44 protein-coding genes are annotated in these 50372 nt (G+C 54.6%); 11 read left to right on the top strand and 33 right to left on the bottom strand.

Features of this window, described 5'->3' with window-relative positions; translation table 11 throughout:
* Positions 1–296: 296 nt before the first annotated feature.
* The gene (locus FJ146_11570) at positions 297–986 is read left to right on the top strand and encodes a hypothetical protein (protein ID MBM4252601.1); all 690 of its coding nucleotides are present in this window, start codon (positions 297–299) and stop codon (positions 984–986) included.
* Positions 987–1030: 44 nt separating this feature from the next.
* Here the strand turns inward: FJ146_11570 and FJ146_11565 are convergent, their stop codons facing one another.
* The 4 genes from FJ146_11565 to FJ146_11550 form a co-directional block, all read right to left on the bottom strand.
* A complete protein-coding gene (locus tag FJ146_11565) occupies positions 1031–3604 on the bottom strand; it encodes an FtsX-like permease family protein (protein ID MBM4252600.1) in 2574 nt (857 codons plus the stop codon).
* The gene (locus FJ146_11560; GenBank protein ID MBM4252599.1) at positions 3597–4283 is read right to left on the bottom strand and encodes an ABC transporter ATP-binding protein; all 687 of its coding nucleotides are present in this window, start codon (positions 4281–4283) and stop codon (positions 3597–3599) included. Before FJ146_11560 ends, FJ146_11565 begins: the two co-directional genes overlap by 8 nt.
* Before the next feature lie 5 nt (positions 4284–4288).
* Positions 4289–4930 carry an arylesterase gene (locus tag FJ146_11555; GenBank protein ID MBM4252598.1) on the bottom strand — a complete coding sequence of 214 codons (642 nt, stop codon included), beginning with the start codon at positions 4928–4930 and terminating at the stop codon, positions 4289–4291.
* A gap of 116 nt (positions 4931–5046) precedes the next feature.
* The gene (locus FJ146_11550) at positions 5047–6666 is read right to left on the bottom strand and encodes an ATP-binding cassette domain-containing protein (GenBank protein ID MBM4252597.1); all 1620 of its coding nucleotides are present in this window, start codon (positions 6664–6666) and stop codon (positions 5047–5049) included.
* A gap of 269 nt (positions 6667–6935) precedes the next feature.
* Between FJ146_11550 and FJ146_11545 the strand changes: the two genes are divergently transcribed.
* Complete coding sequence (locus FJ146_11545; protein ID MBM4252596.1) at positions 6936–7478, top strand: hypothetical protein; 543 nt, start codon at positions 6936–6938, stop codon at positions 7476–7478.
* An 82-nt stretch (positions 7479–7560) separates the two neighbouring features.
* Here FJ146_11545 and FJ146_11540 read toward each other — a convergent pair whose 3' ends face one another.
* From FJ146_11540 to FJ146_11495, 10 genes are all read right to left on the bottom strand, one after another.
* Positions 7561–8697 carry a hypothetical protein gene (locus FJ146_11540; GenBank protein ID MBM4252595.1) on the bottom strand — a complete coding sequence of 379 codons (1137 nt, stop codon included), beginning with the start codon at positions 8695–8697 and terminating at the stop codon, positions 7561–7563.
* 41 nt (positions 8698–8738) lie between these two features.
* Positions 8739–9956, bottom strand: a complete 1218-nt coding sequence (locus tag FJ146_11535) for a hypothetical protein (protein MBM4252594.1) — start codon at positions 9954–9956, stop codon at positions 8739–8741.
* Positions 9957–10079: 123 nt separating this feature from the next.
* Positions 10080–12035, bottom strand: a complete 1956-nt coding sequence (locus FJ146_11530; protein ID MBM4252593.1) for a hypothetical protein — start codon at positions 12033–12035, stop codon at positions 10080–10082.
* Between the two features lie 125 nt (positions 12036–12160).
* A complete protein-coding gene (locus tag FJ146_11525) occupies positions 12161–13171 on the bottom strand; it encodes a hypothetical protein (protein ID MBM4252592.1) in 1011 nt (336 codons plus the stop codon).
* 37 nt (positions 13172–13208) lie between these two features.
* Complete coding sequence (locus tag FJ146_11520; protein MBM4252591.1) at positions 13209–13904, bottom strand: type II secretion system protein; 696 nt, start codon at positions 13902–13904, stop codon at positions 13209–13211.
* The gene (locus FJ146_11515) at positions 13873–14646 is read right to left on the bottom strand and encodes a hypothetical protein (protein MBM4252590.1); all 774 of its coding nucleotides are present in this window, start codon (positions 14644–14646) and stop codon (positions 13873–13875) included. Before FJ146_11515 ends, FJ146_11520 begins: the two co-directional genes overlap by 32 nt.
* Positions 14647–14686: 40 nt before the next feature.
* The gene (locus FJ146_11510; GenBank protein MBM4252589.1) at positions 14687–15220 is read right to left on the bottom strand and encodes a hypothetical protein; all 534 of its coding nucleotides are present in this window, start codon (positions 15218–15220) and stop codon (positions 14687–14689) included.
* A gap of 36 nt (positions 15221–15256) precedes the next feature.
* Positions 15257–15970: an SDR family oxidoreductase gene (locus FJ146_11505; protein ID MBM4252588.1), complete on the bottom strand. Its 714-nt coding sequence runs from the start codon at positions 15968–15970 to the stop codon at positions 15257–15259.
* On the bottom strand, positions 15967–18231 hold the full coding sequence (locus FJ146_11500) for a thioredoxin domain-containing protein (protein ID MBM4252587.1): 2265 nt from the start codon (positions 18229–18231) through the stop codon (positions 15967–15969). The genes FJ146_11505 and FJ146_11500 overlap by 4 nt, the downstream gene beginning before the upstream one ends.
* A 345-nt stretch (positions 18232–18576) precedes the next feature.
* Positions 18577–20370: a hypothetical protein gene (locus FJ146_11495; GenBank protein MBM4252586.1), complete on the bottom strand. Its 1794-nt coding sequence runs from the start codon at positions 20368–20370 to the stop codon at positions 18577–18579.
* Between the two features lie 161 nt (positions 20371–20531).
* On the opposite strand from FJ146_11495, the gene FJ146_11490 reads away from it, so the two are divergent.
* Both FJ146_11490 and FJ146_11485 read left to right on the top strand, forming a co-directional pair.
* Entirely contained in the window at positions 20532–21362 is an 831-nt protein-coding gene (locus FJ146_11490) for a tetratricopeptide repeat protein (protein MBM4252585.1), read from the top strand.
* A gap of 23 nt (positions 21363–21385) precedes the next feature.
* A complete protein-coding gene (locus FJ146_11485) occupies positions 21386–22528 on the top strand; it encodes a hypothetical protein (GenBank protein ID MBM4252584.1) in 1143 nt (380 codons plus the stop codon).
* Between the two features lie 3 nt (positions 22529–22531).
* On the opposite strand, the gene FJ146_11480 is transcribed toward FJ146_11485, so the two are convergent.
* The 4 genes from FJ146_11480 to FJ146_11465 all read right to left on the bottom strand — a co-directional run bounded on the left by FJ146_11480 (position 22532) and on the right by FJ146_11465 (position 27966).
* Complete coding sequence (locus tag FJ146_11480; GenBank protein ID MBM4252583.1) at positions 22532–23704, bottom strand: hypothetical protein; 1173 nt, start codon at positions 23702–23704, stop codon at positions 22532–22534.
* Positions 23705–23831: 127 nt separating this feature from the next.
* Positions 23832–25421, bottom strand: coding sequence for a phospholipid carrier-dependent glycosyltransferase (locus FJ146_11475; GenBank protein ID MBM4252582.1), 1590 nt, complete (start codon positions 25419–25421; stop codon positions 23832–23834).
* Entirely contained in the window at positions 25385–26524 is a 1140-nt protein-coding gene (locus FJ146_11470) for a mannose-1-phosphate guanylyltransferase (GenBank protein ID MBM4252581.1), read from the bottom strand. Before FJ146_11470 ends, FJ146_11475 begins: the two co-directional genes overlap by 37 nt.
* Before the next feature lie 29 nt (positions 26525–26553).
* Positions 26554–27966 (bottom strand): hypothetical protein, encoded by a 1413-nt coding sequence (locus FJ146_11465; GenBank protein ID MBM4252580.1) that lies wholly within the window; start codon positions 27964–27966, stop codon positions 26554–26556.
* A gap of 134 nt (positions 27967–28100) precedes the next feature.
* On the opposite strand from FJ146_11465, the gene FJ146_11460 reads away from it, so the two are divergent.
* Together FJ146_11460 and FJ146_11455 are read left to right on the top strand one after the other, a co-directional pair.
* Positions 28101–28706, top strand: a complete 606-nt coding sequence (locus tag FJ146_11460; protein MBM4252579.1) for a hypothetical protein — start codon at positions 28101–28103, stop codon at positions 28704–28706.
* 114 nt (positions 28707–28820) lie between these two features.
* On the top strand, positions 28821–29501 hold the full coding sequence (locus tag FJ146_11455; protein MBM4252578.1) for a hypothetical protein: 681 nt from the start codon (positions 28821–28823) through the stop codon (positions 29499–29501).
* A 4-nt stretch (positions 29502–29505) separates the two neighbouring features.
* On the opposite strand, the gene FJ146_11450 is transcribed toward FJ146_11455, so the two are convergent.
* Together FJ146_11450 and FJ146_11445 are read right to left on the bottom strand one after the other, a co-directional pair.
* Positions 29506–30309, bottom strand: a complete 804-nt coding sequence (locus tag FJ146_11450; protein ID MBM4252577.1) for a TatD family deoxyribonuclease — start codon at positions 30307–30309, stop codon at positions 29506–29508.
* Positions 30310–30345: 36 nt separating this feature from the next.
* Positions 30346–31482: a hypothetical protein gene (locus tag FJ146_11445; protein MBM4252576.1), complete on the bottom strand. Its 1137-nt coding sequence runs from the start codon at positions 31480–31482 to the stop codon at positions 30346–30348.
* A 23-nt stretch (positions 31483–31505) separates the two neighbouring features.
* On the opposite strand from FJ146_11445, the gene FJ146_11440 reads away from it, so the two are divergent.
* Positions 31506–33053: a hypothetical protein gene (locus FJ146_11440; GenBank protein MBM4252575.1), complete on the top strand. Its 1548-nt coding sequence runs from the start codon at positions 31506–31508 to the stop codon at positions 33051–33053.
* Between the two features lie 10 nt (positions 33054–33063).
* Here FJ146_11440 and FJ146_11435 read toward each other — a convergent pair whose 3' ends face one another.
* From FJ146_11435 to FJ146_11410, 6 genes are all read right to left on the bottom strand, one after another.
* Complete coding sequence (locus tag FJ146_11435; GenBank protein MBM4252574.1) at positions 33064–34224, bottom strand: amidohydrolase; 1161 nt, start codon at positions 34222–34224, stop codon at positions 33064–33066.
* 76 nt (positions 34225–34300) lie between these two features.
* Entirely contained in the window at positions 34301–35440 is a 1140-nt protein-coding gene (locus FJ146_11430) for a hypothetical protein (GenBank protein ID MBM4252573.1), read from the bottom strand.
* A 138-nt stretch (positions 35441–35578) separates the two neighbouring features.
* Positions 35579–36268, bottom strand: coding sequence for an ATP-binding cassette domain-containing protein (locus FJ146_11425; protein ID MBM4252572.1), 690 nt, complete (start codon positions 36266–36268; stop codon positions 35579–35581).
* Positions 36258–36962: a molybdate ABC transporter permease subunit gene (gene modB, locus FJ146_11420; protein MBM4252571.1), complete on the bottom strand. Its 705-nt coding sequence runs from the start codon at positions 36960–36962 to the stop codon at positions 36258–36260. Before modB ends, FJ146_11425 begins: the two co-directional genes overlap by 11 nt.
* Positions 36959–37786, bottom strand: coding sequence for a molybdate ABC transporter substrate-binding protein (gene modA / locus FJ146_11415; protein ID MBM4252570.1), 828 nt, complete (start codon positions 37784–37786; stop codon positions 36959–36961). The genes modB and modA overlap by 4 nt, the downstream gene beginning before the upstream one ends.
* Before the next feature lie 9 nt (positions 37787–37795).
* Entirely contained in the window at positions 37796–39151 is a 1356-nt protein-coding gene (locus FJ146_11410) for a hypothetical protein (GenBank protein ID MBM4252569.1), read from the bottom strand.
* 104 nt (positions 39152–39255) lie between these two features.
* Between FJ146_11410 and FJ146_11405 the strand changes: the two genes are divergently transcribed.
* Positions 39256–40140, top strand: a complete 885-nt coding sequence (locus tag FJ146_11405; protein MBM4252568.1) for an MBL fold metallo-hydrolase — start codon at positions 39256–39258, stop codon at positions 40138–40140.
* Between the two features lie 31 nt (positions 40141–40171).
* On the opposite strand, the gene FJ146_11400 is transcribed toward FJ146_11405, so the two are convergent.
* From FJ146_11400 to FJ146_11380, 5 genes are all read right to left on the bottom strand, one after another.
* The gene (locus FJ146_11400; protein ID MBM4252567.1) at positions 40172–40834 is read right to left on the bottom strand and encodes a methyltransferase domain-containing protein; all 663 of its coding nucleotides are present in this window, start codon (positions 40832–40834) and stop codon (positions 40172–40174) included.
* Between the two features lie 58 nt (positions 40835–40892).
* The gene (locus FJ146_11395) at positions 40893–42947 is read right to left on the bottom strand and encodes a hypothetical protein (protein ID MBM4252566.1); all 2055 of its coding nucleotides are present in this window, start codon (positions 42945–42947) and stop codon (positions 40893–40895) included.
* Between the two features lie 165 nt (positions 42948–43112).
* Positions 43113–43541 (bottom strand): TIGR00701 family protein, encoded by a 429-nt coding sequence (locus FJ146_11390; GenBank protein MBM4252565.1) that lies wholly within the window; start codon positions 43539–43541, stop codon positions 43113–43115.
* A gap of 6 nt (positions 43542–43547) precedes the next feature.
* Positions 43548–45995 (bottom strand): leucine--tRNA ligase, encoded by a 2448-nt coding sequence (locus FJ146_11385; protein ID MBM4252564.1) that lies wholly within the window; start codon positions 45993–45995, stop codon positions 43548–43550.
* An 82-nt stretch (positions 45996–46077) separates the two neighbouring features.
* Positions 46078–46656 (bottom strand): SH3 domain-containing protein, encoded by a 579-nt coding sequence (locus tag FJ146_11380; GenBank protein ID MBM4252563.1) that lies wholly within the window; start codon positions 46654–46656, stop codon positions 46078–46080.
* Positions 46657–46805: 149 nt separating this feature from the next.
* On the opposite strand from FJ146_11380, the gene FJ146_11375 reads away from it, so the two are divergent.
* The gene (locus FJ146_11375) at positions 46806–47804 is read left to right on the top strand and encodes a hypothetical protein (GenBank protein MBM4252562.1); all 999 of its coding nucleotides are present in this window, start codon (positions 46806–46808) and stop codon (positions 47802–47804) included.
* A 12-nt stretch (positions 47805–47816) separates the two neighbouring features.
* Here the strand turns inward: FJ146_11375 and rdgB are convergent, their stop codons facing one another.
* Positions 47817–48428, bottom strand: a complete 612-nt coding sequence (rdgB, locus tag FJ146_11370; protein ID MBM4252561.1) for an RdgB/HAM1 family non-canonical purine NTP pyrophosphatase — start codon at positions 48426–48428, stop codon at positions 47817–47819.
* Between the two features lie 38 nt (positions 48429–48466).
* On the opposite strand from rdgB, the gene FJ146_11365 reads away from it, so the two are divergent.
* Complete coding sequence (locus FJ146_11365) at positions 48467–48694, top strand: BolA family transcriptional regulator (protein MBM4252560.1); 228 nt, start codon at positions 48467–48469, stop codon at positions 48692–48694.
* Positions 48695–48724: 30 nt separating this feature from the next.
* On the opposite strand, the gene FJ146_11360 is transcribed toward FJ146_11365, so the two are convergent.
* Positions 48725–49009 (bottom strand): hypothetical protein, encoded by a 285-nt coding sequence (locus FJ146_11360; protein MBM4252559.1) that lies wholly within the window; start codon positions 49007–49009, stop codon positions 48725–48727.
* Positions 49010–49150: 141 nt separating this feature from the next.
* Between FJ146_11360 and FJ146_11355 the strand changes: the two genes are divergently transcribed.
* On the top strand, positions 49151–49978 hold the full coding sequence (locus FJ146_11355; GenBank protein MBM4252558.1) for a hypothetical protein: 828 nt from the start codon (positions 49151–49153) through the stop codon (positions 49976–49978).
* The last annotated feature ends 394 nt before the right edge of the window (positions 49979–50372 follow it).

Raw genomic sequence — 50372 nt, 5'->3', positions numbered from 1 at the left:
TCTATCGTGAAGCAATATATCGAGGCGCAGAAAACACCACCCTGAACTCGCTAACACTGCGTGTCAGCTCGGGCGGGTGCCTTTTATCCCCGCCATGAATGGCAGGGTTTTACGGCACCAATGATAAATAACTTGCCGTATTTATTTAAAAAATAATTTAGTTTGTGCACCAGCTAAAGATTCTACCACTCGTTGCCGATGACTCGTCACTGCCAGGTCCGGCACCCGGCATTTCGACCCTGAGCTGCGCCCATGAGCTCTGGGATTCTTCAGTCTGCCGGGTAAGGAGTAAGGTGATGAGGACCAGACATCATTTAGCAATCGCAGCGCTACTCACGCAGGGAGCATGCGGCCAACTACAGTCGGCCGAAGATGCCCAAGCGCAACTCGAAGCCGCAATGTCCGACACAGAGCAAGCAGCAAACGAGCTTTACCTAGACGACTTGACAGAGGCCTCTGCAGAGGACGATGTCGCGGGGGACACCAGCGACAGCTCCGTCACCGAGGACGTCGAGAAAAGGCGCCTCAGTCAAATGTCCGAGACCTTATTCAACGAACTCGATGCCGATTCGTCCGGAACTCTCAGCAAGGCTGAGTTTGTGGCCGGACCTGTGAAGCGCGCCGAAGATAAAGGCATGACCGAAGAGAAGAGAACGAAGGTTGCGACGAAAATGGCCGCTGACTTTGATCAGTATGCCGGAGAAGACGGTGTGTTGTCACCAGACGAGCTCAAGACGCTACTCACTAACGTGGCTCCGCGCGTGGGTAAGCACCGCGCCAAACACCATCCGGGCAAGCAAAAAGACCGCGTCAATGAAAGCATGCAAAATTTAAAAAACAATTTTGACACCAACAAAGACGGCAAAATTGGCGCCGATGAAGCCATGAGCATGCGCACGCAACGCAAGAATAAGATCAGTGAAGTTAGAACGAACAAACTCCCACCGCTACCGCCACCTCCAGGTGGCCAAAACGGTGGTAGATAATTTTGGGGCTGACTACGGGGCGAATGAGGCTGAGCACAAAGCGCTCAGACTTCGCCTAGCAGGCTTACCGCAGGTTCTTTAAGTGGGCGACGGGATGCCAGAAGTCCCGTCGCACAAGTCAGTAGCGGTAAGACTAAAGTTGCAGCTACGATAGTTATGAAATCAGCTGCCCAAATTTGATCAAACAGCAATTTAGCTGTACCCCACGAGAGCCCGAGACTAGTAAGGCTGCCCAGTAACCCGGCTCCTAGCCCTAACAGGCCAAACTCTAGCATGAGACTCCAACGGAGATCTGCAAAACTTAGACCAATGGCCTTCAGCAGAGCCATATCGCGCTGCTTCTGACGAGCTCGATCCTGCGCCATTGCAAATATGACGCCCAGTCCCGCCATAATGGCCAATGCAGCCATGACATTGAGGGCATAGGACATCTGCGTGACTAACGCCAAAATTCTAGTCACAGTCGCCCCAATATCAATGACCGAAATATTAGGGAGCAATTTCACGATAGCTGACTGCATCGTCGTTTTATCAGGCGCTGACGTCACCGAAGCGATCAAAGTTTGCGGTGCATCGTCAAGAACGCCAGGTTGGAATTGGACGAAAAAATTAGGCTGAAAACTAGTCCACCGCACCTTGCGAAAGTTACGCACCTTACCATCAACCCGAACCCCTTGAACATCAAAGCTGAGCACATCACCCAAATGGATACCCACCCGCTTGGCAAACTGCTCCTCGACCGATACAAATGGCAGATCCGTCGGGGTATCCGCAGGAAAAGGCAGTCCCGCCGTAATTTCCTCAGATGGTGATAAGCTTGACCGGTAAGACAAATTGTAAAGGCGACTGCGTGCCCGTTCGGTCTCTTCACGCTCGCGGCTCGTGAAAACTTGCGTGCGCGTCGTTGAAACCTTTTGTTCCACCGGCTGCTGGCCGTTGATGAGCTCCAATCGAGCGCGGATAAGTGGCGATACTAGCCCTAACGCGCCTCCCTCACGCTGCACAATGTCCCGTAACGGCTGCAACTGCTCTGGCTGGATATCAAATAAAAATAGTGCCGGTAAAGTATCCCGACTTGGCCGCACAAGCTCACCCGCAATACCCGTGCGTAGCTGCGGAATCAGTATCAGTAACAAGGTCCCCAGCGCCAACGAGACAAACGACACCAACGTCGCCAGGCGGTGACGCGTCATACTGAGTACACCCAGGTCCCATGCCAGCCACCGCGACTGTGACAGCCGCGCTAGCAATACTAGTCCTAATTGCCCCAGACCAGATAAGATCAGCGCACTAGCTAAAAACCCTATCACAAAAAGAGAGCCTACTTTCGGGGAGTTGGCCTGTATGGTGGCCACCGCCCAAAATAACACCAGAGAAGGTAGCCACCACAGGGCACTGAGCCCGAAACGCCGCCCCCTACCCTCATTGCCCTCATAGGCAGCGTCCTGAAATAGCTGCGCCGGTTTAACGCGCCGCAACTGCACCAAGGTAGGTAGCGCGATCACAACGCTGCCGCCAATGGCCCAAACCGCAGCCAAAAGCCAACTCCGCGGATTAGCAATGAGCTGAAACCCACTGCTCGCCAGCTCCTGGGGCACCAAGCCCGCTAGCACACGCGGGAGTAAAGGAAGAAATATTTGCGCCGCAACCAGACTGATCACTGCTGCCAGTGTTGCCACGATAACGAGCTGCACAAGATACACCATTTGGGTGGCGCCGACGCCTAGCCCCATACTGAGCAGCACCGCCATGTCACGCCGCTTTTTGCTCAGGTAACTACGAAACAAATAAGCGCACGTCACACCGGCAAAAAACGTCGCCACCAATGCCGCCAGACCCAGATAATCATTAAGGTACTGGAGAAACCGCCCACTATCGCGGCTTGATTCGTAGTGCGTGTCGACCTTCACGTCGGCAGACATCACCCGCCTGAGATCGTTAGCAACGACGTTAAGATCAAGTTCCGGCGGTAGCTTAAGAATCCATACGTACCAAAGGCGACTACCCGTCGCCAGTAGCCCCGTCGATTCCATCATGGCGATATCGATATATGCCCGCGGCGCAATGCGGAATCCAAGCCCAGACAGTGTCGGATCCTGAGCCACACTATGTGTCACATGAAAAGTCTGACTACCAATCTTTAGCGTGTCACCGCGCTTGATATTAAGCTGCTGCAGGAGCTCTGGATACACCCAGGCCACTGGTCCGCTTAACGTAGCACCGTCACGCGAAGGATCTAAAGTTAATGAGCCGTAGAACGGAAACTTGCCATCAACAGCCCTAATATCCACAAGGCGGCTGTCGCCACTGGCAGTTGCGACCATAGACACCAACTGAATCTCACGTCGCACTTCGATGTGGCCGTGAGAGTTATCAGTCAGAAACTTGGACAAGGCACTGTCGTCACTGGGAGCGAGCTGGCGGAGGCTGTAAAGCTGAATATCCCCACCTAGGAGCGTCTGGGATCGCTGCTCAAGATAGCTTTGCATGGAATGCTTAAAGCTATCGAGCGCTAAAAACCCAATCAGCCCCAGACTTAAACTCAGCACAAAACTAACGAGAAAACCGCGACTACGCAGCAACTCTCTCCCGGCCAGCCATGCTACGGTGTTAGACATGCTCCAGTCGCCCCGCCTGTAGCATCAAACGCTGATCGCAGCGCCGTGCCAACTCCTCATTATGCGTCACCAAAATCAGAGTGATACCATGCGCCTTAGTTAATTCAAAAAGCAGCCCCATCACCTGATCGCCGGTGCGCACATCAAGGTTACCACTCGGCTCATCGGCCAGAATTCCTGCAGGTTTTGTGATCATGGCACGCGCAATGGCCACTCGTTGACACTCGCCACCGCTCAAGCGCGACGGCACGTGATCAATCCGGTGCTCAAGCCCCACATCGGCGAGGGCGCGCTGCGCGCTGACCGAGGCCTCATGTGCTGTCGCCCCCAGGATGCGTAGTGGTAGCGCTACGTTCTCTTCAGCAGTTAGGTGGGAAATCAAATGAAACTGCTGAAATACGATACCAAGATGCCGTGCACGAAACTGCCCGAGTTGCGATTCACTGAGCTCACCTAGGTCTTGATTCATCACGCGAATGCGCCCAGTGCTCGGGCGATCCAGCCCCGCCATAAGCGACATCAAAGTAGATTTACCACTACCTGACGGCCCAATGATGGCAATGCGGCTGCCTCGCTTTATACTGACATCGCAATCCTTTAGGATTTGCAAGGACTCGCCGTCCCGCGCACCAGGATAGGACTTGGCGACGTGGTCTAATGTGATAAAGGTCTCTGACATTACAGTTACGCCTTTGATTTCGCGGTGACCATCGGTTTGAGATAACGCCACACATTCTTGGCAATAATTTTATATCCGTCCTTATTAGGATGGATACCATCAGCGAGATTTAGCTCGGGCTCGGCTGCAACGCCCTCAAGAAAAAAGGGAATGAGCTCGAGTCCCTGACTCTTGGCCAGGCGTGGAAATACCGCGCGAAAATCTTCGGTAAATTGGGGACCATAGTTAGGTGGCATCCGCATCCCCGCAAGCAGCACACGTAGCTGATGCTCCTTAGCTAAGCGAATCACATTGAGGAGATTGGTCTCGGTAGCCTTGGGATCAAGCCCCCGTAAACCATCATTAGGGCCGAGCTCAAGCACCAGGATTGCCGGCTTTTTGAGCGATTTTAAGTGCCATTTGAGTCGCGACACGGCACTGGCTGAGGTCGATCCGCTGATCCCGGCATTAATCACGGTAACCTCAACTATCCCGTCGGCCTTGATCAGACCATCAAGCACCGCTGGCCAGGCCTCCTCCTTACTAAGACCGTAACCCTCAGTTAGGGAATCTCCGAGACACAGCACAGTCAGCGGGCTAGCCATAGCTAGCTCGGAACACAAAAATGCACAGGTCACACCGATCAAAGCCCAAAATAGCTGCTTCATGCTTCCTCCCAGCTTGACCTCGCCCGGTCTTCAAGTGGGAATGATAACGCGGCTCCCGTGAGGGATCGATGTGTATTTAGAAAAAAGCGCGACGGGTTTGGTAGCCCGCCCCGCGGTTAGTACAAACGCTCACGCTGGGCCGCCACTTCGGGCGACTCCAGATAGTCGTCGTAGGTCATGACCTTATCTAGAATACCTTTGGGCGTAATTTCCACGATCCGCGTCGCCACGGTGTTGACGAACTCACGGTCCTGAGAGGTAAACAGCACGGTGCCCTTGTAGTTGATCAGACCTTCGTTCAGAGCCGTGATCGACTCCAAGTCCAGGTGGTTAGTTGGTTCATCGAGGATGAGCACGTTATTACGCTGCATCATCATACGCGCCAACATACAGCGCACCTTTTCACCCCCCGACAACACAGGAGCCAGCTTGGTGGCTTCTTCACCACTAAAAAGCATCCGCCCGAGAAATCCACGCACAAATTCCTCGTCGCGCTCGGCGTCACTGCGGGCCCATTGCCGCAGCCAGTTGATCAGGGTCAAAGGTTCCTTGAAGTAGGTAGCATTGTCCTTGGGGAAGTATCCGCGTGAAGTAGTAATGCCCCAGCGCAGCTCACCGGCAGTCACTGGCTGCTCACCGACAAGCATCTGAAACAGGTGAGTTGCGTAAGCGCCGTCGCGCCCTACAAAAGCCACCTTCTCACCTTTGGTTATGGTGAGATCTAGGTGATTAAACATCGAGCGGCCGTCCAAGGCACCTGCGAGACCAGTCGTCTGGAGGAGGTCTTTGCCGGCCTCGCGCTCCTCGGTAAACACAATGTGAGGATATTTACGAGACGAAGGCTTGATTTCCTCGACGTTGAGCTTACCCAACATCTTTTTCCGCGAGGTTGCCTGACGCGATTTCGAAGCATTTGCGGAGAAGCGCTCGATGAAGCTCTTCAGCTCCTTGATCTTATCCTCGGCTTTTTTGTTCTTATCGTATTTTTGTTTCAGAGCGAGTTGACTTGCTTGGTACCAGAACGAGTAGTTGCCGGTGTAAAGCGTGATTTTGCTGAAGTCGATATCAGCGATATGCGTGCACACTTTATCCAGGAAGTGACGGTCATGCGATACGACAACGACCGTGTTCTTAAACTCACACAGGAACTCCTCGAGCCACATGATAGACGCTAGATCAAGGTTGTTCGTAGGTTCGTCAAGCAGCAAAATATCTGGACTACCCGATAAAGCCTGCGCCAACAGAACGCGCACTTTGAGACCAGCCTCGAGATCACGCATCTTCAGCTGATGCAACTCAGCTTTGACTCCAAGCGCCTCCAGCATCTCACCTGCCTGCGATTCGGCATCCCAGCCGTTCATCTCGGCAAAGCGCGTCTCAAGCTCGGATGCTCTGAGTCCGTCCTCCTCGCTAAAGTCGGCCTTGGCGTAAAGCTGCTCCTTCTCCTCCATGATGGCGTAGAGCGGCTTATTACCCATGAGAACAGTCTTCAATACGTCAATATCGTCAAACTCAAACTGGTTTTGTTTGAGTACAGCAATGCGCTCACCTGGCGTCACCAGAACGTCGCCGAAATCAGGCTTGATCTCGCCCGACAGAATTTTCACAAAGGTGGACTTACCGGTTCCGTTAGCACCGATCAAACCGTAGCAGTTACCGGGAAGGAATTTGATGGAAACGTCTTGAAACAGAACCCGCTGACCGTAGGCTAAAGTCACACTATTAGTACTGAGCATGAAAAAGAGCACCTTTCTAAAGTGGGTGCCCCAGCATACTCATTTTTTCATTAAAATCAAGTAATCCGCTCCTTTAAAACCGATAACATCATCAAAAATTGCTTTGGCTTCTGGTCCTAACTGAGCGACTATATAGCCTCAGGCAGAGCCCACCCCCTCAGGGTTACCGCTCTGCCTTTCTATCAGGTGCTGTCATCTTCGAGTGCTCCGACCGTCGCTCATGGTGGGCCGCGGACATGGGGGACTCACTTACTAGCGAGGCTACAACTATGCGTTTGACTTCCATCGTCAAGGGAATGGTCTTCGGTTCGGCACTGGCTCTCACCCTAGCTGCTACGGCTAAGGCTGAAAGCGTCGCTGCCCCAGGTAAAGTCTTTTACGTAAGTAACAATGGTGAACTGGTTAAGCGCGAGCTAACCCTAACGGTGCCGGCCCGCGGTCAGGGTGAGGTCACTTTGGCCAACGACAACTGGTCGGCATCCAGCAGTCGGTTCTTCACGGCCAAGTACCATGGCCGGACGGTATTCTACGTCGTATTCAATGACGTCGGTCCTAACCACAAGCAAATGCTGCTACGTGGTAGCTACCTGCGCGGCACCAACCTCGCTGCATACTGGGGTGATGTTTACTTCGGTCATTGCCCAGAGGGCCAAACCGTCGAGTCCTGCGCTAACACTCAGGATCACCAACAAGGACGCCAGCACTGGGACCACGTTGGTGGCTTCGCTTTCAAAGCGCCGGTAACTGGCGGGCAAGCTCCGGTTGAAGGCTCGCAGCAGAGCCAAGACGCAGCAGCCATCTTTGGCGAGTAAGTTGCGTTAAACTTTTAAGCAAAAGCGGGACGTCCCACAGGGTCGTCCCGCTGTTTTTTTGCACCAAATGACGCTCTAACTATTAGTCTATTGAGGTTTTGTAAATCTGCTCGAGGCGTTTAAAGTACCCTTGGAATACCGGCGCCGTCTCGCGGTAGAGGAAGTCAGGACGCGCCTCGGATACCCAGCGACCACCGATCACGTCGCCGTTTTTATTGAGTTCGAGCCAGTACTTGTAGAGGGCTCCCTGCTCAACGGCACCAATGGGATCAGTGCTCGGCTCCGTCTCCACCGTGTAGTAAACAGCCGTCTCGACAAGCAGTTCCTTGACCGTGCCTTCGGCCGCGCCGGGAGTCGCCGCAGCGACCTCTTCGACCACCCGGCTTTGGTAACTGTTAATGGGCTGATTCCACACTTCGCTGTCGCGGGTCCGGTCCATAACTAGGCCTAACCGCTTTTTACCGATCTCATTGGCAAGCGTCAGGTGCAACATTCCGGGATTGACGTCGCGACATTCTGGAGTTTCCTTGGCCGCATCGACCTCGGCCCTGGTGATCTCACCGGCAGCGAGTCGCTCCTCGAGCTTTTTGAACTCCTCGTTACAGCGCTCACCGGCAAACACCGTCTTCGTCGACCGATTGCCATTATATTGTTGATAGTAAATGAGTAGCGCTTTGATGTCAGAGGGGTAGAACACGACCGTGTTGTCGTTGGTCAAAGCTACTTCGACTGGTTTTTGAGGCTCAGCAAAGTTTTGCGACGCTGGCGCCCAACCGTGGCACAGCCCATACCATCCTGGGATCTCAAATCCCTCCTTGTAATCAGGCGATCCTGGCACGGTCTTCATAATCTCAGTGCGGGCTCGCTCCGAAGCTACCGTCGGAAAATCAAAGCGACCAAGGAGCACATCGTACTTCTCTGCCGGTGAAAGTACTTCGAGGCGTGCGTTCTTTGTAGTCTCAGGAATCAAATCGTAGCCATAATCAGAGGTGAGCCAACGTACACTGATACCACCCGTGTAGGTAGGCCAATAGGAGTCACTCCACCCTTTCATCTTGACTTCGCCAGACAGTGGCAATTTCCTGAACTTGGTAACAAGTTCGTTACCGGAAATGACTGTGGGATCGTTGTCACTGTTCCAAGCCTCGGCCAACTGAGATCCGGATTTCGGTCCACATGCTGGCATGATTGCTAACATAGCTATCAGTATTTTTTTCATCTAGGTAGTCCTTGCAACCTTCAGTCAAAATGTCAGTGACATTACTCAGCGGTGAACTTTGTGCTTTCCCGCCCGAGGAACGATTTTTTCGAAAAGCACCCCTTAGTTACGCTCAAACCATCGACAGGTTTATCCAGCGCTACAGCGCATGCCACAGCGACGAGATCTCCGCCGTTTGCTCCCCGCGCAGCTTCGGCACAGGTCGGCGCCCCTACTAAAGCACTACCCATATGGAGCCTCAGAACTTTCTCGTTAGCAGGTAAATCAATCGTTTCGATTCCGTCCATCTCGCCACGGAATGGGTTCACCATGACGTAACGGGAGTCGCCGAGAATTGCGGAAGCTCTCGTATCGCTCGATGCCTTGTCGCACGTGCTGCTGTCGCGGCCGCTTATCAAGACCCGCTCGCTACCGTAACCAAAACCGCGGTAAAGTGACCCTCGTTCCACCTGAGCTTCGATTTTGTTGCCGTCACGACATATTGCCACCTTGCGGTAACCTACCCGCATCGACAGGATAGTGTACCCGTTGATACTCGGTAGCGCTCCACGGTCCGCGGCACGGACTATAATAACGTCAGGATCGAAGTCGAGTATCACAGCACAGTCATCGCCACGTTTGATAAAAATCTCGGCAACGTCCGCACCGGCGGCACCAAACATCAAATCAGGTGCCGCATTCTCCAGAAAAACTCGTAGCGCCGTACGTTTTTCGTCGGCCAGAGTCTTCTCAAGCGCAGATCGCTCGTCTAAAGCCTTTTTCAGATCGTTGGCAGCACTTTCGCGCTCCGTCTTGGCGGTCTCCAAATTCTTCCTGAGTTCGGCCTCTTTAGCTGCCAAAGCCGTATTATCGGCTGATGCGGTTGCTAGAGCGGCACTGCGGGCGTCTAAGGCGGCAGTTAGTTTGGCGACCTCTTCGTCGTGATGCGTATAGCGGCGTCGCAGGTCAACAATCCGTGCATCAGCTGCCGCTACCTTAGCCGACTCAACCGCGACGGCATGGCTAAGGGCTGAGACTTCTGCGTCTTTTTTTGCCACGTCAGCTTTAAGGGTGACCGCTGCCTCATCGCGCTCAGCTATAGACTTCTTGCTGTCGGCTATATCCGCGGCAGCGGATTTAAGGATGAGGTCTTTGGATGCTAACTCGCCACGTAAATTATCGATCTCACGAGCCTGATTGCGCTCGCGTTCGGTGGTGATTTTGCCGCAGCTGACTGCCAATAATGTTACAGACACCAGCGCAAGATGTTGCGATTTCATCGATATTATCCCCAGCCAATCGAGTTAAAGGCTATGACAAGCGGGGGCAATATCTATAAAAATGGTTTAGTTTGTCAACAAACTAAACCATTTCAATTTAATAATATAAAATATTTAATACAATCAATCTCTTGCAACCTTGCTGGGCGCTTTCATACGTTTTTCAAGCTCCTGCTGCAGCTGCAGATCTCCGGTCAAAATACCATCAGCAACAACGACGTGGTGAGACGGGCTGTCGTCAGCATCATCCATCACGAAGTTGTACACCTGCTGCTCCGGGTCCACTGGTAGGCGGCGTAAATCGGTCAGGCGATGGAATTTCTTATCTGCACCGAGAACCTCTTCACCGAGTTTAAGGTCCATAGCTGCTTTGACCCCACTGAGAGTCAGCATCGGGTGCTTGGTGGTCACGTGGACCACCTTAGCGTCATAACCTAACTCAATCATGGGTTCTTTTTCAGGACCTTTAACCATGCCCTTGAGCTTAGCAGGGCGTCCAGTCAATGGATTATGGATGAGGTCTCCGGCCTGCAACTCATCAATGCGCCTAGACGATCCATCGGCTAACAAAATCTGCGTCTCGGGAGTGAAACACCCCATGTTGCGGAAATGCGTGGTACCGCACCAGCACCCACGACACCCCCAGTAGTATCCCTGACACTTGTTGTAATTTGGACCAGTAGAAGTCCACAGGACCGAATATCCGGCGGCAGTTGTGTAACACTGATTGATGTAGCGATAAGTCTGGTCACCATGCTCGTAACAAACCGATCGGTCGATATTGACACGTTCTATGTTATCGCAGTCCTGCCAGGTACCAGGTTGCAGGGCTGGTCCAGTCACACGGCCATAAATCGTTGCCTGGCCATAATTAACCCCAGGTGCAAATTGCCCCGCCCATTGTCCACTCCCCGCTGCCCAGGTGTTGGTCCAGGTGCCAGAGGGGTGCCAGCCTGCGTTATCTACAACCGCTAAGCCATCAGCGGTCGTATTAATCGGTAGGTTCAACTGTGGAGCACCTTTAACCGCACCAGTTGTGGTGAGGCCTATGGTAAGGATCTGCGTCGAGCTCATCCGGTCGTCAGTCCGATTGAAGACACAGCGTGGTGGATTGTACGCGGGAATCTGCACTACACCCTGATGGTTCCCGCCCGGGCCGGTAGCGTTCACCAGGATGGTGATGAATCCCTGGTTTGGATCTCCTGACCGCGTGTCGGGATTTTGAAATGCGAACGAGCAAGATCCAAGGGAAAAACCGCCATTCGCTGAATTGCGGATACTATTAGCTTCAGGAGGCATCGGCAGACTGCAGGATGCGTTTTCATTACCCAGCGGATATGCGACAAAACTAGTCATGAGGCCAAAGCCTTGGAAGCTAATGGTGGCCTTTTGCCCCCAACCTATGACCGCAGTCTGCCCCGCACTTTTGACCTCCGGAGGCGGAGGCAGAGGTACGGTTAGCTCAGCTTGGATCGAATCTTGGTAGATATTTTGTTTACTATCGGAAGTGTATCCAAGAGAGGCTACCTGTATTTTGGCAATTTTATTGCCGTCAGGGGTGATATTCGTCAGGCTGATCTTACTGTCGGCATGCTGATTAGCCGTAGCCTGGAGTGCCCCACCTGACTGAAACACTGCGTCAAGCGCACTGTCGCTCACCCTTCCGCTATTTAAGCCTTGGACAGCTATGACGCCCTGCCCATTAGTGCTCCAGCGTGCACCTGCACCAGGACCGGACTTTTTCACCGATGCTAGGCGTACGTTGCCTGGAGAACTACCGTAGACGTAGGGATCGGGATAAACACTTGGAAGGTAGTCAGGATTGCTGGCTACCTGCTGTGCGAGAGGTATATCACTCGGAAATCGCATCAGTGCCGCAAGTGCTGCGACGTTGGTGTTATTTGCCGCCTGCGAATCGTCTCGCGCCCCCTGAATCTGTGCCTGCCGTATACTGCGCTCGTCATTGGTTGCCATATATGCGGCCACACCGCCTGCCACCGCAACGAGGGCAAGCGAGAACATGACTTGTCCACTGCCTCGTTCGTTACGACCAAGTCCTGGCCAACGCGTGTTTTTCATCGCCCGCCCTCCTCGGAATGACCTTATTTAGGTGGTCGGTATTCGACTGAATTTTCTTTAGATTTTTTTATAAACATCAAAAACCAATAGAGTAATTAGCCACATAAAAACACGTCTTGCGACACCTATTTGGGCTGCTTAGGTTGAAGTCGGTAATATTTCTCACCTGGGAGCTGCACACCCTCCATCCCTTCGGGCGGTGTTGGTGGCTCTTGCCCTGGTGGCGGAATACTCTCCGGACAAACCGCAGGCTTGTCCTCCATCGATAGCACCAGGGTGAGATCGTTATCCGAAGCCTGCACGGGTAGTGATGTTATCTTTTGGTTGAGTTCCTTGACGCGACTCACGATGGCTTTGGCACCACTGCCCTCCCCCAAGTCACCCACCAAGACGGCTTCTGCTTTATCGTAAGCTTCATCAGCCATTTTGGTGGCAAATTGGACCTGGGCAGAATCCGGTGACAACAGGACATGCTGGAAGAAATACGTACGCAGCGGTGGGCGGTAAACTGGTGGTTTTTCGCCAAGGGGATAGGATTGCGAGGCTGCGTACTGTTTATAGGCGACGTTAAAGTCTTCGATATTTTTACCACCGCACGAGTTACTACCCAAATCGCTACAAAGAAAGAGGCCAAGACTTCGCGTTTGTTTAGCCGGTGGAAAGGTAAAGGTGTGGTCGAATCCACTTGCCAACTGATCAAACGAGATCACTTTTGTGACTGGAGTAAAATCACTGTCGTTCGGGTTCACTGACTCAATCGATAAGAGTATTTTAGCGCCTTTATTAGCCGCCAACTCACCGCGGATAAGATCCAAATCCCCCCAATCACAGGTCTTCTTAATCTGAACATGAAACGATAGATGGGCACCTTTGTCATCAATCTTCAGTGGTGCTTTTACAAATCCGGCAGCATGGAGATTACGATCACGCTGAATCGCAGCCTCGGTCGAAGGGCCCGTTACGGGTACTACATCCGGCCCTTTACCGCCTTTCTTGGAACCACCTGCCGCCACCACTTTCTCGGTGGCTTGACCTTCTTTAAGTTTGGCGGTCCTTTGCTTACGCTTGGCAAAAAACACTACTGCTACAAGGATCAGCACGGCAAGCAGTGCGTATTGAATCCGTTTGTCATTCATGCGTAGCTCCTAAGTCACTAAGGTGGGAGTCCACCTGTTATAAATGGTCACGAATAATTTGCATCCCAGGTGTCGCCATGGTTGGCAATGTCAGACTATGTCTGATCATTTTTGGTGATTCTCTCGTCTGTAAATAAAAATATGTTAGGTTTATAGCGATTTCCGTCAAGTTGGGACGCCGAAAGCAAGCCATCGCGCCCACGGCATTCTTGGTGACACCACCCGAACCGCCGGCAGCTTTGAGAGGGTAGCGGCGCACGGGATCCCCAGGCCTCGCCATGTCAAGCACTGGCATCCTGCCCTTGGGACAGGCTGCCACCGTCAAGCACTGGCCCGGTGCCACCGCTAGCAGATCGACTGTGCTGAGAGTCGGCGGACTAGCAATACAACTTGTCGTGTAGGTGATAACGCCGTCTTTGGTTGGAATTTTGCACGTAAGGCCGTTGCAGACCACGCTACCTAGCTGGGTGTAATCAAGCTTATCGACATCGCGCGTAAACATCGCAATCGCCTGGGCCATCTCTTGCTTGGCCCCGCGGCGCGCCTCTTCACTAGCCGCACTAGCAGACACGGCCTGAGTGACGCGGGAGAGTGCCGCAGCTACGATGCCAAGTATCGCCAGTGCCATAACGATCTCGACAATAGACAGACCACATTGGTCATGAGCCAAGACACGCGTGCGTGCGACATTGCGCATGTCTTTAGTTGAAGCTGGGTGCATAAAAAGACCCATTAGTACTCTTAAACAGGATTGGTTTGCCGCGACTCTGCCAATAAAGCGAGTACTGAATTTCTAAACTAGAGCTACCCGATTTTTCGAGGCCTGCATGGAACCCATTTTTATAGGCGCAGCAGAAAGGACTGGGCACTGCGCCAGCGGGACACAGTGCAGAGGGCACACTGCCAAGTGGTAGCCCGTTATCTAGGGAAATGACCCTGGCCCGAACCTCTGCCATCGCCTTCGGAGCACCATTAAAGGAATTTGCTGCAAACGAATTATTGTTTATGCCGCTAAATTCGACACAGAAGTAATAGTCGTCCTTGCTAGGCGGTGAACGAAAACCGTTCCGGCACCGTTGTATTGCTGCTACATGCCGCGCCGGCGCACCTGCTGGCCAAGGACTGATTGCATTACTGGTCTTGAACTTAGCTCCGTCGCCACCTATATCACGCCCAGAAATCACCAGTGGTGCCCCAGCACAGGTCCCTGTGGTCGGGTTGAGCAGCCGGTGGAGCTCGTCTACCAGAGCGGCCTTGAATGCACTGTCGATATCCTTGTAGGTCGAGCTCGTCTCGACAATGCGTCGCACAGTCATCGAGTTATTAACGACCGCAAAGATGACATAAGCAAAGATACCGAGAAACGCCACCATGACGATGGCACCGACAAGCGTGAACCCGGCATCAGGACGCCCCACGCGCAGACACGTGTCGCGCATTTGGTCGCTAGCTTTACCGCTCAGTCTCGTTGTCATGGAACACACCCGTCCTCTTGGATCCATTCAGCACCCAACCCTAGCGTACACGGCCCATCCGGTTGGCGATCGCACTATCAAGGCGCGCGCGGACGATACGGTACTGGGTTTCGAGCTTGGTGAAGTCCGGCGTGTCCTCCGCCGTGAACGACGGCCCGTCCTCGCTCACATCGAAGTAGCGCTGACCGCCGCGACTCGTCCCTTGGTTGGCAAAAACCACCCATTTACTGCCTTTTGCGGCCAGAAGCGGCGTCTTACATTGCTGCGTGCCAATGTCTCGCGCCGCCGCTATCCGCAGCAGTAAATTGCTTCCGGGGCGTCCTTTAATCGTCTTGATGACACGTATCCCAGCACACTGGCCCAGGCTGCACTTGCGACTGGGGACAACCACCTCGCCAAATACGACGGTGTCAAAAACACGCAAGCTCTCCTCAGGTGAGAGCGCATGATCTGGGTAATCCCCTGCAATAGGCAGGGAACTGACTGGACAATCCGCATGATTGCCCCAAGTCATAGTCGCAAGGGAGACGGCACCAGCCGCGGCCACGGACAGAATGATGAGTAGTTTACGCATACCCTCATTTTAGCATGGTGCCGTGGGCGGATGCAGCTACCAGGCAATATCGTCACCGTGAAAATCGATAAACCGACCGCTGTCTATAGGCTTCATCTGCTCTATCACGCGGAAGAGACCCGTCGTCGACTCCTCGACAGTGGTAGGTGCCATCTCGCCTCCCATATCAGTCTTAACCCACCCTGGATGTAAGGTGACCGCAGTAATGTCTGGAAAATCGACCGCAAACGAGCGCACAAACATATTTAGGGCTACCTTGGACATCCGGTAAGCGTAGTAGCTACCACCAGTGTTGTCGGTGAGCGAGCCCATCTTGCTACTTATGACAACCAAAAGAGGTGCGGCCGCAGCTTGCAGGTTGTGCAGCAGTGCTTGCGTGACTTTGACGGGACCCAACGTATTGATACCGAATGATTTGATCAAAGCGGCTTCACTGAGATCAGCAAAACCTCCAGATGGCGTGGCCAAATATCCAGCGTTGTTGATGAGCACATCAATAGCCTGGCCCTTCAGGCTATCAGCAAACGAACTGATACTACGGTCGTCTGTAACGTCGAGGGCCAAGATACGGCAGCGACCTGGGTAGGTGTGCTCAAATTCCCAGAGGTCACGAGCACCGTCTGGATTGCGCGCTGTCGCAATCACCGTGTGTCCGTGCGCCAGAAATTTACTGACTAAACCAAGGCCGATACCTCGATTGGCTCCAGTGATAAGAACCGTTTTGCGGGACTGATGCATACCAAACCTCATGGCAACTGTAGTTTAAACTGCTCAATATCATGGACCGGCAGTCCACAGGTCTGCCCTTGGCAAACGTGTGCCGTCACCTGTCCTGGTTCTACGCGCTTGTCGTAGATGAGGGGAACCAATTTCCGCATGTGCTCTAAGGTTTTTTCGTCACCACCGGCAACAACACGGTGCGGGACAAAACGCTTATTGAGCTCCAATACATAGGCGCCAAAATCCTGGCTGTCTTGGGCCGTGAAGATAAATTGCTGAACATCCGCGAGTGCATAGTCCACAGCTATCAACATGTCGCTCAGCATGGCAGGTGATTTCTCCAGTGTCGGCATGGCTGCTGCAAAAACGCCCATTGCCCTCTTACGTAAATCAGGACGGTCGCCAAGCGTCGCCAGCCTAAGCAAGTTAAGTGCGTGAATGGACGTCGCCGCCGGTACAGCTCCGTCGTAGGCGGGACGCTCCCGCAGCAGCAAAGATTCGGCATCATGAGCGGTTAAATAGTATCCATGATCGTTGGCTGCAAATAGGCGCTCCACGTCTTCCGTCAGTTGCACGGCCCAATCGAGCCACGACGCGACAAATGATACTTCGTAGAGATCCAACAGGGCCTGGATGACGAAAGCATAGTCCTCGAGAAAACCGCGCGTCCGACTCGGACCGTCCTTGAAACACCGTACGAGTCTGTCCTCAACCCAGAGTCGCTCACGGACAAAGGTCATGGCGTTCATGGCCACTTCAAGATCTGCTTTACTGCCAAATGCAGCATAGGCTTTAGCAAAAGCTGACACCATCAACGCCTGCCATGACGTGATCACCTTGTCATCCGTGAGCGGTGGCTCTCGTATGACGCGCACAGCTAGCAGTTTTGTTTTAGCATCCATCAGCTGAGCCTCGAACCGCGCCGCATCGAGGCCGCGCGTAGCTGCAAAAACAGCAGCCGACTGCGCCTCGTGCAGGACGCACCGTCCCTCAAAATTACCGGCGGTAGTAAGACCGTAAAAATCCACTACCAGAGTCCCCAAATCAGCCCCAAGCGCCGCCATGATTTCTGGAATCGTCCAGGTAAAGTATACACCCTCTTCTCGCTCACCATGACGCTCGGGGTGTGGACTATCGGCATCTTGAGCTGCGTAAAATCCGCCGTCGTCACGCATCATCTCGCGCCTGACATAGGCCAAGGTCGAGACAACGATTGCCCTAAAGTCGTCGTCACCAAATCGCTGCCAAAGTTCTGTTGCGGCCACCGCCAGGAGAGCATTGTCGTAGAGCATCTTTTCAAAATGAGGGACCAGCCATTCTTCATCGACAGAATACCGATGAAATCCGCCCCCCAACTGGTCGTGCATGCCACCGGCGACGATTTTTTTAAGTGTATGACGCGCCATATTTGCCGCCGCCCCACCGTGACGCAGACCGTAGCGCAGTAAAAAGCGGAGCGGCAGACTCGACGGAAATTTCGGAGCCCCGCTGAGCCCACCCCAGGCGGGGTCGTATAAACGCTCGTAATATTTAAATGCCCGAATCAAGGCATCACGCATAAAATCTTCACTCACCGCTGAGTCGGTGACCACCACGTCATGGCGCTCCTTAATGTGCGCTATGACGTTGCTGGCGGCCAAGGCTACGCGCTCAGGCTCGGTGTCATAGACGCGCTTGAGATCCTGCAACAATTCAAGGAAACCGAAGCGAGCCCCCCGTGCACCGGTATGCGGGGGAAAATAAGTACCACCAAAAAAAGGACGACGATCCGGAGTGAGAAGCACCGTCATGGGCCAGCCACCATGGCCACTCCAGGCCTGGACACAGGCCATGTAGACACTATCTATGTCGGGGCGCTCTTCGCGATCTACCTTGATGGCGATATAGTTGTCGTTAATATAGCCAGCAATACCCTCGTGCTCGAACGATTCCTCCTCCATCACGTGGCACCAGTGGCAGGTGGCGTAGCCTACACTGAGGAGTACGGGACGCTTAAGTGCCGCAGCTAGAGCGAAAGCCTCGTCCCCCCAGGGATACCAATCGACAGGATTATGAGCATGTTGCTGCAGGTAGGGGCTAGCCTCGAGCAGGAGTCGATTGGTGTACTTGGGCGCGCCCTCAGCGCTCACATGACGCGTCCTCGGGCGGTAGGCTACACCCTTTTTGAGCAATGCCTCCTGCAACTGCGCCTGTAATGACGTGCTTATAGGAACGGCTCCGGGGCCTGAATTGACGACGCCTGTTGCATGAATTTGACGCACTACTGCCTCCGCTACTGTGACCACTGGCAGAGTGTAGCTTGTGTCGAAGTTTTTTACGGCTGCATATTTGGCAACGCGTCAAGTAGCGAATTTGGGCGGTCGCAGGTTACCGAACGCCCGGCATCCCTAATCGTATCAACCCAGAATTTCATATAAAAATGGGGGTTGCCACCAATTGGCACATGAACTGCAGTAGGTAGATTGTTCGGTCGATCAAGCATCCTCCGGATTTGTGTGCAAGCAGATTGGTCGTCACAAAGCAAAGTACCCTACTCCCACTCCCGTTGTTTGCTACCTTTGACTCTGACGCACCCCCTCCCCCTCCAAGAGATGGACGGCCAATCAATCATCACTAGGGCAGTCCTATTGACTGCCCTAGCTTTTTTTTGCCAAGCGGCGCGACAGGTCTAGGGCTGCAGACCCGATCACGGAGTCGTCAGTGAGACGCATAGTCGACAGCAGTAAAACAAAAATTTGTTTCTGATCGCCAACGTTGATGGCCATCGCATAGATCTCCTCATGCTCTCTAGGGGGACGCACAAACACGGGAGCATCACCCATCAGGTCGAGATCCAGCTGCTGCCATGTGTCCCCAGTTGCAACGAGAGCTTCCGTTAAACCAACCGTAATCCCCTCGAGAAAGCCTTCTCTCACGAGTTGCAGATCCTCGGTCGAGCCGTCCCATGCCAGTAGCCCCTGGATGATCCCACCTTCGATGCTGCCAATAGTTCCGGCAGTGATGCCTGCCGCCGCCATGGGCACAGCGACGCGTTCGACAGCCTTTTCGAGCGACTGTGCCATCGTCAGGGAGAGCACGGCGCGATTAAGTCCCGCCGCTAAGGTCAAATCCCGACTATCGTCGTCGAGCGTTAGGTCATCGGCGACGCCTGGCTCGGTTGGACTGGCGACTTCGTCTACCTCAGTCACTTCCTCCACCTCAGTCACTGCTGCCTCCACAGGCTCTGCCTCTTCCACCAACGCCTGGGGCACTTCCACGGGCGGCGCCCCAGCTAGATCCTCAAGAGGTGTATCGGCAAAGAGGGCCTCGACTTCCTCATCACTAGGATGAGAGTCATGAGATGGCGCGTTAGCAGGTGACTGCTCGTCCGGTACTGGTTCGTCAATGAGATCGTCACCGTTTACGTCACCAGTAACATCGTCAAGCGGCGGATCCGATGGCTCGGTGCTTAGTTCAGCGACTGGTGCCGCGACTTCAAGAGTGGGCTCTGGTTCGTCTAGGAAATCATCGTCCCCAGGCTCGCTCAGGGCCGCCAGTGGATCAGCTTGGGAGGCGGTTTGTGGATCAGCCGGGGTCTCACCCATCGCCAGCGCCGCTTCGGTTACCTCTGCGGTAGCCGCGTCAGGCGACGTTTCCATCAATAGGTCGGTATTATCCAGCGGAACGTCAGCCTCCATGGCACCGGCGCCAGGGGCATCGCCAGCGGGCATGGTGTGCATGCCGTCGTCGAGCAGATCCTCGTTATTGGCGATCGCAGGCCGCGCCGTTTCAATGCCGATCGGCGGATCAGCCTTGGCAAACGACTCTTGATGGACGGCCGCGGGCGCAAGAGGACGCGGCGACCGTGCCATCTGGGATACCATCACGTGCCGCACCACTGGCGCCACTGGGGCCCGGCGCTCTGCCCGCATGATGCGACCCTCGCCAATCCTAAGCTTACGGCTGGCGGCCATGGCATGGTTGGTCATGAACGATTCCAGTTGGCCACGCGCTGGCTGGTAGTTTGGGTCTAAGCCCTTGAGCGCAGCACGAATCGAACTTAGCGTCGCGATCATGGGACGCACGGTGAGGCCGCTAAAGAACCGAAGTTGACTCAGAGTTTCTTGGTCCAAGGGATCAACAACAGCAACGTGCAACACTCCGTCCTCGAGCTTGACGGGTACGGCCTCAAGTCTCTGCATAGCAAACTTGTCCAGAGCCAAGAGAGCGTCCTTGGCAGCCACAGCGAGCAGATCGACGGGAGCGACCTGCCACTTAGTTTTTTCGGCTAGGAAGGCCGCGAGTTCGTCCTCGGCCAGCAGCCCGATAGCCAGCACACTACGCGCAAAGGCGGGCCCTTCGTTCCCGCAAGTCCGCTTAATCGTACGGAAATCCAGGTCAGTCAGAAGACCGTCCTCTAACAGCAGCCGACCGAGTCCCGAAGTTAGCATCACCGCCACCTTTGCCGCGAGACGTCTGACACGCCGCGCGACTGGGTGTAGACGTCTGTTAACTCTGGCTAAATTATTCTTTCAATTATATTATCACAGCTTTATCATCAGCGGCGCAACAGCTACATCAAGGTCGTGATTCAGGTCGCGGAAAGGATACCATGACGAGCGTTCACAAAGAGCACATCAAGACTTTAAAAGGTCCGGATTTATTCCAGGTTAAAGTGATGGCTGGCGTTGATTGGGCTGTGCGCAATGTGCGTCTCATCGCCTACGTGCTGGTACCGGTAGTGGCAGCCATCGGCGTGCTGGCTGGCTACCGGGTCATTCAGTCCAAGCGTCAGGACTCCCGCATTGAAGAGCTGGGTAAGATTCAAGTGGTCTACAACGGCGAGTCAAAGCGCGCCGCGGATAAACAAAAGCCAATCCTGAAAAAAATCCAGGACATCGAAGCTAAGCCCGGCAACAAAGCGGCAAGTCCAGAGAGCAGTGGGCTGACTCCCCAGCAGGAAGAGGAGATCGCTGCGCTACGCAAAGAGGCCGAGGCCATTAAGCCTGATCACAGCAGTTCCAGCACGTCACTCATGGCTTTTTATCAAAAGTACGAGCAGTATCCCGAGGGCTGGTTGGCAGCGATGATGGCGGCTCACGTGATGATTGACGACAGTCGCATAGGCAACGCGGCCACCGTTCTCGAAGGTCTGGTCAGTAAGGTTAAAAGCAATCCGACCTACCTGTCACTCGTCACTGTCGAGCTGGCAGGCCTAGCCGAGGAGCAAGGGGACTTTGATAAGGAGTTAAGCCTGATCGGAGGGCTCGAGAAGACTGCCGATTCCGAACTCCGTCCCAAATTGGCTCTCATGAAAGGGCGGGCGCTTTATCTCAAAGGTGACAAAGAGGGTGCTAAGACGACCCTGGCGACCTTAGTCGATGGCTACGCCAGCAGCGCTGAGGCGCAAAAGGCGCGGTCTTTACTGACATTAATTAACTGATTGCTACCGTTAGGAGTAAGGGCATGCTCGCAACTTTGTTTGCAACAGCATTGACAGCAAAGTTGGCGTTGGCGGTAGCTGCCCCTGCCCCAGCCCCTGCCTCAGTTGGTACCGAAGCTGCGCCAGTGGCGTCAGGGCGCCCATTTCAGTTTGGCTACTGGTCTCTCAACCCCAGGCTGGAACGGCAAAAACCGCTGGCCGCTCTGGATCCAGCCGGGTTCACGATTAATTCCGGAATACTAATCGGCGCCTTCAGGGACGACTGGATAGGGGGCATGCCGCTGGCAACGCGGCGCGTCCAGTGGTGGATCGAGGCCAAGTCGACACTAACGGCACCTCCGGGCTCCTTCGGTGGATCAGTGGTGCTCGGGTTTCGCGACGGTAAACTCATGCGTGTTGACGCTGTGAGTGGCAAAAGGCTCTGGACCACCGATCTAGACTCGTTCACAGAGCGACCGTTCCTTCTTAACGGTACGACGCTGTATGCCGTGACCGCCGCGCAAGTGCTTTACGCTATCGATTTCCAGTCGGGTAAGACCCTGTGGGTATACGACGGTGGCTTCCCGGACGGACTGAGTATACGTGCTGCAGCCAAGCCCGTGGCCTTTGACAACCAGGTCATCTTTGGTACCGCCTCGGGTAGTATTATCGCTGTCACAGCCGAGACTGGTAAGCTCGCGTGGCAACTTCTTCCGGCCTACACGACTGCAAGGTTCCATGACTACGTTGGGGAAATGGTGGTGCGCAGCGGTAAGCTCATCGTCGCACGCTACGACGGCCTGGTGGCAGCCATTGATCTTGCGAGTGCTGCTCACAACATCCTCTGGGAAGAAAAATTCCCGGGCATCACCGCTTCAGCCTACCGCGGTGACAAGTACTACGTCGGCGGCTTAAACGGCGATGTGTACGCTCTCGATCCAGACAACGCTGGACGCCGCATTTGGCGCCAGATGACTGGTACGTCGGTCACCAATCTCACCGTAGGCGAGAAGGACGTCTTTGCTGCGGGCACCGGCGGTAGGATCACGGCACTCGACGCTAACTCAGGAAAAATCAGTTGGTTTGATCGCCTAGGCTCGGCCATCGCTGGAGCGCCACTCATTTATGAAGATGCGCTCTATTACACGACTGGCATCAAATCACTATATGCCTATAAGCTCAGATGATCGTCAGCCGAAGAATATTGGCGAGCTCTGCGTATAGGTCTCGGTCCCCTGATAAAGACGGACATAAACAGAAAATCTGGGCGGTAACTGGCGGCGATCCAAGGGCACCTTGGCCGTCAGCTCTGCGGCATAATACAGGGTCCCCTGCGGCGGTGGGAATTCGTAGACACCAACCACGCGCCCGTTGACCAAGAGTTCTAGACGTCGCGGTGGTTCCTGACAGTCAGCATCATAAAATCGCGTCTTAATCGTGAGCGTCTCTTGGGGCGACTCCGCGGCGCTCAACTGGTCCCCCATCGTGGCCCAACTGCCATCGACTTTGAGAGCCTGCATAGCAAAATAAAGGTCGCGATTATTGGTGGCGTAAAAATGCCGGGCTTTTAACGCATCGATCAAATCTTGCCGCGAGAGTTTAGGCATGAGGGCGACGATGCGCGTGCCGTCACGCGTACCCCAGTCGGCATAATGCACATCCTGAGATCCGACCGCACCGAGACGCCAGCCGATTTGATTAGCCTCGTCAATATAGGGAGAGTTGCCGAAATAGCCGCGGAAGTACCGTAAATATTCGCTCCAATGGATCGTCTCCACGCCGACAAAGCGGTCGACTAAGGTAGCGTCGAGAGCAAAGTGGTCAAACTCAGACCCAATGCGATAGTCGTGAAACCCAGGATGGGCAAACATGACTAGAGCCTGGACCTGTTCGGGCTGCTTTAACCAGAGATAAAAGTCCGGAATCCCATAGTCCTCGAAGGCATGATGGACATGGTCTGCATTGAGCACTGTGTAATGCCCGTAGTAGGGATGACTGTATTCAAAGCCGTAGAGGGTGACAAAATCATGACGCGCCCAGGCGTCTGCCTTGAGCTTTTGCTGGCCATATCTCGCCTCTTTATCCAGCAGCCAAAACTCGGCGTGATCGGTGACAGCAAAAAAGTCTAATTTAGCCACCTCGCGCGCCATCTCAAAGGCCTCGTTGACGGTTCCACGCCCGTCCGACTCTGCGGTATGCGAGTGCAAAGTACCAAAATAAGGTCTGAGCCTCTGACCGATTGTGATCGACGTAGCCTCGCGCCCCGGAAGCGGCCTATTGGCATGGCGTGCCGTTGCAGCACCGTCAGCACGACAATTAGGATCGATGGGAACTGAAGCCTGCAGGAGTTCCGTTGGTGCCATCGGTTGCAGCTCAAAATTGACTGCGTCTCTTAACGGCAGTGGTGATGAGCTCGCGTCTGCATCCAAAATGTGGTGCGTGACCAGGCGACTGGATGGCAGAAAAAACAAGCTGACTGCAATGATGACTTTAGTACGCGGCCGGATGATCGCCCCCAAATCCATGCATGGCGGCTGCTACAGGCTCAAGGTCTGCACGTTCACGAAACCGCCCCCAAAGCGCCAAAATCTCAGTGTCGCTATGTGAGGGTACGACGACTGTCCACTCTTGCCAAGTGCTGAGAATCTTAGCGAGCTGTGCGCGGTCCAGATGACGGCTATCGGCAATGACCAACACGGGACAACCACCAAAATCCGGCCAGTGATCGCGGTAGTGATAATAAGAGCGGTGATTCTGATCCAGAGAAAGCACCTGAGGTTTATTCGGGAGATTGAAGGCCAGCTGGGCGGTCCAGAACCAACGTAGCGTAGCCACGGTAACTTGATCCTGACACCCGCCGTTCTTAGGTTCCTTTGCATGGGCTAATAAGGGACCAATTTGTGGATCCTTGATTAACACATCTGCCAGTGGCTGCCACAAGGTCAACTCAGACAGCGGACCAGGCCGGCCTGCAAACGAGGCGATCAGCCGCTCACGTGCGGGCGCGATTGCGAGCACCCACGGGAGCAGACCTGTTATGAGCCCGGCAACGATGAAATTGGTGCGCACCAATTTGGTCGGCCAAGGACTCGTAGCCAGGAGCGGCACTAGCAACCAAAAAGCCGGCGCCAACCAATGGGGCAACAGCTGCTTAGCAAATGCCAGCGATTCAAGGAGAACAATCAACGGTGCCGCGGCCGCCAATAAAACAGTAGCTAAATTGACCTGACGTTGACGCACCATCATAAGGAAGCCGCCAACCACTACCAAGGGACTTAAGAGTAACAATTGACCAAGGTAGAACCTACCTGCCGCAACTGGATCCCACATGAGTCCCGAAAATCCGTGGGCTCCTTGGAAACGAAACGAGGCCCAATCATGCTGTGCGTTCCAGACCCATACGGGCGCGGTCACTAACAGTGCAATCAAGCTGCTAGCTGCGAGAAAAGCGATGTAGTCACGAAGGCGCCGCGTGCGCCACCCATAAAGTAACAGCCCCAGTCCCATGCCGGTCGCTATCGGTGCCGCGTGATACTTACTGAGGCCAGCGCAGCCGATGGCCACACCAGCGAGTGGGGCCCAATGCCACGACTTACCAACACGAGCCTGCGCTGCCTCAAGAACCGCTAAAAGACTTAACGCCAAAGCCGGCAGCAAGGCTGAGTCAGGTAGTAGTACTACGCCCTCTAGCGAAAATGCCGGCACCAACTCACAGAGTAAAACCACCATCCACAGCTGCCGCCGCTCAAGCGCTTTACCGTGCAGCAGCGCTGCACATTTGATCAGCGCGAGCACAGCTGCTAAGTGCAATAGCGGCACAAGACCACGCGCACTGAGACCAGAGCTAGGTCCGAAAATCTGCTCTGCCGCAGCACCCAACCAGGCTACGGCTGGGGGATGATCGAGGTAGCTGAGATGCAGCACCCGCGACCAGTCCCAGTAGTAAGCCTCATCATTGGCCAGCGGCGCATACGCTGCCCAATAGATACGTACTGCGGTAGTGGCCAGGAGAAAGAGCCAAATGGACCGCGGGAGACGAACAGTCACAGCAGTTCCCGCCGTCCTTTTTCCGTCAACCAATCAACAACGCGACGCACTTCTTGCGACCGCTCCTTGGGGCACACCAAGATCGCACCGCCACTGGCCACGACGACATGATTGTGTAGCCCCAGAGTTGCGACGAAAGGGCCATCCGTATCCACCGTGGTATTGGCGCAGTCGAGCATACAGCCATCACCGAACAGGAGATTGCCGTGCTGATCAGGAGTGAAACTACGACTGAGGGCGTCCCAACTACCGATATCCTGCCAGCCGATATTGGCCGGAATCACACCGATATTAGTGCTGGTCTCAAGCACGGCATGGTCAATCGAGATCTTTGGCAGCTTCTTATAAGCTGCCGCCAGCGGCAGTAGATCAGCTTCGGAGAACCGACCACCGACTTCAACCTGCGCCGCAATGAGGCGCGCGAGTGAGGGCGCTAACGTGCGCTGCAGCTCCTCCATAATCACGTCGACACGCCAAACAAACATGCCGGCGTTCCAGTAAAAATTCTTCGATTCCAGATACTCCCGCGCCGTCGCTAGGTCCGGCTTTTCGCGGAAACTCGCCACTTCGTAAGCACCGATCAGATCCTCAAAACCAGGGCCACGCTCGATGTAACCGAAACCCGTCTCGGCATACTCAGGTACCACCCCTATCAGCATCAATTTACCGCGCCTCGCTGCAGTGACAGCCGTCAGGAGAGACGTCCGGAAGGCCTCCTCATCGCGAATCAAATGATCCGAATGGAGCGAGATCATCACCGGCTGCTTGGCAGTCTGATCAATGGCGGCAATCTCCAGCGCTGCCATGGCCAGAGCATTAGCCGTATTTCTCGCATCGGGCTCGGCAATAAATATACCCGCACGGGCACCGACGATGGCTTTAGTGACGTCAAGCTGGCGTACATGCGTGACTATAATGCGACGCTCCGGCGGGATGAACCCATCGAGCCGCGCCAGAGTAATTTCAATCATAGTCCGCGTGTCGGTGCCGAGAGCGCAGAGCTGCTTGGGCCTGAGTTCACGCGATTTAGGCCAAAAGCGGGTGCCGCTGCCACCGGCCAGGATCACAGCATAAACGTCATCTCCAGGGGTACCGTGCTTAAACATGAACCTTCTCCTGCATGAGTCGATTGGCATTGTCGCTCATTAGTGCGCCATCTGCCACCTTAAGGTGTGGCCTTGCCGTGCTTCATTGCAAATTTGTAGGGCAACGGACGACCTGCCATGAGCTCTTCGTAATTAAATAATGCTAACCCTTTTAGATACGACGGGGCCAAAGGATAATTGATCAAGGCCCGCGCCACTTCAGTACCGTAGGAGCGTAAAACCTCACGCTCGCGCACACCAATTGCTGCCCCGCTCGTGGCAGACTCTCCGTAGAGGTTTGACAGCATCCACAGGCTGTAGGGATAGAGAGAAGTACCTGCGGACTCTTCTGAAATGTCATGCCAAGAGGTTAAAAGCTGCTCCAAGTCGTTACTAGCGGTCAGCTCTAACCAGTCCTGTTGCAGGCTGGTGCCACGCCCTTTAAGACTCGACCTCTGAATAAAGGCCGTACCAACCGGTCCCATTGCAGCAGCGTTGGGGAACTCTTCATAATTCGCCAGCCTGGGCTTGCCCTTCTCGGGCACGGCAATGGCAACGATACTAGCCTTGTCAAAAAACTCTACCGGCGATAGCCCGCCCGCGTGGCGTGGACGTAGGTAAAAATAGACCACGGGGCCTTTTTCACTCACCCCAGCCAAGGCCAACCAATAAGCGTCGGCCCCCTGAGCGATGCCGCGCAGGGTTGGTGCACGAACCTTCTCCAGCAGGTTTACCACGGTATCCGTGTTTAGATTCCAGAGGTACAGACCGTCGCGGTAACGGGTACTACCAGTAGCGCTATAGACCAAGCGGTCACTACCGGGGAGCCAAAAGAACTCTTCGACACCGTCGTGAGGTGCCACCATATAAAGGCCGTCTCGCTTAAGGTGACGCACCGCGAGACGTCTAGCGCGACTGACAGGGTCAGCAAAAAGCTTGGCCATCAGCTGGCGACTCGACGACTCCGCACCTGGCAGCAGGGCCGCCGGGTAGTATTCCGGCTTCGGTAAGCTCGGATAGGCATAGGCGAGAGGATCTCCTGCCTTCTCCCCCCAACTGACAATGGCGATATCGATGGCACTGTTGAGATTGTTCTGCACCTGATCGGTACCGAAAGAGCGAATGATAAAATGGCGGTCATCAAGTCGGATGAAGTCGATGCGCTCACCAAAGGGGTCGTACACCTCGAATGGCAAGCTAAAACCAGCCGCAAACGAGCGCAATACGTTGAGATTATCAGGCGTCTTGTCATACTTACCAAAAAAAAGCTGTAGCGCGCCGGCGTCCTCTTTCAGAAACTGCTTGGTTCGGTTCAGGGCTTGAAAAGGCAGCATCGACGGCAAGGTCATCACCACCCAGAAGATGGGGAAAATGACACCAAAAAAGGCGATAAAGAACGGCCTAAGTCCGTTTGTTGCGCCTGCTCGAGCATTGGCTTCGGCCGCTACGCGTGCCAGGTCAACTGTCGCATTAGCCTGTAATTCAGGTATCATATGAGAAGGATCCACGCCGCACCCATCCGTCATCGTCCGCCGCTCGGCCCCATCACTTTGCACCTACTAAAGGCCAACCTATGTTCCAACGCATCGACTCAATCGCCTTTATTCCCTTAATCGTTAGATGTGGTTTGATCATAATCGCCCTTAGTCTCGGGGGGCAAGTCCGAGCCGAAATCGCTGGCATGATGGGCACCGCAGTACCCGGGTCTAATACCCACTGGCAAGCGGCAGAACCCCTCGCTATCAGCGCCGAAGCCCCCGCAGCACCGAAGCCGCGTCGCGTGCGTATTGGCCTTAAACTGATACCCTACAAGAAAATCATAACACGCCAGCTAAACGGTAAAATCGACTCCCGTTACCTCCAAGCTGGAGCTATGCGCCACACGCTCAAGGCACGGCTGAACGAGCCCAATCATTTTTACCTGGGCGATTGGCATATCGAAACGGTTCCTACCAAGTGGACCAAACAGACGGGACATTACGAGGTCCAGCTGCGTATTGCGGAGCGATTCGGACCTTATGGCCAGCTCGAAGAGGACCGCGGCAGCTTGACGCTCAGCGGTAAGCTCGAGGAGCAAGAGCGCTCCATCGATGTGCTCGTAGGCGTTGCGCGCCAGAGGTTCCGCGACAAATTCGGCAATCCACAGCTCGACGTCATCGCCGGTTATTTGCCCGAGGGTGAGCTCACCCCACTCTCGATGTCCGCTGGGTCTGGCTCTACTGCAACGCGGTGAACATGTTGAGGCTCATGGCCTAGGTGCAACTCATTGGAGTTGCAACTCTGGCTTAAGGCTGCTTTAGTAATGCGCTATGGAACCCTCTTCATAAGCCCATTACGGAGGTGCAGCATGAAGTTAGTAAGACTGCTAGTCGCTAACCTAGCATGGTTATCGATCGTTACTGGTTGCTCAGTTGACGTTACCAAAGATGAAACCTACCCGAATCGGCGACTCACCAGCGCTGTCGATACCGTTGGGCTCCATGGATGTCGGTTTGCCCTCGGCCGCGGCTGCCTCAACGGCCATGTCGGAGCCATGCAGGGATTCCTCGTCGATGGTCACGAGTTTTTCAATGCCGATGATTTGGAGTCACGTCTAGGCGAACTCATCCAGGTCGAAAGTCAGGGACAAATCGTCACGCAGGGCACAGGCGGGTACGCGATGACCCTGATCACGCCCCTTGATAATGACAGTTTTGTCAGCGGATTCCGTTATGACTTATCAGGTCAAGTGGCTCGCTCTGGTAGCGTTCGTGCTGATGGTCAATTCAGTATCGATGATCTACCAGCTGGCGAGTATCAGTTAAGATTGCAGCGTGCTGTTCGTTTCCTTCTCGAGAGTAAACTGGCGCAAAATCAGGAACCGAGTGAAACACCTGCAGCTAAACTCTTCTGTGCGACTCTTTACGCCGACAACACCATCTCTATTCGCGACCATCAAAGCGCGTGGATAGATCTAAATAACTTCCGTCTCCATATGACAGCGGCGGAATGCGCCCGCGGCGAGTCACAGGCTCGACTCCACATCTAAATCTTTAAGTCCATTTGGCGCCGAACAGGTCAGAGTAGTTTGACCAGACCTGTTCGGTGGCTTTCGCGACAGTCCAGGATCTCAGAGCAGCCAGGATCTCAATCGTGCCTACGACCGCACTAGGCTCGTTCCGCTCCCCCTTACGTGGTGGCAAATAGGGAGCATCAGTTTCCGTCAGGATACGCTCCGGTGGTAGCGTCTTAAGCATCTTGCGAAAGGCCTCATTGACGGTAGCATTGGCGGGAATGGAAAAATACCAGCCATGAGTCTCAGCACATTCCTGCGCGAGTCTGGTCCTCCCACCAAAACAGTGGAAGTTAACCTTGGTCACCCGCCGCTCCTTGAGGATATCGGCAGCGCGTTGTTCGAGCTTACGTGTGTGAATAATCAGCGGCAAATCATGGCGCATGGCCACATCGATCAAGCGCCCGAAGACGCGCTCTTGCGCGGCATAGGTACGCGCATCGAGCCAATAGCCATCCAGCCCACACTCACCTACCGCCGCTATCTTGCCCGCAGCAGCGGCGGCATCGATAAAATCTATCTCAGCATCGACGTCAAACCGGGCTACCGTTAGTTTAAAATCGGCAGGTAGCAGATGACATACCGCATCGACTGGATAAATCCCCAGTGCCGGCTTAATCACGTCGTACTGCTCAGCCATCTGAAGGATCAGCCGATTTGAGTCAGGGTCAAGACCATTGACGACGATCGCTTTGAGTCCCGCGGCCTCGGCCCGTTGCACTACAAGCTGCCAATCAGTCGCAAACTGCTCATGCGTCAGATGCGTATGCACATCTACATACATGGATCGCTCACCAAATTAAGCTTTAGGAAAACCGCTTCACTGCGCCGGCGCCATCACCAAACGCGGTATCTGCTGTACGCCAGTCTCCAGCACAATAGCACGAAGATCCTGGGTGTTCGATGTCACATAAAAAGTCTGCACCGGCGTCAGTCCCAGCGCGACCGTCTTGTCGCCAAAATTTGTCCGGATTTCGTAAGCAATATCAGCATTGACACTAAGTTCGCCGAGCTGACCTGAGACGGGTTTCACGGTGACGGTACCCCCAACCTTGCTGCCTGTCGCCATCAGTGGGTCTTGCGAAGCTGTGACAGTGGCCACAACGGTGAAGGATTTGCCCTCGCCAATCTCTTCTTGAAACCGTTTAGGTGATGACTTCATCCAGATGCCACCTGGCAACGGAGGATTGAAACTAACTGTCTTATTGGCACCGGGCTTACTTACGGTAAGGGTCTGCGTTGGCGTCACCGTACAGATGATACCGCGCCATGGGCCCTGCTGGCCAATCAGCTCACCACGCAACTCTTCACTCGGACCCACTGCGGTGGCGTCACTGTTGTTGGCCTCGACTTCCTTTTGTGCATCAGCACGGCCCGCATCAGCCGGAGGCTGAAACGGAAAGTTCGGAATGGACACATTGAACGACTCCAGACCAGTCCGGACGGATTGCTTGGTGCCGGCCATAGTTGCGGATACAGTTGCCGTGCTCCGCACTACCGCAGTGTAGACGGCTGGAGGTATACGCGCTGCGATAAATCCCCCTAAGGGACCCGCACCACCCGGCAGAGCACTGGCTGGGACGGCCTTGCTCCCGCGAATTGTTACAGGCAGCGAGCGCATCGTTTTTTGAAAGAGCACCTTAGTCGGCTCAGGCATTTTGCCCTCGGGGAAGCCGCAATCCTTCATGATTTGCATGAAAGCTGCCTCGTCGGCACTGTTGTCCACTGCGCTGCTGACGTCAGTCAGAGATCCCTCGCCACCAATGGCCTCCGCCGGGTTACCCTTGGCATCCGCACCCGAAACGGTACCTCCGCTTATGCCTTTTCCTGAGCCGGAACTGAAGGTTGCGGACTTTGGTTTCGGCGGTTTCGGTGCATCTTCTGCCGAACACCCGACTAGGCCCAGAGCGCAAGACGTGGCAGCAATAGTAAACAAAATGTTTTTAACTAGGCTCATGCGCTACTCCCGTGTTAACTGCAATGTCGGAAGTTCGCCGCCCGAACTTAAGAAAAACCTATAACACACTGAATCTCATGAAGAATAAACCGCACCAAAAACTCATTTTGGCCGTGACTGTGTGGGCATTTACGACCGTAAGCACGCCTTGCCGCGGCACCGTACCACCGAGCGGACTCGTCGCGCTATCGACCGTCGAACCGACGGCCGATCAGGTTTTGTTAATTTTTCCGGGCGGTAAGGTAGCACCTGAGGCCTACAGCTCGCTGGCCAGTGCCGTATCCGAAACATCTGGTGGTAAAATTGCAGTCGTTGCAGCCAAGTTTAGCGCCAATTTACCCAATCCCCTGGAAGCCCCAAAACGCATCTCCGCGCTGATCGACTGGCTCAGCGACCTAGGCATGGTGAATAGTGCCAGGCGCGTTTTTCTTGTCGGTCATTCCGACGGCGGGATTATGGGGCACGCTGAAGCTGCAAAGGCCCATCTTGGTGGACTCATTCTGCTCGGTAGCTACATACCAAACGCCGTGATATTTGGCGGGTCACTGAAGAGTTACACGCTACCCACACTGATGCTGATCGGGGACCTAGACGGCCACACCCCGATTAATACCCTAGCGCGCGAACTCCTGCATTTGCATCCGGACACTAAAGTCCAGGACAAGGCATTATTCTACCTGCCAGGAGCAAACCACATGCAGTTTGCCGATGGCAGTACCGTGTCTGAGGATTTGCCAGCGACGACCTCCTTGACTGCGACGCAGATGCAGGTAGCGCGTGACATAGTCGACTTTGTGACGGCTCAAGATGACGCCGCGGTTGACGCGCGCACTAGGCTCATCGAGCGATCGATGTTTACCAGACGCGCCCTCCTACCTTTCATTACCACATGGCAAAGTCATGACTCACTGTGTGCTACGGCGCAGATGGCAGGCCTAGGACTACAAGAATTACTGAGTGCCGTACCTAAGGTTTACGATCGCCACGCAGAATTTCCGCTCTTTTTGGCCAGTAAACCCCAGTTGCAGAAGACAACTGATGGCCGAACGCGTATCACAGTGCCTACTTACCTCGAATATCCACCGGATCCGTTTGATATCTCCCTAAATCGCTACCTCGCGCCCCAGTCGGTCGGTTGTAAATTACTGGCAGTAAAAGATATCAGCCTCGCATCGCGGATAAAGTTAGTCGATAACGACCACCAAAGCTGTGCCGCAGCTAACGTTGCTGCCATAAATCAGGCACTCGCAGCACTTAGATCCAGCCCACTCAGCGCATCCGCAACCCAAATACTCGGTGATGATTTATCCTTTGAACCTGAACTCGTCTCGTTGGATCAGGTCAAAGAAGTGTGGAGCAGTCACGCTATCGAAGTAACAAGTCACCGCGTTGGCAACTTCGCTACTTGGCTAGCAACCCCAATCACCTGGACCCGAGACGGCGCCACCTGGCGCCTCAGCACTGTTGAGTGGACAGACAGTCATGCAGTCAAACACTGCAAGATGATGAGCCCGCTCCGTATCGTCGAGTGGGCGACGGTGATCTTGCCTAAAGAGCTTATGGCCCCGTGACAAGAGTAACCTACTCGTAAATTCTGAAGAGGCGACGCGTGGTTTTTGCCAACACTGCCTCGGCTTCGGCATAGGTGTATCCCACCTGCTCCATAGCCTTAATCGTACCAGCTAGATACTTCTTGGTACCCCCAGGAACATTAGGCCCGTCTGACCCGTAGATAGTCCGCTGAATGAGACCTCGAGCTTTTATGATTTCAAGCATCGACCGCATGGCCGTCCCATCGGGATCATGGAGACTATCACCAAAAGCGGAAATTTCGAGATAAACATTGCTGTAACGCGCTGCAAGCTCGAACACCTTCTCGCTAAAACTATAGCCTTCATGATTAAAATCGTAACCAAGATGCCCCATGATGAAAGGGACCTCTGGATATTTGGCAATTGCCCGTTCGAGACCTGCTGGGTCGTAACTTTTGATGTAGTTTTCTCGATCCGCCTTGGCGGCAAAGTCACTCAATTTACGTAGAGGTGACGATCCGATGTGGTGATATACAGGCACACCACGCTCACGGGCCACATCATAAATGCTATCGTAGCGCGTTTCACTCAGGGGAATCTCGTTATGGATAAATGCTAACTTGATACCCTTCATCTGCGAATGACTGAGAGCTCGGCGTAGGGCCTCAAGTTGCGCGGCTTCATGCTTGTCCCATTCCTGCAGGCGCACGCTCGCTAAACCGAAAAAATAGGGCTTGCCCCGATAATTCCAGTTACGTTCGTCATCAAGATAATTGATGACCGTTTCGTTACTGGTCACCCCCCAAGTCATAGGAGCGTAAACCGCAAACAGGCCGACGCGGTTAATACCCGCCTGCTCGGACTCGGTCTTGATGCCAATAAATTTGCCGTAGGGGTTGAGTAAAAAATTAGCCGCCACGGTTAGGGAGAGATCCTTAAGCTTGACTGGTAAAAAATCTGGCAAGGTCTTACGCAGGAAGTCGCGCCCTATTGGACCGAGGTCCTCGTAACGTCCCGGGTGCATGTGCAGATCAACCACATCGATAGGCTCGCCGCGATAACTTACTTCTTTGCGCGGCGTGATAGCCGGATCCGCGGCAGTTGCATCATGACCATCTGATTTGGCTTCGCTACCGGTCTCGCTATGGCGACATGCACCCAGCCCCAAGGTGACGGCGGTAAGCAAAAAGATTCTCATCTGCCTTAACATAAACGCGGCTCCAACGGTTTGACTTTACTCTTGTCTAACCGATCTCGGCGCCGCTCACAAGCAGTCCCGCCACATATCAGTGCGCCACGGGTGTCTCAACTTTTGACTCTGAAGGTTGCGTCGAGGGGGGTGGTGGCACTTTCTCGACGGGCCTGTTGAGCTTTTCGTCCCATACCATGGCACCCTCGTCTGGTAGCCGCATAGCCGCCAAGGGGACGTGACTCACTGCAGCTGCCGCGAAAATGCCCTGGAGCGAGCTCTTCATTAAGGGCACCGCATGCATCGCCGTCTCTTGCGTCAGCACTAACGGGAAGATCAGATCACGTCTGGGATTTTCGCGCCAAATCCCAACGTATTCCTTGAACAAGGAGTCGATCTCCTTACGCGTCAAGTAATCCACCGACGCAAGACTGAGCGGTATCTCAACTAGAGGACCTGATGCCGTATCGATCACATAAGGCTGGCTGTGGGGTGTAATTTCCGACCACAATGCCTTGGCCCATGCATAGAGCGGAAAGTGCCGGAGCCTTCTGACCAAAAGGTCGGGAGCTACAGCCGACAGGTCATACTGGATACCAGCCTTGGTTGCTGCTTCATGAACAGCTTGGGAAGCCATCCACCCTTGCACAGCCAGGCCGATCGGTCGTCCGAGACCGTGAGAATCAAAGAGTTTCAGCGATTTTGTTAGCAGTTTTTCGACATCAGCATCGGGGTAAATGTTGAGCGGAACATCACCGCCGCAGTCCACCTGACAGTCGCCAGGAACAGCTTCTTGACTCCAAAAAGTTGGTGCCGGACGGTAGATGACCTGTGCCGCATGGGCCAACGATTTCCATGGTCCTAGGAGTAACGCTGCCTGATCTTGGGGCTGCATCTGTGACCTGATGGCTGCCACTATCTGCGCTGCATTCGCCTTCGGTTTCGTGAAATAAGCTGGACTAATTAAGTGCACGACCGAAAGATCGGGGTAATCACGCCGAAACTCCGTGAGCGCGGTGAGGTTGTGCGGCGCAAGGTCTCGTCCCTCCCACACCATAGCGAGCAACAGCCTGATCTTCCCCTCGTCACTAGATTCACTGCCGTCACCACCCCCTGGGTAAGGCGCACGGTCGCTACTCATGGCTCCGCCAAGGAGGCAGAGGGCGACCAGTGCAAACGAGCCTAGCCACTGCCACCAGAGGGAGTTGCGACGTGATGCAGTTTTTGAATGCTTCATGACTGGTTCCCGAGTTGCAAGTGCAACCATAAGGTCGCCATCGGCAGATGTGAGGGACAACCTTAAGCAGTAGGCAATTTTTGCCGCCAATTATCTAACCAAGTATCTAAGGTAAGACCCAGTATTGATAGACTAACCTCACAGGTTGTCGGCTTCCGTGTAGGGCTGCCAGGAGTCCTGCGGACCGTGCCACTTGACTACACCAGCCTCCAACACGATGACATAGTCGCATAGTTGTTTGATTTCGTCTGCCCGGTGGCTCACGTAAATGGCGTTGATGTCTCGGGTCATGCTGTGATTTTGCAGTAGCGCTAATAGCTCCTTACGCCGCATGGCATCAAGTGCTGCAAAGGGCTCATCAAGCAGCATGAGCTCACCTGACCGCAATATGGCCCGGGCCAGGGCGACAATCTGTTTTTCGCCGCCGGAGAGTTGCCATGGTTTTTTCGTCATTAGTGCGCCAAGACCAAGTTCTGAGACGCACTCCGAGATTGCGGTATCACCACCGCCAACTATGGCCAAGTTGTCCGCCACGGTGAGATGTGGCAAAAGCAAGCTATCTTGGGGCACCCATGACATGTTGCGGTGCTGCCGCGGGAGCCAGGTCTCTGTACTGCGGTCAAAAAGTGATCGCTCGCCCACCCTCACAGTACCGCGCAGCGATGCTGGATCTTTGAGCCCGAGCAGCACGTCGAGTAAGGTACTCTTGCCACTCCCAGACGGGCCGTAAACACCTGTAAATTTAGCCTGCCAAGAGAGTGTCATATGCAAACAAAATTTGTTTGGACTTGCTCCGGCTTGGTAGGTGAAATCGAGTTCAAACCTCATGAAGTCTCACCTTGGTGTCAGAAACCTCGGTGACTGTGTCACGCCCTAACCAACGACTAACTATGGTGGCCATCAGCGCGATCATAAACGAGACTCCAGCGAATGCCGCGGCCGTCGCCTCTTCACCATTCATCACATTATTGTAGATGCCTACCGCTAAGGTCTGCGTCTCGCCGGGGATAGCACCGCCCACCATGGTGGTCGCACCGAATTCGCCTAGCGCCCGCGCCAGTGAGATCAGTGCTCCCGCCGCAAGCCCGCGCGCAGCAAGAGGTAAAGTCACTCGCCACCAACAAACCCAAGGGTCAAGTCCAAGCGTCTCAGCCATCATTTCTAGCCGCCGTGGGACAGATGCAAATGCCGCCATGGCAGAGCGCAGATAAAGGGGGAATGCAATCACTCCAGCGGCCACCGCTGCTGCCTGCCACGTGAGCAGAAGTTGATGGCCTGTCAGAGATGCCCACACAGTACCCAATACGCCGCGTGGTGCCATCAGGTACAACAGTACAAGCCCGATCGAGACTGGCGGCAACGTGAGTGGCAGGAGCAGGATACTCTCGATGAGGAATTTACCGCGAAAGTTCGTGCGGGCTAAGACCCATGCCAACGGTGTAGCGATGGCGCAGATGAGCGTCATCGCTACAAGAGCAATCTTCAAACTTAGGAGTAAACTTGAGGCTAAAGCATCAATCAAAGGGGGCGAAATCCTCGTTGCTGGAGGAGAGCCTGTGCATCAGGAGACCGCAAGTAACTGACAAATGCCACGCCATCTTGATGATGCTGACTAGCTTTGAGCACCGCTGCCTCGTAGCGGATAGCGGCCGACGCCCCATCTTCTGTGGTGTACACAACCCTTACCTGATCGCTAGCCACAAGCACATCAGTAGCATAGACAAACCCTGCGTCTACGGCGCCACGCGCCACGAGCGCCAAGGCGGCTCGCACGTGCGGCGCACGGACAATCTTGGGACGCACCCCCTCTAATAAACTTGTCGTGGCGAGAAATAAACGCGCGTAATGTCCGGCCGGCACAGCTTCTTCGGCCAATACAACCCGCTTAATCTGAGCATTGAGCAGATCATGCGGCTCCTTGAGTATTACATCTTGACCAGAAATAGCGCGCGCACCAAGTTTTTGTGGCGCCACTTGAGGAACGATAAGTGCTAACCGGTTACCAATAAAAGGGCGTCGTGTATCCGGCGCTAGAAGCCCTGCCCCATCCACTCTATCCATGGACTCAATGTCAGCAGTGATCACAACGTCAAACGGCGCCCCATGCAAGACCTGCCGCACGACGGCTGATGTTGCGGCAGTGCTGGCCCGCACTTTAACTTGCGTTTTGGCCGTAAAATCCTCTGATAGTTGCCGGACTACCTCGGCAAGACTCACCGGAGCTGCAATCAGGATATCCCTAGCAGGGGCGTCACCGGCGTGTAAACAACCATAAACGACCAATCCGGTCGCAGCAATGAAGCGTCGAAGATCCGCCATCATTTGTGACGCGATATCTGGCGACATATCTGGCGACTACAAGGGGAAATCTGTCACATAGACAGGCGGAATAAACTTGGGCGCTACCGGATAAAAATAGCTTTTGAACTCGCTTAAGTCTGGACTACCCGCGAGTTTGTAAGTCTGCACCCAGAGTTCTGCCAGAACTTGCGCACCGACGCTGAGTCGCTCCACAATCAGGGGCTTGAAACCGGCTGCAGCCAAAGCCGCATCTTTACGCTCAGCGGGAATGCGCATACCGCGCTCGTTACTGCTGGGTTTAATCAGAGCAAATTTTTTATCAAGAGCGCGCAGACGATCCATTTGTTGATGGCTATCGAAAGCCTCGGCTTCAGCTAAGAGCATGCCAAAATCTTCGGTGTTAGCACGGAGCTCCTGGGGAACGGCCGCGCGTATCCGACGCAGCTCACGGCGGGGCAATGCTGCTTTGTAAACTTGCGCAATCAGTTGGAGATCCTGAGCATCGACGAGGTTGCCCTCAAAATAGACGTGCAGGCCACCGTGGCCACTATCGTACCCGTCGTAATCACTCGAAGTGTGCATGGGCTGCGCCAAGTCACCGGCAAAGTGTCCCATGATGCCACCAACTGTCAGCGCTTCATTAACCGCATCGATCTTGGTGGTCTTATCCTTGGCCTGAGCTGCCGTCTGCAGCGCCGATAGCATCATGAGCTGTAGCTGCTTCATCCGCAAGTGGGCTGATCCTGCTTTCGCCACCGCTTCGTGGCGCCGACTAGCTAGTTCCGAACAGATCTTGTCTCGCTCATTGTTATTATTGGTTTTACAAAAGTTTTGCACAGCGACCGTCATGTCTTTAAAGCTGCGCGGTACCGTGGCAAACGATGGTTTCGTCGCCAGATATTCCAGGTCGATAAAATGCGTATTGGAGTTGCTCTCGAAGGTGGCCTGATCGAGCTGCTTCCAAACAATATCGGGAACGTTGGCTAGGTGCGCCAACATGGCCTCTTTTTCCCGTAAGATACGCGTGAATGACGATTTGGGTCCCAGCTCTTGCTCCGCCAAGCGAGCGGCCACTATCGCCACGTGGTCATGACCGCGCTCTCCCCATGCCCACGAAGTCTCACTCGCACATACCGTGACGACTATCGTTGAGATCAAAGACACCCACGCAAAAGCAAGCCATCGAGACATCGAAATCGATCCTAAAATATAGAGCTGACGGAAGAGTAGCGGACAACCTAATGAACCGCGCAGCAAAAGGCTATCTGTTTTAAGCCTTAAGTTTTTCCCTGCCAACATTTTTTCCACCTTAGAAAAAAAATACCCACCCAGACGGCTTGGTAATGGTCCCAAACTTATCCACAGTTGTTGTTGATAAGTGCCTATTCGACGCCCGGAAGTCCCTCGCATTAAAGAGGTTTAGCCGGATCGCCTAAAGAATAAGCACTTGTGCTCAAAAGGCGATTCTGCGACATTCGTAAGCCGACTTGAAACGAGGGAGATTTGGGCCTCACATGACCGGACAGACCACGCTCATCAGCGCTATCGATGGCAACAGCCAGTGGTTGGACGGCGGCTCCATGTTTGGTAACGCACCGCGACCGCTTTGGGAAAAGTGGACCGAGGTCGACAGCCTAGGGCGGATCCATCTGGCCTGTCGTGCGCTCCTTATCGAACATGGCGGTAAGAAAATTCTCTGTGAGACCGGTATCGGCTGTTTTTTTGATCCCAAATTAGCCGCGCGCTACGGTGTATCTGAGCGAGATCACAGGCTACTGGCCAACCTCGAGCGTCGTGGCATCGACCCTGATGCTATCGATGCCGTGATCCTCTCTCATCTACACTTCGACCATGCTGGTGGGTTGCTGCCGTCGTTCGCGGAGATTGCGGCTGGTCGCGATGACTTGCTGTTCCCCAACGCCAGGTATGTCGTCGGCAAGGCGGCCTTCGAGAGGGCGAAAGCGCCCCACTCCAGAGACCGCGCCTCGTTTATCCCGGGACTAACCGAAAAACTGGAAAAAAGTGGTCGCCTCGCCATCGTCGAGGGCCCGCAGTTACCTGACCTCTACCCGGACCGCCTCAGCTTTAGGTTCAGTGATGGTCACACGCCAGGACACATGCACACCGTGTTTCGCGGCGATCAGCAGACGGTCATTTTTTGCGGCGATCTCATTCCGGGCCTTCCGTGGCTTCACCTACCCGTGACCATGGGCTACGACCGCTTTGCCGAGCTCGTGATTGACGAAAAACGCGCGCTCTACGATATTGCCACCAAGAACAACTGGATGCTCTTTTTCACCCACGACGTCAAGCAGGCTGCTGCCACGGTCACGACGAGTACAGACGGCAAATACGTAGCCGGGCAAGTCTGGGCCGACTTGGATCGTCAGCCCATCTAACTTGCTGCATCTCAGGCAAAACTACCAGCAATCAGCGCTTGCGGCAGATATAGAGACCATCCGCAATGTTAATCAACACGCGATCAACGCGTTCATCCTTAGCAATGTACTCATTAAACTTGCGGAGGATGTTGGTGGCTTGCTCCTGATTATCCGGATCGGCGACCGTCCCGTCCCACAGGGCATTATCACAAACAATGAGGCCACCTGTGCGCAAGAGCTCAAGCCCGCACTCGTAGTACTTCATGCTGTTGGCTTTATCAGCGTCGATGAACATCATGTCAAAGCTACCAGGACCAAACTCCGTCATCATCGCCTGAAGCGATGTCAAGGCCGGGCCCAATCTGAGCTCGACGCGGTCATCAACGCCGGCAGCGGCAAAATAGCGCTGCGCAACTGCAGTCGCACTGGGATCCTTGTCCAAAGTGATCAGACGACCGTCTGGGGGCAAAGCACTGGCCATAGCGATGGCGCTATAGCCGGTAAAGCAGCCGACCTCAACGATGCGTCGGGCACCCAGCATCTTGACCAGAAGATGCATCAGGGCCCCCTGCTCCGGGGCGATCTGCATGCCAGCACCGGGTAAGGTCCGGGTCTCGTGCGCTAAGGTCGGCAAGACCGCATGCGGGGGTGGCGTATGTGCCAAAATGTAGTCGTAGATTTGATGGGTTAGGGGGATACCTTTCACAATCAGTCCTCGTTATCATGGCCGTTACCAGGGACCCAAATGTGGGCGTTCGGTGGCAACCTTATCATGGGACCGACTGGCTGGCACCCACTGTCTTGACCGAGCAGTCAGGCGCGGTCAAGCGCGCATCGTGATTAAATCGGATGGGGGTCGCGACGGCTTGTAGGAAGCGTTCAGCGGTGATGTGGCGCAGGTTGACCATTCGTTTCAGGAGGCCATTAACGAGGTCACGGAAGTTCTCGGTAATCCGCCCCTGACAGAAGTAGCGGTAGCGAATTTTGGGGCTTGGCAGCAGGTTAGCCAAGTAGGCGGCCTCGGTGAGATTGAGATCATCAGGACCTTTGCCAAAAAACCGTCGCGATGCCTCGGTCACGCCATATATGCCGGGGCCTAGTTCGACAATGTTGACATAGATTTCGAGGATGCGCTGCTTGGACAGGATCTGCTCTAGATGCCACGCCAAAAAAAGCTCCTGAAGCTTGCGACTCAAAGTACGCTCGTGTGTCAGAAACAGGTTTTTCACCGTTTGCATGGTGATGGTCGACCCCCCAAGAGCAATGCGTTGCTCGGAAAGATCGCGCCGCAGCGCATTCTCGATGGCACTAGGGTCTATACCCTTGTGATGGAAGAAACTAGCGTCCTCCGAGGCGATGAACGTTGCGTTCACGTAGCGCGAAATCCGCGCTAGCTCCGTATAGGACGGGGAGCTGGGATTGACCTCAAGATATACGGGTGGTGCATTTTTACTTGCCTGACGCTTGAGCGAGAACGGCCCATTCAACCTCTCGACCGAGTATGCATACGGTGCCTCGTCGACGCGACAACCAAACAAACTATCGTGAAGTGAGAAATAGGTTTCCGCCAAACTATGCGTCTTGACGCTAAGATCAAGGCTGGCAGCCAGATCGCCACTCAGCTTGAAGCCCGTGAGTGCAGGAAGTAAACCCGGTGGGGCCGCCAGCAGTGCCGTCTGACAGGATGACTGGGCAATCTGCCAATGGGCGTTGATGATATGCCCAACTTCGGACTGAGTCTCTACCTGCCAACTACCGTTGAGCGCAATCTGCAAAGGCTCTGGCCCGTAATTTTTAGTCGTTGCGTCGGGCAATTTGATCGTGGCTGAAGTGACAGTCAGCAGTCTGCCACTGGGAACCCAACTACCTACAACCTGACTATCGAAGTAGACGGGACCAATGGGCGTACTACTTACGATGGGAATCTTAACGGTTGAGCCCTGACTCTGCATTTGCGCGTTAAACTGCCAGGTGTCGTCGCTGCGATGGAGATCGACGACGGCGCGCCCGCGGAGCTCTTCGAGCGTGAAGGGGAGTTCTTTTATCAAGGGAGCGATAAAGCTCGGCGTCTTGTGCAAGTCCAAGGTGAGTTGCGCTGCGCTCAAATCCTTCTGCATGATGCCTGTAAGGTCCCAAGCATTGTTAGCATTGGGACTGCTATTTAACTTGCGACGGATAAAGAATCGGTAATCTTTGGCATCAGGACTGAGCTCGAATCGGGCCAGTAAATCTTTTTCGCTGAGACCTGTCCGGGTTTTCACTTCCTGCACGCGTACTAAGACGCGACTATGCTCGCGCTCGATCGCAACTTTGAGTCCCTGAACAGTCAGCATAGGATCGCCGTCACTCGTCAGTAGCGTAATACCAACGCTGCCCATGGAGAGTTCTCGTGACGGCAGGGCGGCAAAGAATTTTTCGATAAATCGCCGCGCCTCTTCGCTACGCTCGGTGAGACTAAACGAGCCTTTTACTGGCGACAAAGTCGCTCCGAGACGCTGATTTTGCGTCTTGATACGCATGTCCGCGACGGCAACACTGCGGATTTCACCGAAGTCTGTATCCAAGGGATTGACGTTGATTTCCACACCGAGCGAACTGATCACCATCTGTGATTCATCACCGATGCGGATATCGACGATCTTCGCTCCACTCGGACTAAACTCAACGCCACCAATGGCTATGGGAGCACCGATTTTCTGACTAACCAGAGCGATCGATGCATCGATACGGGCCCGGGCATAAGTTTCAAACTGCAACCAAGCGTAAGCAAAGAGAGCCAGGGCGGCCGATGCGCTGATAAGCGCCGCCACTAGGCTCTTGAGCACGTCATAATGATGTCGCCGGAGTCGCCGGTAACGCCTACGAAACTTCAATGTTTTTGTGTCTACTGAGGAAGGTTTTAGGAGTGATTTTGGGGGATAAGCTCTCTAATTGTAGCACAAAGCGAAGCATAAGGGATCTGGCGCCCAGAGACGCCAGATTGAAAAATATCAAAAGGGCTTAAACAGAACCAGGTAAACAATGACTAGCATTAGTACGGTCGGTGCCTCGTTGAGCCAGCGCAATTTTTTTGAAGTAGGAAGATTGGCAGCACCCTTTTCAAATCTACCAACTAACAATCCGGCCTTAACCGTAAAATGGGTCAAAGCCAAAACTAAAATGAATTTAGCGCCGAACCAATGGCCCTTAGCAATCTCTGGCATGACAGCAACCATGCCAAGTCCGGCCACGTAGCTCACCACGGCGGCGGGCACCGTGATGTACTTGAATAGCCGCCGTGCCATCAACACTAGGAGGTCTTTGATCTCGCCGTTGGAGCCACGCTCCGCCAGATAAATCAGCAAGCGGTACAAGTATAAAATCCCAGCCATCCAGCTAATGACACTGACCACATGCAGCCATTTGAGCCAAAGATACATCGCGACTTACCTCACCACGAAGTTGACAATTTTTCCCGGTACAAAAATCTCTTTAACCAGCGTCTTGCCCTCGATGTGCCGCTGCACTGAGTCGAGTGCCTTGGCTGCCGCTAGCACATCCTCCTTAGCGCTGGTCGCACTAATCTGCAAGGTCCCACGTAACTTACCGCAAACTTGCACCGAGATGGTCACCTGATCGTCGGCAGTTAAGGCGGCGTCAAACTGCGGCCACGGAGCATAGGCAAGAGTTGCCTGGTGACCAAGACGCTCCCATAGTTCCTCCGCGAGGTGGGGAGCGTACGGCGCCAAGAGCAGGACCAGAGTCTCTGCTGCCTTGCGGCTGAAGTGCGGCTCTTTGTAAGCGGCATTGACGAGCTCCATCATCGCCGCAATGGCCGTGTTAAACTGCATCGCTTGCGAATCTTCGCCCACCTTTTTGATGGTTTTATGCAATGCACGCTCAAAGCTCTCACTCATTGGGGCATCGCTGAGCTTCTCGCTGAGCTCACCACTCTCTTGCAGGATGAGTCGTTGCACCCTTTTGAGGAAACGGTAGACACCGGTGATGCCCGCGGTTTGCCATGGCTTAGAAGCCGTCAGCGGTCCCATGAACATCTCATAAAGACGCAGAGCATCAGCGCCCCAGTCCTTGATGATATCGTCAGGATTCACCACATTGCCGCGGCTTTTGGACATCTTTTCGTTATTTTCGCCAAGTACGATCCCCGGATGCAGCAAGCGTTTAAATGGTTCCTTGGTCGACACCAGACCGCAGTCAAAGAGCACCTTGTGCCAAAACCGCGCGTAAAGTAGGTGCAGCACCGCATGTTCGGCACCGCCGACGTAGAGGTCGACGGGCATCCAGTAACTCTCTTTGGCGGCACTCCAGGGCGCGTCGTCGTTCTTTGGATCAATAAATCGCAGGTAATACCAGCAGGACCCCGCCCACTGGGGCATGGTGTTAGTCTCACGCCGATAGGTCTGGCCACCCTTGTCATAGTTAAGCCACTCGGTGGCCCGAGCCAGCGGTGACTCGCCGTCGCCTGCAGGTTTGAAGTTATCGAGATCCGGTAGCGTCACCGGCAAATCGGCATCTGCGAGTAAATGCGGCTTACCGTCTTTGTCGTGCACGAGCGGAAAGGGCTCACCCCAATAGCGTTGCCGCGAGAACAGCCAATCACGCAATTTATAGGTGACGGCGCCGCGACCAAGCTTTTGGGACTCAAGCCATGCCACCATCTTGGCGATGGCTTCGGTCTTATTAAGTCCGTTTAGAAAGTCCGAGTTTACCAACTCACCGTCGCCAGTGTGTGCGGCGACGTTAATGTCGGCCTCAGGACCACCCGTGAGCACCCGTTTAATGGGCAGCCCAAACTTGCGGGCAAACTCGTGATCACGCTCGTCATGTCCCGGCACTGCCATGATAGCGCCACTACCGTACGAGATGAGGACGTAGTCAGCGATATAGACGGGCAGCTTTTCTTGGTTAACGGGATTTACGGCGTAGGCCCCCGTGAAGACACCCGTCTTTTCCTTACCGAGCGCGGTCCGCTCAAGGTCGGACTTGGACTTAGCCCCATCGACATAATCTTGGATGGCTGCCTTTTGTGTCGCCGTCGTAACTTTAGCCACCAGAGGATGCTCGGGAGCTAGGACGCAAAAGGTCGCCCCGAACAGCGTGTCCGGTCGCGTCGTGAACACCTCAAAACTGTCCTGATGACCGTCGACGGCAAAGCGCACATGCGCTCCCGTGCTCTTGCCAATCCAGTTACGCTGCATTTCCTTCAGGCTGTCGGGCCAATCCAGATCATCGAGATCCTGCAGCAAACGCTCAGCATAAGCCGTGATCTTCAGGACCCATTGACGAATCGGTTTCTTGATGACGGGAAAACCACCGACCTCGGACTTACCGTCGATGACTTCTTCGTTAGCTAGCACGGTACCTAGCTCAGGACACCAGTTGACGGGTTCGAACGACTCGTAGGCAAGTCCACGCTCGTAGAGCTTGCGAAAGATCCACTGTGTCCACTTGTAGTACTTGGGATCCGTCGTGTCGATCTCGCGCGACCAGTCGTAGGACAAACCTAATCGTTTGATCTGCGCCCGAAAGCGGTCCGTGTTGTTCTTGGTGGTGACGCGTGGATGTTGCCCAGTCTTAACGGCATACTGCTCAGCCGGCAAACCAAAGGCGTCCCAGCCCATAGGATGCAGCACATTCAATCCACGCATGCGCTGATAGCGCGCGTAAATGTCCGTGGCCGTATAGCCCTCGACGTGTCCTACATGGAGCCCGTCACCCGAAGGATAGGGAAACATGTCGAGGATATAGCACTTAGGCTTTTTGGGGTCCTCGACCGTCTTAAAAGTCTCGTGTCGGTCCCAATAGTCCTGCCATTTTTTTTCGATTGTCCGAAAATCGTAGTCCTGCCGGCCTTCGGTTGTGCCCGTGCTCATTCCGTCCCTTCCCCATGGTTAGCGCCACGACGGCGACCCTACCACAAAAGAAGGCACGGCCTGAAGACCTAGTCAGACACTTTCAGTGCGCCGGTGGCATCCACGCGGCCCGTTGACGCCTGACGGCCACGGGTTTGGGAGCGGTGTCAGTGAGCTTGATGTAGAGGCCATCAGCAATGCGCCCCCAGCCGTTTTCAACGTCGACAATAATACGTTCCCCGCGGGAGAGCTGACCCACCGGTTCGGCCTTGGCGGACGGACCAGAGCGCAAGGTTGCCTGCTTTACTTTGACATGCCGCACGACGCGATCCTTACCTGGGGGTGGCGTTGCCGCCATCGCCTGGGACGATACTCCGGTCGGTGCTGGTGCTGTTGCAGCAGGTACCGGTGAGGCTGCATCACCAGTAACCGCCGCCGAACCTGCGGCTTCGGCACTCGTATCGCTCGCAGTTTCACCGCTGCCATCTTTGGCTGCTGCGTCTGCCGTTTCGGCGGCACCGCCATCTGCTTGCGGCGCTCCCGCTCCCTCGGCATCGGCCTCCGTGCTGGGGACTAGCCCCTCCTCATCCGACTTGCTACCAGAGCAAGCTACGGTGCCACCGATGGTGAACCCGAGGACAAGCAAAATCCGCCAGTAACTTTGATGTTTATGCATCGCCATGACCTACCCTTTCGCGAGCGAAGCGTTCACCGGGGACATCGGTCATCCGGCCGCGCACTTTAGCGCCGTGCCAGCACTTGGCGTTTGGCAAGGATTCTACTAAGCTAGCAAAAGCGTTAATGGTTATTGCTGCTTAAGGGAGAGCATCCATGCGTCCATGCAACTTGCGGACTTGCTGGCCGCTAGGTCCGCGTCTACTGGGGATTGGCGTCGCTGCCGCGTATTTCGCCACGGGTGTGGCCAGAGCAGAATGTAAAGGCTTGCTCCGTGGCTCCATCGTCGTCGAGGTCAACGGCTGTAAACAAATCGACCCGGAGAAAGTATTCGATCTCAGTAAAGAGCGGTATGCCTGGATCGCTGGCCTTGACCCCGCGGGGAAAAAGCAGGTGTTCGACAGCTACCGTGGCCTTTTTGTGAAGTCCAAGGTGCTCATTTCCAGCGCCACAGCTCAGGGCTTTAACACCGAGACCAATAGCCTGGCAGGCCAAACCGTCTACATGTTCGTTCCTCCACCGACATCGCTGACTTGCGAGTCCACCAACTTCAAGCGGCTCTCAGCGACCTTGCAGCAAGTCTGTTGCGAAGGTGGCGGCAACGCTCCGTGTCTGCTCGACACCTCGTATACCCTGGCCAACGCCCAACTAGCTAAGGCTGGAGGAGTGAGTCAGGCCCGAGTGAAAGCTAAAAAGTCGGCCGTTTACAACCAAGCCATGACTGCCTTCAACAGTCGCAAGTTTAAGGTCGCCGCCCGAGAGTTTGAGAAAGCGCGCGCAAACGGCGACTTAGACATTACAGGTTATTACCGGCTCGGCGAATCCTACCGCTACCTCGATCAGTGCCGTGATGCCCTTGCACCACTTAAGTACGTCTATGACCAGGTACAGGCACGCCAAGTTTGGGCCGATGAAGACGATGCTGCACGGCAAGCCGTACTGCTGCTGGCTCGCTGCCACGCCAAGATGAACGACCCGGAAGCAGCCACCTACATCCTCAACGGCTACCTAAACGAACCAGCGAAGTACCAAAAAGAGATCAATGAAGGTCTCAATCACAAGGATTTTGGCTGGATTCACACGAGTCGTGAATACGTAGATTTTGCCAAAAATGCCCGGCTAAAACTGCGCGACCTGCCTGCTCAGCCTAAGTGATTGCGGCTTAGGCTAACGCGTGGCCAGCCACTGCCGCCAAGCCTGAAAGGCAGCGGCGCGGTGGCTGATCGCGTTCTTGACCGCGGCCGGCATCTCGGCCAGTGTCCGACCCTGCCACCCCGCTGGCGGATTATTGGGCACGAATATCGGGTCGTAACCGAAGCCGTGGTCCCCAGCCGGATGATGCGTGAGATGCCCCTCGAGCGTCCCAGTAAATGCGTGACCTTCGCCCTTTTCGTCCACAAAGTAGAGCGTACAGACAAAGCGCGCGTCAAGGTCAGAGGACGGGCGCCCAGCAATGGCTTTAAGGAGCTTTTGGTTATTGGCGCTGTCGTCACCCTCGCGGCCCGCGTAGCGGCTTGAGTACACGCCGGGGTCGCCACCCAAAATATCGACCACCAGTCCGGAATCATCCGCCAGAACACAGTCTTGGGTCAGGCGTCTGAGCGCCGCAGCCTTGATCTTGGCATTGGCGAGGAAACTGTCTCCGTCCTCGACCCATGACACCTCGGGTGCAAGCTCCCGCGCGCTGGCCACCTGCCATGGCGGATCCAGCGATGCTAACATGGCACTGAGCTCCTGCACCTTGTGGGCGTTGTTGCTGGCAAGATAAAGTCGTGGCATAGTTCAGGCCCTTAGACCGGTGACCGGAGTGTAACGTTATGACTACGGCTGATATCATCATCGCCAAGATTAAAGAACAGCTTCCTTCTGCCCAGATCAGAGCAACTGACCTTACCGGCGGCGGCGATCATTGGCAGCTGGTGGTCCGGGCTGCGGAATTTAAGGGCAAAGGCCTCATCGAGCAGCACCAGATGATCTACCGCGCCCTCGGTGACATGATGCGCCAGGAGATCCACGCGCTGTCCCTGGACACCAAAGAGGCATAACAGGGCCCCGCCCACGCGCATGAGCCGTGGCTATTCGGCGTGCTTGGTACGCGCGCGGATGGCCTCTTCCTGCTCGGATTTCATTACCATCCGCGTAATTTCCGGTGACGTCCGTAGGTAGGTCCTCATCGCATCCAGCATCATCACTTGCTGCGCCATCGGCACCCCAAATATGCCTAGTTCTCGGAAGTGTTCAATCACGTTCTTCATGATCGTCTCTGGCTCAATGCGCCAATGTTCGACCAGCTTTTGGACCTCTGGTGCGTTGTACTTTTGTACGACAAAGACTTCAATCGGGATGGTTTCTAAGATCATAAGCCGCCTCCTACCAACGCGCGTATCGGCTGATACTTGGCCAAATCTTAAGCGTGTGCATTCTGGGTGCCGTGATTGCTTGGGCAACTCGTTCAAACTAGAATGGAAACTAATCAATTTTGCACAAAGGAGCCCAGGGCCGTGAGAACCATTACCACCACTCTGCTTGTCACCTACGCCGCTCTTCACTTAACGGGCTGCCGCGCCAAACACAGCCAGGACAGCTCTCAAGTTGCCGGCCTAAAACAGCCCGAGCTCACGCCAGAGGAAATGTGTCAGGCCAGCGCTAAGGACGCCAAATCGCCACTTGGCATCACGATCACGGCGCTGATCAAAAGCACTGGCACGCCCGACTGCGCGGCGATGTTTGCCAAGTTACCGAGTCAAAAAGAGCTCCAGCTATCGAAACGCGGCATCACGACGCTGAGTCCACTGCGCCTTGCCGAAGCTGTTGAAATGCTAGACATCACGCAAAATGCCGTCACCGATCTGACGCCAATTGCACGCCTAGCTAATCTGCAACGACTTTATGCATCAAACAACAAGATTACGGGACTGCCAGTGCCCAACCAGTGGGGCAAAATATTTGAGCTCAATGTGTCAGCCAATCAAATCACTGACATCTCGGCCGTAATGTCGATGACGGCACTGGAATCCTTCGACATCAGCGACAACCAGGTGCAAAGTATCGTCGCTCTCGGCAACGTGCCTACACTTAAAGTGCTCTTTGCCAACAACAACCGCGTGAGAGATCTCTCGCCTCTGGCATACACGGCTGGGCTGGAGCAGATTCACCTCGAGAACAACGCGGTATTCGATCTCAGGCCGCTTGCTGACCTGAGGGAGCTACGCTACGTGAAATACCTGAACTTCCGCAACAATCCGATCAACAGGTCCGGATGTCCCATTATTGGCGATAGTACGGCGATCACTACTTACTGCCAGAATCTGTTTGTTGATCGAAATTAATGCGGTCGACGAATGGCAGCTTTTTTTGCGTGCAAGTCAAGATTGAGTACGCATCGTTAAATGCAACAAATGCATTCTGTAAGATTGACACTGCCCATTGATGCCTTGGCACCTGCGCAGCGGGTGCCAGGGTTCTGCGCTGTGGACCTTGCCCAACAAATCCTCTATCGGGAAGTCGGCCAGTACTCCAACCATACCGTAGGACGCTTTAGCGTCTCGGGCTTGGTAGGTGGTGAAGGCCGACACACCGTGAGCTTCGCAAAGCGCAGTGAGCGGTCCATGATGGGGCAATGCTGTAGTTTTATTTTGATGAGAATTAAGTCGCTCGAAATGTTCTTAAAGACATGAGATTATCCACCTTGCCGACGTATTTAAGCCCCCAAATTCGTAGTTT

Source organism: Deltaproteobacteria bacterium, assembly GCA_016874735.1.
Classification (GTDB): Bacteria; Bdellovibrionota_B; Oligoflexia; order Oligoflexales; family CAIYRB01; genus CAIYRB01.
The sequence above is the reverse complement of the archived record's forward strand: the minus strand, read 5'-3'. Positions and strand labels throughout refer to the sequence as shown.

Excerpts from the sequence above, each read along its gene's own strand:
- FJ146_11455 (MBM4252578.1), top strand. The coding sequence starts at position 28,821 with ATGAAGTTAGTAAGACTGCTAGTCGCTAACCTAGCATGGTTATCGATC.
- FJ146_11465 (MBM4252580.1), bottom strand. The coding sequence starts at position 27,966 with ATGATACCTGAATTACAGGCTAATGCGACAGTTGACCTGGCACGCGTA.
- FJ146_11515 (MBM4252590.1), bottom strand. The coding sequence starts at position 14,646 with ATGACAACGAGACTGAGCGGTAAAGCTAGCGACCAAATGCGCGACACG.
- FJ146_11440 (MBM4252575.1), top strand. The coding sequence starts at position 31,506 with ATGTCGGAAGTTCGCCGCCCGAACTTAAGAAAAACCTATAACACACTG.
- FJ146_11435 (MBM4252574.1), bottom strand. The coding sequence starts at position 34,224 with ATGTTAAGGCAGATGAGAATCTTTTTGCTTACCGCCGTCACCTTGGGG.
- FJ146_11445 (MBM4252576.1), bottom strand. The coding sequence starts at position 31,482 with ATGAGCCTAGTTAAAAACATTTTGTTTACTATTGCTGCCACGTCTTGC.
- FJ146_11365 (MBM4252560.1), top strand. The coding sequence starts at position 48,467 with ATGACTACGGCTGATATCATCATCGCCAAGATTAAAGAACAGCTTCCT.
- FJ146_11360 (MBM4252559.1), bottom strand. The coding sequence starts at position 49,009 with ATGATCTTAGAAACCATCCCGATTGAAGTCTTTGTCGTACAAAAGTAC.
- FJ146_11570 (MBM4252601.1), top strand. The coding sequence starts at position 297 with ATGAGGACCAGACATCATTTAGCAATCGCAGCGCTACTCACGCAGGGA.
- FJ146_11550 (MBM4252597.1), bottom strand. The coding sequence starts at position 6,666 with ATGCTCAGTACTAATAGTGTGACTTTAGCCTACGGTCAGCGGGTTCTG.
- FJ146_11505 (MBM4252588.1), bottom strand. The coding sequence starts at position 15,970 with ATGAGGTTTGGTATGCATCAGTCCCGCAAAACGGTTCTTATCACTGGA.
- FJ146_11565 (MBM4252600.1), bottom strand. The coding sequence starts at position 3,604 with ATGTCTAACACCGTAGCATGGCTGGCCGGGAGAGAGTTGCTGCGTAGT.
- FJ146_11470 (MBM4252581.1), bottom strand. The coding sequence starts at position 26,524 with ATGCCAATCGACTCATGCAGGAGAAGGTTCATGTTTAAGCACGGTACC.
- FJ146_11510 (MBM4252589.1), bottom strand. The coding sequence starts at position 15,220 with ATGCGTAAACTACTCATCATTCTGTCCGTGGCCGCGGCTGGTGCCGTC.
- FJ146_11520 (MBM4252591.1), bottom strand. The coding sequence starts at position 13,904 with ATGGGTCTTTTTATGCACCCAGCTTCAACTAAAGACATGCGCAATGTC.
- FJ146_11430 (MBM4252573.1), bottom strand. The coding sequence starts at position 35,440 with ATGAAGCATTCAAAAACTGCATCACGTCGCAACTCCCTCTGGTGGCAG.
- FJ146_11485 (MBM4252584.1), top strand. The coding sequence starts at position 21,386 with ATGCTCGCAACTTTGTTTGCAACAGCATTGACAGCAAAGTTGGCGTTG.
- modA (MBM4252570.1), bottom strand. The coding sequence starts at position 37,786 with ATGTCGCCAGATATCGCGTCACAAATGATGGCGGATCTTCGACGCTTC.
- FJ146_11385 (MBM4252564.1), bottom strand. The coding sequence starts at position 45,995 with ATGAGCACGGGCACAACCGAAGGCCGGCAGGACTACGATTTTCGGACA.
- FJ146_11375 (MBM4252562.1), top strand. The coding sequence starts at position 46,806 with ATGCGTCCATGCAACTTGCGGACTTGCTGGCCGCTAGGTCCGCGTCTA.
- FJ146_11535 (MBM4252594.1), bottom strand. The coding sequence starts at position 9,956 with ATGAAATCGCAACATCTTGCGCTGGTGTCTGTAACATTATTGGCAGTC.
- FJ146_11495 (MBM4252586.1), bottom strand. The coding sequence starts at position 20,370 with ATGCTAACTTCGGGACTCGGTCGGCTGCTGTTAGAGGACGGTCTTCTG.
- FJ146_11480 (MBM4252583.1), bottom strand. The coding sequence starts at position 23,704 with ATGGCACCAACGGAACTCCTGCAGGCTTCAGTTCCCATCGATCCTAAT.
- FJ146_11390 (MBM4252565.1), bottom strand. The coding sequence starts at position 43,541 with ATGTATCTTTGGCTCAAATGGCTGCATGTGGTCAGTGTCATTAGCTGG.
- FJ146_11555 (MBM4252598.1), bottom strand. The coding sequence starts at position 4,930 with ATGAAGCAGCTATTTTGGGCTTTGATCGGTGTGACCTGTGCATTTTTG.
- FJ146_11525 (MBM4252592.1), bottom strand. The coding sequence starts at position 13,171 with ATGAATGACAAACGGATTCAATACGCACTGCTTGCCGTGCTGATCCTT.
- FJ146_11380 (MBM4252563.1), bottom strand. The coding sequence starts at position 46,656 with ATGGCGATGCATAAACATCAAAGTTACTGGCGGATTTTGCTTGTCCTC.
- FJ146_11450 (MBM4252577.1), bottom strand. The coding sequence starts at position 30,309 with ATGTATGTAGATGTGCATACGCATCTGACGCATGAGCAGTTTGCGACT.
- FJ146_11540 (MBM4252595.1), bottom strand. The coding sequence starts at position 8,697 with ATGAAAAAAATACTGATAGCTATGTTAGCAATCATGCCAGCATGTGGA.
- FJ146_11545 (MBM4252596.1), top strand. The coding sequence starts at position 6,936 with ATGCGTTTGACTTCCATCGTCAAGGGAATGGTCTTCGGTTCGGCACTG.
- FJ146_11560 (MBM4252599.1), bottom strand. The coding sequence starts at position 4,283 with ATGTCAGAGACCTTTATCACATTAGACCACGTCGCCAAGTCCTATCCT.
- FJ146_11490 (MBM4252585.1), top strand. The coding sequence starts at position 20,532 with ATGACGAGCGTTCACAAAGAGCACATCAAGACTTTAAAAGGTCCGGAT.
- FJ146_11410 (MBM4252569.1), bottom strand. The coding sequence starts at position 39,151 with ATGCGAGGGACTTCCGGGCGTCGAATAGGCACTTATCAACAACAACTG.
- FJ146_11405 (MBM4252568.1), top strand. The coding sequence starts at position 39,256 with ATGACCGGACAGACCACGCTCATCAGCGCTATCGATGGCAACAGCCAG.
- FJ146_11425 (MBM4252572.1), bottom strand. The coding sequence starts at position 36,268 with ATGAGGTTTGAACTCGATTTCACCTACCAAGCCGGAGCAAGTCCAAAC.
- FJ146_11530 (MBM4252593.1), bottom strand. The coding sequence starts at position 12,035 with ATGAAAAACACGCGTTGGCCAGGACTTGGTCGTAACGAACGAGGCAGT.
- rdgB (MBM4252561.1), bottom strand. The coding sequence starts at position 48,428 with ATGCCACGACTTTATCTTGCCAGCAACAACGCCCACAAGGTGCAGGAG.